We start from the raw sequence: 57224 nt of genomic DNA on the forward strand, positions 1-57224 counted from the left end.
GGTTCCCACCCGCCTCACCACGCACGACGGGTCAGTCCAGGCGCTCGATGATCGTCGCGTTGGCCAGGCCGCCTGCCTCGCACATCGTCTGGAGGCCGTAGCGGCCGCCGGTCTGCTCCAGGACCGACAGCAGCGTGGTGGCCAGGCGGGCGCCGCTGCCGCCCAGGGGGTGGCCGAGGGCGATGGCGCCGCCGTTGACGTTGACCTTGGCCGGGTCGGCGCCGATCTCCTGCTGCCAGGCCAGCACGACGCTGGCGAACGCCTCGTTGACCTCGAACGCGTCGATGTCCGCCACCGCCAGGCCGGCCCTGGCCAGGACCTTGCGGGTGGCCGGGATGATGCCCGTCAGCATGAACAGGGGGTCGTCGCCGGCCACGGCGAAGCTGTGGATGCGGGCGCGGGGCCTCAGGCCCAGGGCCGCGGCCGTCTCCGCGCTGGTGATCAGCAGGGCGGCCGCGCCGTCGTTGATCGGTGAGGAGTTGCCCGCGGTGACGTGCCAGCCGAGGCCCGGGAACCGCTGCTCCCAGACGTCGGCGCGGAACGCGGGCTTCAGCCCGGCGAGGATCTCCGGCGTGGTGCCCGGCCGGACCGTTTCGTCGGTGGTGACCTCGCGCAGGGTGCCGTCGGGTCCGGGTGCCTTGAGCGGTGCCACTTCGCCGGCGAACCCGCCGTCCGCCCACGTCTTCGCGGCGCGCTGGTGGCTTTCCGCGGAGAACTCGTCCAGCCGGGCCCGGCTGAACCCCCATTTCGCGGCGATGAGCTCCGCGCTGATGCCCTGCGGGACCAGCCCTTCGGGGTAGCGCGCGGCGACCTGCGGGCCGAAGGGGTCGCGCCCGGCCACCTGGCTGCCCATCGGCACCCGGCTCATCGACTCGACGCCGGAGGCGATCACGACGTCGTACGCGCCGGCGATGACGCCCTGCGCGGCGAAGTGGATCGCCTGCTGGCTGCTGCCGCACTGCCGGTCGACGGTCACCGCGGGCACCGATTCCGGCAGCCCGGCGGCGAGCGCGGCCCAGCGTGCGGTGTTCATGCTCTGCTCGCCGATCTGGCCGACCGCGCCGCTGATCACGTCGTCGATCCGGGCCGGGTCGAGGCCGGTGCGCTCGACGAGCGAACGCAGGGCGTGGGCGTGCAGGTCGACCGGATGCATGCCGGCGAGGGAGCCGTTCGGCTTGCCCTTGCCGATCGGGGTCCGTACCGCGTCGACGATCACCGCGTCCGTCATGACGTCTGCCTCCTCGCAGATCGGGGATGTCTTCGGTATACGCCTGGCGAGTTGGAATACACAACTCAGCTGTACGCCACGTCACAGGCAGCTGACGTGCTAGGTTGGATTTTCAATCCCGTGGAGGTGGCATGGTCCGGCGTGGTCGCGAATGCTCGGTCGCCGAGGCCCTCGAGGTCGTCGGCGAGCGGTGGAGCCTCCTCGCCCTGCGCGAGATCATGCTGGGGGAGCGGCGGTTCAACCAGATTGCCGAGAACACCGGGGCCAGCCGGGACATCCTGGCCGCGCGGCTGCGCAAGCTCGTCGACGCGGGTGTCCTGGAGAAGGTCCAGTACGAAGCCCACCCGCCGCGCCACGAGTACCACCCGACCGAAGCCGGCCGCGCGTTGCAGCCGATCCTGCTCGGCCTGATGGCCTGGGGTGACAAGTACGTCCACCAGGGCGAACCGCCCACCCTCTGGCGCCACGCCTGCGGCGAGGTCCTCGAGCCGGCCACCGTCTGCGCGCACTGCGGCGAGCCGGTGAACGCCTCCGGCCTCCGCGCGATCCGGCTGGGTGCCGTGCACGCCTGAGCGAAACCGTCCAGGCCTCCCCGCGTCCGGCGCGGGGAGGCCTTTTTGCTGCGCGGGCGTTGACTTGAGACGCCCGTCACTGTAACTCTTGAACGAATCGACGCAAGAACCGGACAGTCAATCGGCAGATCAAGGCACACGTCCGGAAGATTTCGGTTTCGCTCCGAGTCGTCTCCCTCCTCCCCGGATCCGAGGACCCGCATGAGAACGAAGCGAATGCTGTTACGCGCGGCCGCCTGCGCCGCCTTGTCCCTGCTCCTCGCCACGCCGGCCACACCGGCGGGCGCCGCCCCGGCCGCTGCCGCCGCGGCCGTCCAGCCCGCGGCCCAAGCCGCCTCCGCGACCTTCACCGCGAGCAGCCAGCTCGCCGGCTACCCCGCGGCGAACCTCGGCGACGGCAACCAGGCCACCTACTGGGAAAGCACGAACAACCAGTTCCCGCAGTGGGTCCAGGCCGATCTCGGCGCGCCGACGGACGTCGCGCAGCTCGTGCTCAAGCTGCCGGCCGCGGACTGGGGCGCCCGCACCGAGACCTTCAGCGTCCAGGGCAGCACCGACGGGACCACCTTCACCGACCTGAAGCCCTCGGCCGGGTACGTGTTCGACCCGGCCAAGGCCAACACGGTCACCGTGGACGTCACCGGCAAGCCCCGGTACGTCCGGCTGAACGTCACCGCGAACACCGGCTGGCCGGCCGCGCAGCTGTCGGAGTTCGAGGTGCACGGCCCGGCGGGTGGGGACACGCAGCCGCCGTCCGCCCCCGGCACCCTGGCCTACACCCAGCCGGACCGGGGCCAGATCCGGCTCACCTGGTCGGCGTCGACGGACAACACCGGTGTCACCGGCTACGACGTATACGCGAACAACCAGCTTCGCGGCAGTGTCGCCGGCAACGTGCTGACCTACACCGACACCCAGCCCGACGGCGTCACCGTCTCGTACTTCGTCCGCGCGAGGGACGCCGCGGGCAACCAGTCGGCGAACAGCACCACGGTGACCCGCACCGGGACCCAGGCCGGGACGAACCTCGCACCCGGCAAGCCGATCACGGCCTCCTCGACGGAGTGGACGTACGTGGCGGCCAACGCCAACGACGACTCCCCGGCCACGTACTGGGAGGGCGGCGGCGGGACCTACCCGAACCTGCTCACCGTGGCGCTCGGCGCGAACGCCGACCTGAACCAGGTGGTCGTCAAGCTCAACCCCGACCCCGCGTGGGGTCCCCGGACCCAGACGATCGCCGTCGAAGGCCGGGAGCAGAGCTCTTCCGCCTTCACCACCCTCGCCGCCGCGCAGAGCTACAGCTTCACCCCCGCGACCGGCAACACCGTGACGATCCCGCTCGGCGGCCGCGCCGCCGACGTCCGCCTGCGCGTCACCGCCAACTCCGGCGCGGGCGGCGGGCAGGTCGCGGAGTTCCAGGTCTTCGGCGTCCCCGCACCCAACCCCGACCTGACGATCTCGGGAGTGTCCTGGACGCCGCAGAACCCCGTGGAGACCGACGCGATCACCGCGTCGGCGACCGTCCGCAACGCCGGGACGGCGGCTTCCGGCGCGACCGGCGTCAACCTGTACCTGGGCACGACCAAGGTGGGCACCGCGAACGTCGGTGCGCTCGCCGCCGGCGCGTCGGCGACCGTGTCGGCGAACATCGGCACCCGGGACGCGGGCAGCTACCAGCTCACGGCCAAGGTCGACGAGGCGAACGCCGTCCTCGAGCAGAACGAGGCCAACAACGCCTACACGAGCTCGACGGCCCTGGTCGTCAGCCCGGTGCCGAGCTCCGACCTCGTCGCGGCGACCGCGTGGTCACCGGGCAACCCGTCGGCGGGCAGCACGGTCACCTTCACCACGACCCTGCGCAACCAGGGAACCGTGGCGAGCGCGGGCGGCGCCCACGGCGTCACGGTGACGATCACCGACCAGAACGGCGCCGTCGTCAAGACGCTTACCGGCAGCTACACCGGAACCATCGCCGCGGGCGCCACCGCCACGCCGGTGACCCTCGGCACGTGGACCGCGGTCAACGGCCGCTACACGGTCAAGACGGCCGTCGCGAACGACGCCAACGAGCTGCCCGTCAAGCAGGGCAACAACACTGGCACGCAGGCGCTGTTCGCCGGCCGGGGCGCGAACATGCCCTACGACACGTACGAAGCCGAGGACGGCGTCGTCGCGGGTGGCGCGGCTGTGGTCGGCCCGAACCGCACGATCGGCGACCTCGCGGGCGAGGCGTCGGGACGCCGGGCCGTCACGCTGAACTCCACCGGCTCCTCGGTCGAGTTCACCACCCGCGCGGCGACCAACACCCTGGTCACCCGGTTCTCCATCCCGGACGCCGCGGGCGGCGGAGGCATCAACGCGACGTTGAACGTCTACGTCGACGGCACCTTCCTCAAGGCGATCGACCTGACGTCCCGCTACGCGTGGCTCTACGGCGCCGAAACCGGCCCGGGCAACTCCCCGGGCGCCGGGCCGCGCCACATCTACGACGAAGCGAGCACGCTGCTCGGCACCACCGTGCCCGCGGGCAGCCGGATCAAGCTGCAGAAGGACGCGGCGAACACGACGAACTACGCGATCGACTTCGTCAGCTTCGAGCAGGCGACGGCGGTCGCGAACCCGGACCCGGCGCACTTCGCGGTGCCCGCCGGGTTCACCCAGCAGGACGTGCAGAACGCCCTCGACAAGGTCCGGCAGGACACCGCCCTCACCGGCGTCTACCTGCCGGCCGGGAACTACGCGCTGTCGAGCAAGCTCACCGTCTACGGCAAGGCGGTCACGGTCACCGGCGCGGGACCGTGGTTCACGAAGTTCTCCGCACCGGCCGGACAGGAGAACACCGACATCGGCATCGACGTCCAGGCGAGCGCGAACGGCTCGACGTTCGGCGGGTTCGCCGTGTTCGGCAACTACACCTCGCGGATCGACGGCCCCGGCAAGGTGTTCAACCTGACGAACGTCGCGAACCTGACGATCGACAACATCTGGGTGGAGCACCAGGTGGTCATGGTCTGGGGCACGAACGTGGACAACACCACGATCAGGAACTCCCGGATCCGCGACACCTTCGCCGACGGCGTCAACCTCACCAACGGCAGCACCGGCAACCACGTCACGAACATCGAGGCCCGGTCCACCGGTGACGACAGTTTCGCGCTGTTCGCCGCCACGGACCTCAACCCGGGCAACCAGTACGACAACGTGTTCGAGAACCTCACCGCGCTCACCCCGTGGCGCGCGGCCGGGCTGGCGGTCTACGGCGGGTACAACAACACCTTCCGCAACCTCTACATCGCGGACACGCTGACGTACTCGGCGATCACGATCAGCTCGCTCGACTTCGGCTACCCGTTCCTCGGGTTCGGGCCCCAGCCGACGACGGTCCAGAACGCCTCCCTGGTCCGGGACGGCGGCCACTTCTGGGGGCAGCAGACGTTCCCGGCGATCTGGCTGTTCTCCGCGTCCAAGGAGTTCCGCGGCATCCGGGTGTCCGATGTGGACATCCAGAGCCCGACCTACAGCGGCATCATGTTCCAGACCAAGTACAACGGCGGACCCGAGCACCCGATCGAGGACACCGTGCTGACGAACGTGTCGATCACCGGCGCCCACCGCAGCGGGGACGCCTTCGACGCCAAGTCCGGGATCGGGATCTGGGCCAACGAGCTGCCGGAGCCGGATCAGGGCCCGGCCGTCGGTTCGGCGACCTTCACCGGCCTCACCCTGGCCGACAACGCCGAGGACATCCGCAACCGCACCACCACGTTCACCATCAACCGCGGCTGAGCCAGACCGCGCGGGCCCGCCGGGAAGCCGTTCCCCGGCGGGCCCGCGCCGTGCCAGGATGACGCCGGAGGTGGTCGACGTGCGGATCCTGGTCACCGGCGGGACCGGGCAGCTGGGCAGCGCCGTGGTGGCCCGGCTGCGGGCGGCGGGCGAGGAGGTCCGCGTGCTGAGCCGCCGGGCCGCGCCGGAGGTCGTCCGCGGCGACCTGCGGACCGGGCGCGGGGTCGACACCGCCGTCGCCGGCGTGGACGTGGTGGTGCACTGCGCCACCGACTACTTCGGGCGGGAAGCGCAGCTGGCGCGCACGCTGGTCGAGGCGGCGCGGTGGGCCGGCGGCCCGCACCTGGTGTACGTCTCCATCGTCGGCGTCGACCGCGTCCCGCTCGGCTACTACCGGGCCAAGCACGAGACCGAACAGCTCGTCGCCGCCTCCGGCCTGCCGTACACGATCCAGCGCGCCACCCAGTTCCACGGCCTGGTCCGCACCCTCCTTTCCGGCGCCTCCCGGCTGCCGGTGGTGCCGGTGCCGCGGATTTCGTTCCAGCCGGTCGACGTCCGGGACGTCGCCCGCCGCCTCGCCGCCCTCGCGCTGGACGACCCGGCCGGCCGGGCGGCCGACTTCGGCGGCCCGGAGATCCTCGCCGCGGCCGAGCTGGCCCAGGCGGTCGGCGAGGCGAGCGGGCGGCGGCGGCGGCGGATCGTCCCGCTCAAGGTGCCGGGGGAGACGTTCCGCGCGTACGCCGACGGCGGGCACCTGGCCCCCGGGCACCGCGAAGGCGAGATCACCTTTCGCGAGTACCTGGCCGGGCGAGCCGATCACCGGTAACCGGGCCATCCCGAAGATTCTTGACCACCGGACCGGATAGGTCATATGTTTGGCGGGCTTCGCGGCCGTTTTCCGCCCTCGCCGAACGGATGACCCATGCCGGAACTGCCTCTCCCGCCGTCGCGGCGGTCCGTCCTCAAACTCGGTGGCGCGGTCGGTGCCGGCGTTGCGCTGGGTGGCCTACGTCCCTTTAGTGCCAACGCTGAAGTCGTACGCCCGGCCGATGAGGACCTCGTCCCCGAATCCCCGGCCACCACACTGTGGTACCCGTCGCCGTCGAGCGAGGCCAAGATCATCGAACAGGGCCTGCCGATCGGCAATGGTCGGATCGGTGCCCTCGTCGGCGGCGACCCGGCCGCCGACTTCCTCTACCTCGCCGACGCGTCGCTGTGGACCGGCGGCGCCAACGACGTCCTCCAGGACGACGGCCAGTTCCCCTACGACACCGAGAAGTTCGGCACACTCGGCCTGCTCGCGAAGCTGCGGATCGCCGTTCCGGCGCACACCGGCGTCACGGACTACCGGCGGACGCTCGACCTCGCCAACGGCCTGGTCGTGATCACCTACCGGCACCAGGGTGCGCGGTACCGCCGCGAGTACTTCGCGAGCCACCCCGACGACGTCGTGGTGGTCCGGCTCAGCGGCGGGCCCGTCACCGGGTCGGTGACGCTGGAAGCCACCCGCGGTGAACCGGCGGCCGGGCCGGGCGCGTTCACCGGCACGTTCGCCAACGGCCTCCAGTACGCCTGCGCGGTGACCACGTCCGGAGGGCTCGCCTTCAGCGGGAGCAGTGAGGTCGTGGTCGTGCTCGGCGGCGGCACGAACTACGTGCCCGACGCGGCGCGGAAGTTCCTCGACGCGACCCTCGATCCTTTGGCGCTGGCGAAGCGGAAGGCGGCGGCCGCGCTCGCCGCGGGCGGGCGTGCCCTGCGAGCCACCCACGTCGCCGACTACCGGCGGCTGTACGACCGGATGAGCGTGGACCTCGGCCGGTCGCCGTCGGCGAAGCGGGCCCTGGACACGTGGTCGCGGCTGGTCGCCCGGCACGACGAGCCGGACGTGCCCGACCCGGAGCTGGAGGCGAGCTACCTGCAGTTCGGGCGGTACCTGACGATCACCGGCTCGCGCGACGGCCTGCCGATGGGCCTGCAGGGCCTGTGGCAGAACACCAACACGCCGGACTGGATGAGCGACTACCACACCGACATCAACGTCCAGATGAACTACTGGCTGGCCGACCGCGCGGCGCTGCCGGAGAGCTTCACTGCCCTGGCCGATTACTGCCTCGCGCAGCTTCCGGTCTGGACGGACAGCACGAAACGCCTGTTCAACGACCCGAGGAACCGCTTCCGCAACACGAGCGGGAAGGTCGCCGGCTGGGCGGTCGCGTTCTCGACCAACATCTACGGCGGCTCCGGCTGGTGGTGGCACCCCGGCGGCAACGCCTGGCTGTGCAACTCGCTCTGGGACCACTACGCGTTCACCCAGGACAAGGCCTACCTCGCGCGGATCTACCCGCTGCTCAAGGGGGCGGCCCAGTTCTGGGAGGCACGGCTGGTGCCGATGACGGTGGACGGCCGCGAGGTGCTCGTCGACGACCACGACTGGTCGCCCGAGCACGGCCCGCAGGACGCGCGCGGGATCACCTACGCGCAGGAGATCGTCTGGGACCTGTTCGAGCACTACCGCGAAGCCGTCGCCGTGCTGGGCCGCGACCGCGCGTACGGTGACCGGATCGGCGGGCTGCAGAAGAAGCTGTACCTGCCGCGGGTGAGCCCGTCGACCGGGTGGCTCGAGGAATGGATGTCGCCGGACGACCTCGGCGAGACCACGCACCGGCACCTGTCCCCGCTGATCGGCTTCTTCCCCGGCGATCGCATCACGGCCGACACGGCCCCGCGCGAGCTGCTCGACGGCGTGCGGGCGCTGCTCGTCGCGCGCGGGATGGACAGCTACGGCTGGGCGACCGCGTGGCGCTCGGCGTGCTGGGCCCGGCTGAAGGACGCCGACCGGGCCTACCGGCTGCTGCTCACCGTGCTGCGGCCGTCGGTGGCCAACGGCAACGGGACCGCGCCCAACTTCTTCGACATGTACAGCCAGGGCGGCTACACGATCTTCCAGATCGACGCGAACCTCGGCGCGCCGACGGCGATGCTCGAAATGCTGGTCCAGGCCCGGCCCGGGGTGCTGGAGCTGCTGCCCGCGCTGCCTCCGGCGTGGGCGGCGTCGGGCCGGGTGACCGGGATCGGCGCGCGCGGCGGGTTCGAGGTCGACCTCGCCTGGCGGGACGGAAAGGTGACGCGGGCGGTGATCCGCAGCGTCGGCGGGACGCGGACCGAGGTGCGGGCCGGGTCCTGGCGGCACACCGTCGTCCTGCGGCCCGGGACGTCGGTCACCGTCCGGCCGAGTCGGGAGGCCGGCGGTCGCGGGTGATCGTCGAGTCCGCGAAGATGGGCGCGGGGCCGACCGACACGGGGGGACAGGACACGATGATCCGCTGGGCGACGTTCGACTGCTTCGGCACGCTGGTGGACTGGCGCCACGGCATCGCCACCGGGCTCGAGCTGCTGTTCCCGGGCCGCGGCGCGCAGCTGCTGGAGGTCTACCACGGGATCGAGCCGCAGGTGCAGGCCGAGGTGCCGGTGCGGCGCTACCGCGAGGTGCTCGCCGAGTCCGTGCGCCGCACCGCGGCCGAAGCCGGGCTGGAGCTGGTGGCGGACGACGCGTCCGTGCTCGGCACCGGGCTGCCGTACTGGCCGGTGTTCCCGGACACCCGGCCCGCGCTGGCCGCGCTGCGGGAAGCGGGCTGGCGGCTCGCCCTGCTGACCAACTGCGACCGCGACCTCATCGGGGAGACCCAGCGGCGGCTCGCGGTGCCGATCGACGCGGTCGTGACCGCGGAGGACGTCGGCGAGTACAAGCCCGGGCACGGGCACTTCCGGCGGTTCGCCGCGTCCTTCGACGCGACCGCCGGGAACTGGGTGCACGTGGCGCAGAGCCACTTCCACGACATGGTGCCCGCCCAGGCGCTGGGCATCCCGCGCGTGTGGGTCAACCGGCACGCAGGCCCGCAGGACCCGGCGGTGGCGGACGCGGTCCTGCCGGACCTGAACGGCCTGGCCGAGACGGTCGAGCGGGTGCACGCCGCGGCCCGCTGACCGCCCTCACGGGTGGCGCACCCCGGCCCGGCGGGGCGGGAACAACGCGGTCCACAGCGTCTTCCACGGCGCCGAAGGCGGCCGCTCCCGCAGCGCCGGGACCGGGCGGGGCCCGGCCCGGTAGTCCATCTCCACCCGCACCCAGTCGTGGATCCAGTCACCTCGCACGGCGGCTCCTTTCGTCGTGGAGCCGACGATCGTCCTGAGGGCCCGGCGACCGCATCGGGTGATCACGCAGTCCGGCGACGGCGGACCCCTTACCCGCTATCGTGGCCGAGTGGCCACGACGACGTTCCTGTTCGTGCCCGGCGACCGGCCCGAGCGCTTCGCCAAGGCGGCGGCCGGCGTGGTGGTTCTCGATCTCGAGGACGCGGTCGCCGCCGAGGCCGAGGACTCCGCGCGCGCCGGGCTGGTGGCCGCGCGGGCCGTGCCGGTCATGGTGCCGAAGGCCGAGACCGCCGGCGTGCTGTCCGGGTTCCGCGAGGTGGTCGCCTTCGTCGAGACCGCGCGCGGGATGGAAGCCGCCGGCGAGCCGGGTGGGGTGCCGTCGGTGCGGCGGGGGTCCGCGCCAGGGCCCGGCACATCCTGGGGGGAGTGAACCGTGGAGCACCGGATCGAGCTGCGGCGGCTCCGGCCGGGCGACGCCGAATTCTGCTTCCGGCTGCACCGGCGCGCGCTCGGCGAGTACGTCGCCGCGATCTGGGGCTGGGACGAGCCGGCGCAACGCGCCTACCACGAGAAGAACTTCGACACGGCGCACACGCGGGTGATCACCGTCGACGGTCACGACGCCGGCGCGCTGACCGTCCTCGACGGCGGCACGGAGATCGTCCTCGGCCTGATCGAACTCGACCCGGAGTACCAGGGCCGCGGCATCGGCGGCCACGTCGTCCGGACCCTCGTCGCCGACGCGGCGTCACACGGCCGGGACGTCGTGCTCGAAGTCCTCGACGTCAACACGCGGGCGAAGGCGTTCTACGAGCGGCTGGGCTTCGTCGAGACCGGCCGTCCGGGCGAGCACAAGATCGCTCTGCGCTACAGCGCGCCCTGATGCCGCAAGGCTTCGGCGTCGAGACCGAATTCCGTCAGTACCGCGTCGGTGTGCTCGCCGAGTTCCGGCACGGGGTCCATGCGCGGCGGGCGGCCCGGGACCGTGATCGGCGGCAGCGTGGCGCGGATCGGCCCGGCGGGTGTGGCGACGTCCGCGAACCGGTTCCGGGCGGTGAGCTGCGGGTGGGCGAGGACGTCCGGCAGGTCGCGGCGGCGGGCGTGCGCGATGCGGCCCGCCGTCAGCCGGGCCTCCAGCTCGGGGCCGGTGAGCGTGGCGAAGATCGCGTCGATCTCGCCTTCCAGCGCCGCGCGGTTCACCACGCGGGCGCTGCCCGTGGCGAACCGGGGGTCGGTGACCCAGTCCGGCCGGGCGACCGCGTGTTCGCAGAACGCCGCCCACTCGCCGTCGTTCTGCACCGCCAGGACCACCTCGGTCCCGTCGCCCGCGGCGAAGGTGCCGTAGGGCGCGATCGCGGCGTGGCTGGTGCCCGTCCGCGGCGGCGGTGTCCCGCCGTAACCGGCGTAGTAGAGCGGGAAACCCATCCACTCGACGAGCGAGTCGAACAGGCTGACCTCCAGTTCGGTGCCCTCCCCGGTGCGCTCGCGATCGTAGAGCGCGGACAGGATGCCGGAGAACGCGTACATCCCGGCTCCGATGTCCGCGGCCGGGATCCCGCTCTTGGCCGGCTCCGCCGCCGACCCGGTCACCGATACCAGCCCGGCTTCGGACTGGATGAGCAGGTCGTAGGCCTTGGCGTCGCGGTAGGGCCCGGTCGAGCCGTAGCCCGACACCGAGCAGGTGATCAGCCGCGGCCGGGTGGCGCGCACGGCGGCCGCGCCCAGCCCGAGCCGCTCCGCGACGCCGGGCGCGAAGTTCTGCACGAACACGTCGGCGCGGTCCAGCAGCGCGGCCATCACGCCGGCCGCGGCGTCGCTCTTGAGGTCGAGCGTGACGCTCTCCTTCGACCGGTTCAGCCAGACGAAGTGACTGGACAGGCCGTGCACGGTTTCGTCGTAGGCGCGGGCGAAATCGCCGCTGCCCGGCCGCTCGATCTTGAGCACCCGGGCCCCGAGGTCGGCGAGGTGCCGGGTGGCCAGCGGCGCGGCGACCGCCTGTTCGCACGACACGACGGTGACGCCGTCCAGCGGCAAGGAGCGCATGGCCGCATCCTGCCACCCGGAGTCAGCCGGGCAGGGTGGAGCCGCGGGCGACGAGCTTGGCGTGCAGTTCGACGTGGTGGGGACGGCGGGGCCGGCCGCCGTCCGCGATGCGGTCGAGCAGCTGGCGGCCGGCGCGGGTGCCGAGCTCGTAGGTCGGCTGCTCGACGACCGTCAGCTCCGGCCGGACGAGGGTGGTCCACGGCTCGTCGTCGAAGCCGATGAGCGACAGTTCGCCGGGCATCCGCAGGCCGCGGTCCTGGACCGCCCGGTAGGCACCCGTGGCGAGCACGTTGTCGGTGCACAGCAGCGCCGTCGGGGGGGCCGCGTGGGCCAGCAGCCGCATCGTGGCGTCGTAGGCCGATCCACGGTCGTAGCGGGCCACCCCGACCAGGTCCTCGTCCGGCTCGATGCCGGCTGCGCGGAGTGCCTCGAAGTAGCCGCGCAGCCGGACGGCGCTGGGGAACAGGCCCCGCTTGCGGGAGCCCGAGACCAGCGAGACCGCCTCCGTGATCACGCCGATCCGCCGGTGGCCCAGCTCCAGCAGGTGCGCGACGGCTTCGGTGGCGGCGTGCTCGTTGTCGATCGTCACGGTGTCGGCCTCCGGGACGCCGCGCACCAGCCGGTCGATCAGCACGACCGGCACCCCCGCGCCGATCGCCTGCTTCAGGTGCGCGCCTTCGCCGGGCTGCGCGGCGGCGACGATCACCCCGTCCACCCGCTTCTCCGACATCACCGTGATCGCGCGCCGCTCGGCGTCGAGGTCGCCGCCGGTGTTGGCCAGCAGCACCTCGAACCCGGCCGGGTGGGTGACGTCGGTGATGCCGCTCAGCGCGGTGGCGAAGAAGGGGTTGGCGACGTCGGTGACCACCACGCCGATCGTCTGCGTGCTGCCGGTGATCATGCTGCGCGCCAGCCCGTTCGTGCGGTAGCCGAGCTCCGCCGCGGCGGCCAGGACGCGCTCGCGGGTGCGCGCGCTGACCTGCCCGTACCCGCCGAGCGCGCGCCCGGCGGTCGCCGTGGCCACCCCGGCCGCGCGGGCCACGTCGATCAGTGAGGGTCCGTTCCCCGTCACGTACGGCCTCCCAGCTCCACAGCCCTTTTCCGGCGATGTCCTTGACTCAGGGTACTCCGCCCTGAGAACCTTCTCACCGATCGGCAACTGAGAAGGTTCTCATTCGACTGGCGAGGTCCGGCACATGACACTTCGGATCGGCGTCGACACCGGTGGCACGTTCACCGATGTCTGCGCCCTCGACGAGCAGACCGGCAGGCTTCACGTCCGCAAGGTCTCCAGCACGCCCGACGACCCGGGCCGGGCGATCGTGACCGGGGTGTCACGCCTGCTCGACGAACTCGGCGGCCGGGGGCTCGGCGAGGTCTCCTACTTCGCGCACGGCACCACGGTCGGCACCAACGCGCTGCTGACCCACCGCGGCGCGCGGACCGGGCTGCTGACCACCGCGGGGTTCCGCGACCTGCTGGAGCTCGGCCGCGGGCGGCGGCCGTCGCTCTACGACCTGCAGGCCGACAAGCCCGCCCCGCTGGTGCCCCGCGACCTGCGGCTCGACGTCGACGAGCGCGTCCGGCACGACGGCCGGATCGAGAAGCCGATCGACCCCGTCCAGGTCCGCGCGCTCGCCCGGCAGCTGCGGGACCAGCGGGTCGAGGCGGTCGCGGTCTGCCTGCTCTACAGCTTCGTGCACCCCGAACACGAGCAGCTCGTCGCCGGGATCCTGGCCGAGGAGCTGCCAGGCGTGCACGTGTCGGTGTCCTCGGCGGTGCTGCCGGAGTTCCGGGAGTACGAACGGCTGTCCACCGTGGTGATCAACGCCTACCTCGGGCCGGTGGTCTCCCGGTACCTCGCGCGCCTGCGCGGCACGCTGGCCGAGCGCGGGCTGACCGCGACCCCGCACGTCACCCAGTCCAACGGCGGCATCATCCCCTTCGAGGCGGCCGAGCGGATGCCCTCGCGCATGGTCCTGTCCGGTCCCAGCACCGGGGTGGTCGGCGCGGCGGAGATCGCCCGCGCCGCGGGCTACCCGGACATCATCACCTTCGACGTCGGCGGCACCTCCTCGGACGTCTCGCTGGTGCGCGACGGCGTCCCGAAGGTCGCCAACGGCACCGAAATCGACGGCCGGCCGGTGCGGGCGCCGATGCTCGACATCCACACCGTCGGCGCCGGCGGCGGGTCGATCGCCTGGATCGACGCCGGCGGCGCGCTGAAGGTCGGCCCGGGCAGCGCCGGCGCGGACCCCGGTCCGGCCTGCTACGGCCGCGGCACCGAGCCGACGGTCACCGACGCGAACGTCGTGCTGCGCGTGCTGAACCCGGAGTACCTGCTGGACGGGCAGATGAAGATCGACGCCGGGGCCGCCGCCCGCGCGGTGTCCACCGTGGCCGATCCGCTCGGCATGGACGTGCTCGACGCGGCCCAGGGCATCATCCGGGTGATCACCGCCAACATGGCGCGCGCGATCCGCGTCATCTCGGTGCAGCGCGGCTACGACCCGCGCGAATACGTGCTGGTGCCGTTCGGTGGCGCCGGGCCGCTGCACGCGGTGCGGCTGGCCAAGGAACTCGGGATGCGCACGGTGCTGGTCCCGGAAACCCCGGGCGCGCAGTGCGCCGCGGGGCTGCTGATGACCGACATCCGGGCGGACTTCGTGCGGACCCGTATGACGAGCCTGGCCGGGGACGAGCGCGAGCGCGACGTCGCGGACGTGTTCGCGGAACTGGCGGAGCAGGCCGAGGCGTGGCTGGCCGAGGAGAACGTCCCGCCGGAGCGCCGCCGCCTCGAGCGATGGGCGGAGATGCGGTACGCGGGCCAGAACTACGAGCTGCCCGTCCAGGTGCCCGACGGCCGGGTGAGCGCGGCAACCGTCGCACAGCTGGCCAAGCTGTTCGCCGCCGAGCACGAGCGCATGTACGGCTACTCCGCGGACGAAGAGGCGGTGCAGATCGTCACCTTCCGGCTCCGCGCGATCGGCGAGGTCGCGCGGGCGGAGCTGCACCGGGCGCCGCTCGGCGCCGCCGACCCCGCCGCGGCCGTGCGCACCACCCGAGAGGTTTACCTCCCGGAAAGCGGCGGGTTCACGCCGTGCCCGGTCTACGACCGCACCCGGCTGGAGCCGGGGCACCGCGTCGAAGGCCCCGCGGTGATCGAGCAGATGGACACGACCACCCTGCTGCTGCCCGGCGACGTCGCCACCGTCGACGGCCTGCGCAACCTCGTGGTGGCGGTGGGCCGATGAACGAGGAGACGCAGATGACGCAGGACCCCGTGCTGGTCGAGGTGCTCGGCTCCGCCTTGTCCTCCATCGTGGAGGAGATGGGCGAGACGCTGGTGCGCGCGGCCTACTCGACGAACATCAAGGAACGCCGCGACTGCACGGCGTCGGTCTTCGACGCCGCGGGCCGGATGCTCGCGCAGGACGAAGGCGGCTCGCCGCTGCACCTGGGCTCGCTGATGGGCATCGTCGACGAGATCACCCGGCGGTACCCGGCCGGGTCGATCGACGAGGGCGACACCTTCATCGGCAACGACCCGTTCACGGGCGGCGGTTCGCACCTGCCGGACATCGTGCTGGTCTCACCCGTGTTCCTCGACGGCGAGATCACCGCGTGGGTCGCCAACCTGGCCCACCACGCCGACTTCGGCGACCGCGGCCACGCGCACATCTTCCAGGAGGGGCTGCGCATCCCGCCGGTGCGGCTGATCCGCCGCGGCGAGCTGCAGCAGGACCTGTTCGAGCTGATCCTGCTCAACTGCCAGGTCCCGCACGAGCGGCGGGCCGACCTGCGGGCGCAGATCGCGGCGAACCGCCTCGCGGTCACCCGGTACACCGAGCTGGCCGGGCGGTACGGCCGCCGGACGCTGGTGGCCGCGGGGGAGGCGCTGCTGGACTACACCGAGCGGCGGACCCGCGCGGCGATCGCGAAGGTGCCCGACGGGGTGTACGAGTTCACCGACCGCTTCGACTGCCCGGAACTCGACGAAGAACTCGGCCTCGGCGTGACGGTGACCGTCCGCGGCGACGAGATCGCTTTCGACTTCGCCGCCCCACCGCAGGTGCGGGCCAGCGTGAACGTCGTCTGGACGGCGCTGTACGCCGCCGTCTACTACTCGCTCAAGACGCTGGTGGACCCGGACATCATGGCCAACGCGGGCCTGCACCGGCCGGTGACGATCACCGCGCCCGAAGCGTCGGTGCTCAACTGCGCCGAACCCGCCGCCGTGAACGGGCGCAGTGAAACCTGCCAGCGGGTGGTCGACCTCATCCACGGCGCCCTGGCCGAGGCGGTGCCGGCCGCCGTGACCGCGGCGAGCAACGGCGCCAACACCGGCGTGCACTTCTCCGGCGTCGACGCCCGCACCGGGCGGTACTTCGTCTACCTGGAGACCATCGGCGGCGGCTGCGGCGCCCGGCTCGGCAAGGACGGCATGGACGGCGTCCAGGTGCACATGACCAACACGAGCAACCTGCCGGTGGAGGCGCTGGAGACCGAATACCCGCTGGTCGTCGAGGAGTACGCGCTCATCGACGGCTCCGGCGGCGACGGCCGCACCCGCGGCGGGATGGGCATCCGGCGCACAGTCCGCGTCGAGGACTCCGACGTGCACTTCTGGCTCGACACCTCCCGGCAGCGCAGCCGGCCGTGGGGCCTGTTCGGCGGCGAGCCGGGGGCCTCGGCCGGGGTCGAGCTTTCCGAAGGAGCGCAACCCATCTCGCACGGCTACACCCGGCTGCAACCGGGCGATCGGGTGTCCGTCCTGACGGCGGGCGCGGGTGGCTACGGACCACCGTCCGAACGCGACCCGGAGCAGGTGCGCCGCGACGTCGCCGAAGGCCGGATCCCGGCCGAGCGCGTCCGCGAGAGCTACGGGGTGGAGCCGTCATGACCATCCGCACGGCGGTCCTCGGCTACGGCGTGTCGGGCCGGGTGTTCCACGCGCCGTTCCTCGACCACGACGACGGCTACTCGCTGGACTTCATCGTCACCGGCGACGCGCAGCGCGCGGCCCAGGCCGCCGCCGAACACCCGGGAGCCACCGTCCTGCCCGGCGCGGCTGACCTGTTCGCCCGCGCGTCCGACGTGGACCTCGTGGTCGTCGGGACACCGCCGTGGACCCACGACGAGCTGGCCACGACGGCGCTCGAGCGTGGCTTGCACGTCGTGGTGGACAAGCCGTTCGCGCCGACCGCCGCGCAGGCTGCCCTGCTGGTGGCCAGGGCGGAACGGGCCGGGCGGCAGCTGACGGTGTTCCAGAACCGGCGCTGGGACGGCGACTTCCGGACTCTGCGCGGGCTGGTGGACCGCGGCGCGCTGGGCGAGGTGCACACGTTCGAGTCGCGGTTCGAATGGTGGCAGCCCGGTGGGTTCCGCGGCTGGAAGGCGCGAGCCACCGTTGCCGAGGGCGGCGGCATCCTCTACGACCTGGGCAGTCACCTCGTCGACCAGGCCGTGGTGTTGTTCGGGCCGGTGGAGCGGGTCTGGGCCGACGTCGTGACGCGCGGGGACGCCGCGGCCGACGACGAGGCCCTGGTGGTGCTGACCCACGCGAACGGCACCCGGTCGAGGCTGTTCATGTCCGGGCTCGCCGCGCGGCCGGCGCCGCGGTTCCACGTCCTGGGCTCGGCGGCCGGGTACACGAAGTGGGGCCTGGATCCGCAGGAAGCGGCGCTGGTGGCGGGCGCCAAGCCGGGCGACGCGGGCTTCGGCCACGAGCCGCCGGAGAACCCGGGCACGCTCGGCGTGCCGGGGGACGCCCGGCCGGTCGAGCCGGAACCCGGGGACTACGGGCGGTTCTACCGGCTCCTCGACGCGGCGCTCGCGGGCACCGGGCCGCTCCCGGTGGACCCCGTCGACGCCGTGACCGTGCTCGAGCTCCTCGAGCGCGCCCACCAATCAGCCGACGAAGGACGAAAGGCGGAGTCGATCCGATGACCACAGCCAAGCAGGTTGTCGTGGTGGGCGGGGGAGTGATCGGCGTTTCGGCCGCCACCCACCTCCGCCGCGACGGCGCCGACGTGGTGCTGGTGACCGAGGGGGAGCTGGCGGACGGCGCGTCCGGACGGTCACTGGCCTGGCTCAACTCGGCCGGATCCCGGTCGGCCGCCTACCACGCGCTGCGCCTCGCGGGCATCGACCGGTACCGCACGCTGTTCGCCGCCGACCCGTCCCGGGACTGGCTGCGCTTCGACGGCGGGCTCCACTGGGCCACCGAGTCCACCGTGGAGGCTCGGCACCGGGCGGAAGTGGCGCACGGCTACGAGTCCCACCTGTTGACCCCGGACGAGGTCGCGGTCCGAGAGCCGGGGATCGCCGCGGCGGCGGTCACCGGACCCGCGGTGCACAACCCCGGCGAAGGCTGGGTCTCGCTGCCGCACCTGATCGAGCACCTCGCCGCCGAGTTCACCGGGCGGGGTGGCCGGATCGTCACCGGCGCCGGGCGCGCCCACGTCGTCGTCGAGAACGGCGCGGCCACGGGTGTCACCACGAAAAACGGGGAGCGGTTCGCCGCCGACGCCGTGGTCCTCGCCTGCGGGGCGGCCACCTCCGCGGTCGTCGCGGAGCTCGGCGTGTCCATCCCGGACGCCTCGCCGCTCGCCATGCTGGTGCTGACCGAACCGGCCGGGCAGCGGGTGAATAGCGTGCTCAACACGCCCCGCGTCGCCCTGCGCCCGAACCCCGGCGGCACGCTGGCCCTGGACCACTCCTGGTACGAGGACCGGATCACCGAGACCGCCGACGGCGAGTGCTCGATCGACGAGTCGGTGGTCAAGGAGCTGGTCGCCGAGGCCGCCGCGCTGCTGTCCGAAGACGTCGCGCTGACCGCAGCGTCCTGGAAGCTCGGCCGCAAGCCGATCCCGGGCGACGGCGAACCGGTCTTCGGCGAGCTCACCGAGGTCCCCGGCTGCTTCGTCGGCTTCACCCACTCCGGCGCCACGCTCGGGCTGATCGCCGGCGAACTCCTGTCGTACGAAATCCGCACCGGTGCCCGGCACCCGATGCTCGAGCCCTTCCGCCCGGACCGTTTCCGGCCCTGACCCAGGAGCAACTTCGTGACCAGTAACGATGTGGACCGGACGACGGAGTCCGGGCACCCCGCGATGGACCTGCGCTCGCGACGGCGCGTGCTGCTGTCGGCGATGCTCGGCAACGTCGTCGAGTACTACGACTTCGGCCTCTACGGCACTCTCGCCGTGATCATCTCCCGGCAGTTCTTCCCCGCCGGGGACGGCACGGCCGCGCTGCTGTCGACCTACGCCGGGGTCGTGCTGTCCTACGCGCTGCGGCCGGTGGCGGCGATGGTCCTCGGGCCGCTCGCCGACCTGAAGGGGCGCCGGTTCGTCCTGCTGCTCACCATCGCGGTGATGAGCGTGGGCACCGCGGGCATCGGCCTGCTGCCCACCTACGCCGCGATCGGCATCGCGGCCCCGATCGTGCTGCTGTTCTGCCGGGTGCTGCAGGGGATCGGCGCGAGCGTGGAGTACACCACGGCGGCGAACTTCATCTTCGAGCACGAGCGCGGCAACCGCCGCAACTACCTGGCCGGCCTCAGCGTCGCGTCCACTTCGGTCGGACCGCTGCTGGCGACCCTGGTGTCCTACCTGGTCATCACGGCGATGCCGACGGCGGCGTTCAACAGCTGGGGCTGGCGCATCCCGTTCCTGCTGGCCATCCCGATGGCGCTGGTCGGCATCTACATCCGCCGTCACGTCGAGGAAACCCCGCAGTTCCGGCAGATGGCCGAGCTCGCCGAGCGCAGCAAGGTCAAGCAGACGCCGTTCCGCACGGCGGTGCGCGACCACTGGGGTGCGATGCTGCGCGCGATCGGCCTGGGCGCGGGCCAGCGGGTCGGGTCGTTCGTGATCCAGGCGTACTTCGTCACCGCGATGGTGAAGGCCGGGTTCGCCGAGTCCAACGCCCTGCTGGCCTCGATCCTGACCTACGCCGTCGGTCCGATCCCGGCCATCTGGGGCGGGAAGCTCGCCGACCGCTACGGCGCCCGCATCCCGGTCATCGCCGGCTACGGGCTGTTCGTGCTGCTGACCGTCCCGACGTTCCTGGCCATCGGCTCCGGGTCGCTGCCGCTGGCCGTGGTCGCCGTCGTGGCGTTCACGTTCATCAACAACTTCGTCGGCGCCCCGCTCACGACTGCCTACGTGATGAGCTTCCCGGCGGAGGTGCGGGCGAGCGCGTCGGCGCTGAACTACAACGTCGGCACGACGGCGCTGGGCTCGACGGCCGGGCTGATCGCGGTGTGGCTGTTCGGCCTGACCGGCACCAACGCGACCTTCGGCTGGTACATGACCGGCGTCTGCGTGGTCTCGATCCTCGTGGCGCTCTTCGCGATGCCCGCCGCGGTCGACGAGCAGCGCCGGCAGTCGATCGCGGAGGCCTGATGGACGCCGGCACGGTCGCCGCGCTCGCGCGGCAGGCGCGCTACGGGCGCAAGGCACCCGTCGAGGCCGACGGCGGCATGGTCGTCACGTCCCACCCGATCGCCGTCCGCGCGGGAACCGAAGTCCTGCGCGAGGGTGGGACGGCGGCCGACGCCGCGCTGGCCGCCGCGGCGACGCAGGTGGTCGTCGAGCCGCACATGACGGCCCTGACCGGCGGCCTGGCGATGCTGTACTGGGACGCGCGGACGGGCTCCGCGAGCTACCTGAACGGCAACGTGGCCGCGCCGCTGGCCCCGCTGCCCGGCTTCACCGGCGCGGACCTCACCACCGGCCGGGGCGTGCCGGTGCCCGGCTGGTGGCCCGCGTTCCGCGCCGCCCACGAGCGGTTCGGCGCGCTGCCGCGGGAACGGCTGCTGCGCTCGGCGATCCAGGTCGCCCGCGAGGGGTTCCCGGTCAACCCGTACCTGTTCGGGGAGATGTACGCGCACCGCGCCGAGCTGGGCGGCCACGAGCAGTCGCGGGCGATGTACCTGCCCGGCGGCAGCCTGGTCCCGCCCGGCGGCACGCTCCGCCAGGACCGGCTCGCCCGCACCCTGGAACGGCTGCGCGACGAGGACCTGGGCTACTACCTCGGCGACTTCGCCCGGGCGTTCACCGCGGAGTGCCGGCGCGGCGGGGGAGTCGTCACGCCCGAGGACTTCGCGGCGTACGAGGCGAAGTGGTGCGCGCCGGTGCGCGGCACCTACCGCGACACCGAGGTCATCGCCTCCGCGCCGCCGGACGACGGCGGCTGCCAGCTCGTCGAGGCGCTGAACCTGCTCGAACACACCGACCTGCGGGCGTGGGGCCCGGCCTGGGAATCGGCCGAGACGCTGGACCTGCTGACGGCCGTGCACAACGAGGTCTACTACGCCCCGCCACGCACGGCGTCAGCCGACTTGGAAATGCTGCTGTCGAAGGAGTACGCGGCGCGCCGGATGCGGCGTCTCGGGTGGGTCCCGCCGGCCTCGGCGGTGCCGTCCCCGGGCACGATCCACGTCACGGTGGTCGACGCGGACCGCAACATCGCCTCGGTCACCCATTCGCACATGGCGTCCCCGTGGGTGAACGGGCTGTTCGCCGAGGGGGGCCAGCTCTCCGGCGGCGGGTCGTTCTTCCAGCGCGGCATGCCGGGGCCCGGCGAGCGCGCGACCGTGTACCTCGCTCCGAACCTGGTGCTGCGGAACGGGACCCCGGTGCTCGCCTCGGGTTCTCCGTCGGTGTCGCTGGTGGCGTGCGTGCTGCAGAACCTGGTGAACATCGTCGACTTCGGGCTCCCGATCGAGGACTCGGTCGCGGCGCCCCGGTTCGGCGTCCGCCCCCACGAACCGGCCGCGGGGTGGCTGCCCGGGGTGACGCTGGAGTCCGGGTTCGCCGAGCCGGTCGAGCGGGAGTTCCGCGCCCGGTGCGCCGCCCGCGGGCGGTGGCTGAAGGACCTCGGCCCGTGGCATTCGCTGACCGGCAACTTCGAAGCCGTGACCCTCCACCCGGAGACGGGGTTGCTCCGCTCCTGCGCCGACCCGCGGCGCAACGGAGCCGCCGAGGGGCTGTGACGCGAGGCTCGGCGGGCCGTCCGGGGCGATCACCGGCCGCGATACGATGGTCCGGCGAGGTGGGGGAGGCGGCATGGCGGAGGAGCCCTTACCGGGAGTGGACCTGGAGCACCCGAGCGTGGCCCGGGTCTACGACTGGTATCTCGGCGGCACGGCCAACTGGGCGATCGATCGCGAGTTCGGCAAGAAGGTCCTGGCGACGTTCCCGGCGGGGATGTACTGCGCCCGGGCCAACCGGGCGTTCCTGTACCGCGCGGTGCGGCACCTGGTGGCCCGGGGCGTGCGGCAGTTCGTCGACATCGGCTCCGGTGTTCCCACGATGGGCAACGTGCACCAGGTCGCCGACGAGGTCGCGCCGGACTCGCGGGTCGTCTACATCGACTACGAACCCGTCGCGGTCGCGCACTCCCGGATCCTGCTGGAGCAGCACGGCGACCCCGCCCGCCACGCGGTGATCCACGGTGATCTGCGTGAGCCCGGCGAAGTCTGGGACGCGGTCGCCCGGACCGGCGTGGTCGACCTCGACCAGCCGCTGGCCCTGCTGGTCACCGCGGTGCTGCACGTTCAGCAGACCGGTCCCGACGGCCGGGACGTGGGCCCGGAAGCCATCGCGCGGTACCGGGACCTGCTGCCGGGAGGCTCGTACCTGGTGCTGTCGCAGATCACCCACGAGGGACTGCCCGAGGAGATCGCCGCCCAGCTGCACGCGATCATCCGGATGTACGACAACGACGTGAGCAAACACGTGCTGCGGTCGAAGGCGGAGTTCACTGCGCTGTTCGGCGACTTCGCCCTGCTGGAGCCCGGCGTCACGTGGACGGCGTCCTGGCACCCCGAGGACAGCGGCCCCGACACGCCCGTGATCGACTTCGCGGACCCCAGCGAGTCGGTGATGCTGGCCGGGGTCGGGCGTAAACCCTGACCCGACCTCCCTCAGCCAGGCGATGATCGTCCGCCAACTGTATAACGCCCTATTCAGTGACGCTGTACGAGGATCCGAGGGACTCGACCCCCAAGAGATACGTGTAAGAGAGGCCCGATTGCCCTTTCCGCAATCGGGCCTCTCCTACACGAGCTTCAGCGGGTGATTGTCGAGCCGGGGGTGCCTCAGGAGTTGTCTGCGGCGGCGGCGGTGAAGATGCCGGTTTCCAGGAAGGTTCGCCACTGGGCGGGCGATTCGCTCTGCAGGGCACGATAAGCGGCGGCCTGGACCTCGGTGCCCGGCTTCGCCCGGGTCCAGATCTCGCGGATCAAGGGACCTTCCTGGAGATACCTGGCGTACCCGGCGTCGATACCGACGACGGCGGCGGCACGAACCTTGATGTCGTCCACCTTGTCCTTGGCCGCGGCGTCGAAGATGCCGGTGTCGATGAACGCTCGCCACTGCTCCGGCGTCCGGCTGAGGTATGCCTGGTAATACACCTCGGAATCCCGCGGTGCCAGTTCGTGGAACCAGATGGCCTCCACGAAGTCCTTGTCCGTCAGCTGCGCGGCCAGTGCCGGGTCCATGCCGACGACGGCCGCGGCCTTCACCCTTGCGTCACGAAGCTTCTTCTCGGCGGCTTCCTTCTTGGCCGCCTCCTCGGCCGCGTCCAGGTCTCGCTGATGCTGGACGAAGATGCCGTGAAGGATGAATTCCTTTTGCTCCGCCGGCGTTCCGCTGTAAACGGCACCCGCGGCGGACTTCACGAACGAACCGCCGGCCGCCCGCTCCCACAGGGCGAAGACGAAGTTCTTGTCGTCTTTGGCCAACATGATCGAGGTCAGCTCGAAACCGAGCAGCGTGGCCGCGGGCCGGCGTTCCGTTCGCCTCGTCTGGTACACCGCCTCGCGGTCCAGATCCCGCTGATGGGCGTCGTAGATTCCGGTCTCGAGGAAATACGACGTCCTTCCGGAGAGGTAGGCGTCACTCGCCTCGAGCTGTACTTCCCGCGCGATTTCGCCCTGCCGCGTCGCGGCCTGGAAGATCTCGTAGACGAAGTTGCTTTCGCTGATCCGCAGTAGTTCCGGAGTGACGGTGAGCCCGACCACGCCGGCGGCGTTGATGCGCAACTCGTCCGACGTCGGCATCACCGCGGCCGGGGCCCCGGCCGAAGCCGCGCTCGCCGGCGGGGCCAGTACTCCCGTCATCACGGTCATTGCGGCGAGAACGGCGACAGAGGACGTCACCAGGCCGCGAATTCGTGCGTTTCCCACAGTTGTCATATGTTCGGTTGTCACTTTAGTTCTGCTCGCCGGTGCGGTCGAGCACGAGGAACCCCACCCAGACGACAACCCGGTGCCCCCCAGCCACACAGGATATATCTCCGTGATCAGCGAACGTTACCGAACGCCGGACAGCGGACTCACCCGGATGGCGTGACCCCACCCGGTCCCAGCTGGCGGTCGTGGAGCCGGCGCCACACGAGCACCGAAAGCACCGCGCCGCACAGGCAGAGGAACATGTCCCATTGCGTGTCCCAGACGTCGCCCTGGGTCGCGAGGAACGCGTCCGCGCCGGACCCGGCGATCAGCGCGCTGAACCATTCCACGAATTCGAAGCAGGCGCTGATGGCCAGGCAGACGCTCACCGTCAGGAACGAGACCCAGCCCCCCGGCCGCAGCGGCGTCCGGCGCAGGAGCACTTCGCGCACGGCCACAGCCGGGACGAAGCCCTGGACGAAGTGGCCGAGCCGGTCGTAGTCGTTGCGCCGGGTGCCCAGCCAGTCCCGCACCCATTCCCCGAGCGGCGTTTCGGCGTAGGTGTACTGGCCGCCGTAGCACAGCACGAGCGCGTGGAGCACCAGCAGCCAGCACAGCAGGCGGGTCAACGGGAAGCGCTTGCGCAGCGCCACCACCACGGGCCAGCCGAGCAGGACCCAGACGACTTCCAAGAACCAGGTGCCGGGGGACCGGGCCTGCACGCCCGTCACCACCAGCGCCGCGAGCACCACCCCGGCCAGCAGCATCCCTTCGGCCCGACCGGCTCCGCGCACCACGCCCGAACCCTACAACGCCGTGCGCGGCACACCGGCCGGCCGCGCGGGTCCGCGTCGGCGTGTGGCCCTCGACGTCGCAGTCCGGTCGCAGCCGGCGTCGCATCGGCCTCAGGCGCCCTTCAGGGCGGCGAGGACTTCCTTCGCCGTGGTCACACTGGACTGCGGGTTCTGCCCGGTGATCAGGTTGCCGTCGACGACGACGGTGTCCGACCACGGTGCACCCGCTTCGAAGTGGGCACCGCGCTCGTTGAGGCGGTCTTCGACCAGCCACGGCGCGGCGTCGCCGAGGCCGCCTTGGCGTTCTTCCTCGTCGGTGAAGCCGGTGAGGCTGCGGCCGGTGAACAGGAAAGTGCCGTCGTCGTCGGTCGCGCTGAGCAGAGCGGCGACGCCGTGGCAGAGCGCGGCGACGGTCCGGCCTTGCCGGTCGGCCTCGGTGAGCAGCGCGCCGAGCGCGCGGTTGTCGGCGAGGTCGGCCATCGGGGCATGCCCACCGGGCAGGTAGAGGGCGTCGTAGCCGGCGGCCTCGACCGACCCGAGGTCGAGCGGAGCCTCGAGGCTGGCCGCGATCGAGTCGAGGTAGGCGCGGAACGCGGCGCCGTCGGCAGGCTGCACGCCGCCGCGCTCGTCCAGCGAAACGGGGTCCACGGTGGGGCGGGCCCCGCCCGGGGTGGCGATGTCCACCTGGTGACCCCCTTCGACGAGCACCTGGTGGGACGCGGTCACCTCCTCCGCCCAGTAGCCGGTGGGGTGGGTGCGGCCGTCGGTCAGCACCAGGGTGTCGGCAGCCGACACGATCATCAGGATCCTCGCCATGACTTGTTCTCCTCCGGGTCGTTTGTCTCGGACGCCACCTACTTTCCATCAAGTCCTCGTAGGTGTCAGATCGGTTCCATAAGGTTTCTTATGTAGTCTCCCTTGCGTGAGCGACCTCGATCTGCTGGCGACCTTCCTGGAGATCTACCGCCGCGGTTCCCTGACCGCCGCTGCCGCCGCCCTGGGCGTGTCCCAGCCCGCAGTCAGCGGTCAGCTGGCGCGTCTGGAGAGCCGGCTGGACGCGGTGTTGTTCGAACGCTCCCGGCGCGGAGCCGTCCCGACACCGCGGGCCCACGAGCTCGCCCGGCGCGTCGCCTCGCCCCTCGACCAGTTGGGCGGCGCCCTGGTCGAGGACGCCGACCGCCGAGCCCGTCAAGGCACGGTCCGGCTGGGGGCGGCCGGAGAGCTGACCGCTTCGCGGTTGGTCCCGGCTCTGGCCCCCCTGGTCGGTGAGGGCCTGCAGCTGGCCTTCACGCTCGGACTGGCCGAGGACCTGCTCTCCGCCCTGGCCGAGGGCGAGCTCGACCTGGTGGTCTCCTCCGTCCGGCCCGCGGCCGACCGGCGTGGGCTGGCCGCCACGCCGTTCGTCGACGAGGAATTCGTCCTGGTGGCGACGCCCACGACGGCCCGCTCGATCGATCGGGACCGGCTGGACGAAGACCCCGCGGCGGCCTTGGCCCACCTGCCGATCGTGGCCTACGGCCGTGAACTGCCGATCGTCCGCCGCTACTGGCGAAGCGAGTTCGGCCGCCGGCCGGCCAACCCGGTCTCGATGATCGTGCCGGACCTGCGGGCCGTGCTGGTTGCCGTGGTCGCCGGCGCGGGAATTTCCGTCCTGCCGCGTTACCTGGCGGACTCCGCTCTGGCGGCCGGCTCACTGGAGGTGGTGCACCACACGCGAATCCCGCCGCTCAACACCCTTTACCTCGTCACGCCGTCCGGGCCCACCCCGGCACCCGTGACGCTGGTACAGCGCCGGCTGCACCAGCAGGCCGAGGTTTGGGGACCCCTGTGAGCAAGGCGGCCACCGTGCTCCTCGGCTCATTTCTCCGGCGAGGCCCTGTGCCCCATGACGACCTTCACCGACGGCGGGTGGTTCTCCGGCGCGACCTTGACGGACAGCGCCTGCTTCGAGAGAGCGGCCTTCACGGGCGAGGCCGGGTTCGGCGGGGCGACCTTCAACGGCTCTGTCGCAGATCTCCTGTTTCGCTGAAGCCGGTCAGTTCGCGAGCGGCTGCGCCTTACCCTGAACGTCGCAGGCGCTCGCTGGGTGGCGCAGCGCGTCCGCGATCCTGATCGTCGTGACCACCGCGGTCGGCCTCGCGGACGTCGCGGGCGAGTGGGGTGCCATCCTCGTTTCCGTCCGGTTGGCCGTGGGCTGGACCTACCTCGGGGTCCAGGCCGTCACCGGGATCGTCTTCATGCGGTGGCTCTGGCTCGCTCGCACCAATGCCGAGGTGATCGAACCCGCCCCGCACCGGCACTCGCCGACGTGGGCGGTGCTCGGCTGGATCGTGCCGATCGTCAGCTTCTGGTTCCCGCAGATGGTCGTCCGGGACGTCTGGAACGCCAGCAACCCCCAGCGACCGCGCGGTACGGGACGGCTGTATCCGACGCAGGGCGCCGAGCTGGTCTCCTGGTGGTGGGCCGCCTTCCTCGCGAACCAGGTGCTGTCCACGATCGGCGGTCGCCTCACTGAGGACGCGGCGATCGTGCGCGACGTCGACACCGTCGCGGCCGTGGCCCTGGTCGCCGCCGCTGCGCTGGTCATCATGATCAGTGCCCGGATCACCGCCTGGCAGACGAACCCCCGCTGAGGATTTCGACGCTGCTCCAACCCGGTCACCTGCACGTCGTGCCCGGCGCCCGTGCGGTTCGCACGGTCCGGCGTGAGCGACGCACATCCCGCAATTCCGGAGAACACCTTCGAGCGTGCAGAAGAAAAGCTTTCTCCTGTATTGACGATTCTGCCGCGGAATGAGAGGCTCGCTCCTTTTCCGTCCTACGGTGGGGCCCGCACTCAGACACCGGGTCCGGCACCGCTGTCCGGAGCCGTCGACGGAAGGGTTGCACGTGTACCGGTCTTTTTCGGAGAAGCTCGCCGATCCCGACCTCATCGATCTCGGCGAAGGGATCTACGTCCTGCGGTTCGAGGTCATGAAGGTGGCTTCGGTCCGCGCGGCCGTCCAGGACCTGCTGGACCGCGGGGTCGTCCGGCCCGGGCAGACGCTCGTCGACAGCTCCAGCGGCATCTACGGGCACGCCCTGGCGCTGGTCTGCCGCGAATTCGGGCTCAAGTGCCACATCTTCGCGTCGATCTCGGTCGACGCCGGCATCCGGACCCAGCTGACCTACCTCGGGGCCACCTTCCAGCAGGTGCCCTCGTCGGCGAGCCTCAAGCACGACCAGGAGATCCGCGTCCGGCTGGTGCACAAGTACCTGGAAGCGAACCCGGACGCCTACTGGATGCAGCAGTACCACGACGACGTCCACTACCTCGGCTACCGCGGGGTCGCCCGCACCGTCGTCGAGGAGCTGGGCGTCGACGGGCTGACCCTGGTCGGCGGGGTCGGCACCGGGGCGTCCACCAGCGGAATGGGCCGCTACCTGCGGGAAGCGTCCCCGGAGGTGCGGGTGGCCGGGATCCAGCCGTTCGGCAGCCGGTCGTTCGGGGCGGAGTCGGCGCCGATGGACTCGTTCATCATCGCCGGCATCGGCAGCGGGATCCGGTTCGCGAACATCGACTACCGGATCTACGACACCGTGCACTGGCTGGACTTCGACGTCGCGGCAGCAGGCTGCCGGCACCTGCTGGCCACCACCGGCGTCTTCGCCGGGCTGTCCGGTGGTGCCGGCTGGCAGGTGGCGCGGTACGTGCGCGAGACCGAGCCGGGCGGCGGACCGGTGGTCTTCCTCGCCGCCGACCCCGGCCACCGGTACGTCGAACTCGTCTACCCGGTGGAGGCCGCGGACGCTCCCGACCCCGGTTACCGGCCGGTGCGGGTCAGCTCGCTCGACGACCTCGCCGGGCCGTGGGCCACGATGGACTGGGCCCGGCGGCCGTTCCACGTCCAGGACGACCTGCCCGAATGGCACCAGGTACCTCGGGCGGCGTGACCGGGCGGCCGCCCGGCAACGGTGCCGGGCGGCTCTTGGCCGTCAGGGCAGGCGGCCCTGGGCGCGCAGCGCGTTGAGCACCGTGGTGACCGCCTCCGACGACTGGTCGACGCCGGTGGCGCGGAAGGAGTAGTTCAGCCCGCCCGGGTTCACCAGGTTGAACTCCATGACGTACGGGTAGGCCAGGTCGATGCCCGAGTAGAAGACGCCGTGCTCCATCAACCGCTTGCCGAGCCGGCGCACGAAGCCGTCCTCCTCCGGCGTCAGCGTCAGGCCCTCGAACTTGGTGCCGAGGGTGACGTTGGCGCGGTCGTCGTGCTCGAAGTGGAACCGGCGGAAGCCGCACACCGGGACCTCGCCCGCGATGATCACGCGCTTCTCGTTCTCCCGCACGTTGGGGATGTATTCCTGGACCGCGGTGTACCGCTTGGCCAGCCCGATGATCTCCCGGCTGTACATCTCGTACCGCGGCACGGCGTTGCCGGTGGCCGACTGCAGCAGGGCGGCCCGGTTGCGCTCGGTCTTCGACAGGAAGTAGACGTCGGCGCCGCAGCCCTCGTTGGTGGGCTTGAGCACCCAGGTGCGCTCGGCGTCCGCCTCGACCAGCCCGGTCAGGAAGTCGAAGTCGTTCGAGACGTAGGACGCGGGCAGGTTCTCCCGCGGCACGACGGATCCGAGCGTCGTCTTGGAGTTGAGGTAGAACAGCGCGGCGGCCTCGTTGACGAACGGCACCCGCTGGTTCAGCACCCACAGCAGCTGGAAGCTGTCCGCCTGCACTTCCGGATTGGTGCCGGCGAGCACCCACACGAGGTCGAAGTCCTCGGCCGAGGCGTAGCTTTCCGACAGCGCCGGGAAGTCGTGCCCGGTCAGGTACTCCTCGGTCAGCCGGACCCGGTCGCAGACGACGACCGAATCGTGGATCGACAGGGTGTCGATGTCGCCGATGTGGACGTCGTGCCCCTCGCGGTGCAACGCGCTCGGGATGATGGAGTGGTTGTCCAGGCGGAACTTCGCGACTTCGGAGACCAGGACGAGGATCTTGTAGGGCACGAGCCGGTCCTTTCGGGTGGCGGGTTTCACGACCCGCGGGTGAACGCCGCGACAGCGTGGGCGAGGTGGGTTTCGAGTTCTTCGCGGGTGTCGCCGACGGCGACCACGAACCCGTGCCGGTCCCGCGACCGGCGAACCGCCGGCGGGCGGGCGCCGGGCGTGGCCGACAGGTGGGCTTCCACGACCCCGGGCAGCGTCGCGACCGCCGCGACGTCGACTCCGGGCACCGGCGCGTCGCCGGGGAACGTCACGTAGCGGATCCCGGCGACGCGGCGCCGGGCCGGGCCGTCCGGGGTCGGCCGGTCGAAGACGACCGCCATCGTCTGCGCGAAGACGTCCTCCCCCAGCGCGAGGCGGAGCATGTCGCTGATCCGGTCGCCGCCCGGGCGGCCGTGCGACTCGATCAGCCGGGGACCGGCGTCGGTCAGCATCACTTCGGTGTGCGAGACGCCGTAGTGGTACCCCGCGGCGTCGAGCGTCGCGGCGACGACGTCCGCGACGGCCGCGGCCGGCCCGGCACCGAGGTCCACCGGCAGGGTGTGGCCCGTCTCGACGAAGTGCGGGGCACCGGTCGTCGCCTTCTCGGTGACGGCGAGGATGCGGTGGCCCCGGGGCGAGCTCATCGCCTCGACGCTGTATTCGGTGCCCCGCAGGAACTCCTCGACCAGGTGCGGGCGCTCGAGCTCCGGCCCGGCGAGCCGCGCGGTGGCGTCGGCCGGGCCGTCCAGCCGGGTCACGCCCGCGCTGCCGGTGCCGTCGGCCGGCTTGACGATGCAGGGGAACCCGATGCGCGTGATCGCCCGGCCGAGCTCGGCGAGGGTGTCGCAGACCGCGTGCGCGACCGGGACGCCGGCCCGGTCGCCGACCGCGGCGCGCAGCTTCGCCTTGTCCCGGAACGTCTCCAGCGCGCCCGGCCGGGTGCCCGGCCAGCCCATCCGCTCGTTGACCACGGCCGCCGCCGAGCAGCCGGCCTCGCCGAACCCGAAGCAGGAGACCGGCCCGGGCAGATCCAGTTCACGCAGACGGGCCACCAGCCCGGCGGGATCGGTGGTCCACGGGCTGCGCAGGAGCAGGCCCGGCACGGGGCCGGGGTCGGCTCCGCCGGGGGCGAGGACGACGACCACCGCCAGCCCGAGCCGGCGCGCGGCGTCGACGACCAGGTCACGGGGGTTGAGCAGGACGACCGTTTCAGGCATGCCGGACCCGCGCTTTCGGCAGGAGGAGACTGGCCGCGGCCGCGGCGACGGACACGCTGATCAGCACGAGCCAGACGCCGTCGCCGCTGAGCAGCTGCACGAGAACGCCGCCGAGGCTGGCGCCGGCGAGGCTGCCGACGGCCCCGGCCGCGCTCATCGCGCCGAGGGCGATCCCGGTGCGGCGCACCGAACTCGCGCGGATGGCCTGCTCGTCGAGACTGGGCCCGATGAGCATTTCGGCGACGGTGACCGGAAGCGCGAAGACCAGCAAGGAGAACCACCCCGCGTGGGCGAGCAAGACCGTGTAGGCGCAGGCGAAGAAGAGGAAGCCGAGGGCGAGCAGGGTGCGGTTCGCGGCGCGGGCGAAGACGTGGCGCAGCAGCGCGTACTGGCAGAGCACGACGAGGACACCGTTGACCGTGAAGACGACCGCGATCGCCGCCGTGCTCCCGGTCATGGCCAGTGCCGCGATCGGCACGACGACGTTGAGCTGGCTGTAGATCGCCCAGTAGGCCACGCCCAGCGCGAGCAGCGTGAGCCAGTGCGCCCGGCCCCACCGGTCTTCCGGCGGCTCGGCGGCCGCGACGGCCGGGTGGGGCCGCGCGGCCGGGCGTCGCGCGCGGGCGAGCAGCCGGATGCCGAGCGCGAGGTGGGACAGGACGCAGGCACCCAGGATGTACCGGAACCCGAGCGGGTAGACGGCCGCGCCGAGCGCGGGCCCGGCGACGACGCCGATGTTGACGAACGTGGAGCGCAGTGCCAGCATCGCTCGCGGCCCGGGGCCGTCTTCGGCGACCAGCCGGGTCTTGATGGCCAGGCCCAGCAGCGAGCCGCCGACCCCGACGGCCACCACGCCGGCGACCAGGCCGGGACCGCCGAGACCGAGCAGGACGTACCCGGCGATCCGCAGCGCGAACCCGGCGGCCAGCACGGCCCGCGTGCCGAGCCGGTCGACCAGGAACCCGGTGAGCAGCGAGAAGGCCTGGCTGGAGAAGGCGAGCAGGCCGACGAGGAACCCGGCCGCCGCCGCCGCCACGCCTCGGCCGGTGAGCTCGACCGCCAGCAGCGGCAGGAACATGAACGTGGTGAGCCCGGTCAGCAGCACCGTGACCAGCAGGGCCCGCCCGTCCGGAGAGGTTTCGCGCCACGCTGTCACGGCGTGTCCGCCTCGAGGTTCCCCGTCAGCCACGCCTCGGTTTCCCACAGCCGGGCCTCGACCTCGGCGGTGTCCCGGCCTTCGACCATGGCCCAGCAGAGGTGGGAGGTGCTGTTCTGCGCGACGGCCCCGGCGGCGAGGGCGGTGTTGACCTCGTACTCGGTGACCCACGCGAAGGGCGGCCGCCCGGGGGCGCGCACGGCGCGGCCCGGGGGGACGATCGCGACGGCGCCGCGCAGCCGGTCGGGCACTCCCCGGGGCGCGTCGGCCACGGGTAGCCCGGTGGACAGCCGCAGCCAGGTGGGAAGCAGGTCGAGGCCGTAGCTCGCGCGGGTGAGCGCGGGGATCCGGGCGCCGCCCACCCGCGACGCGATCTCGCACAGCAGCAGCTCCCCGCGCGCGGTGCGGAAGACCTCGAGGTGGTAGGCGGACACGGCGGGCGTGTCGAAGGCGGCGAGGCACTCGTCGAGGAAGGCGGTCAGCTCGACCGCGACCGGATCGTCCGGGTGCAGCTGCAGCGATCCGTTGTTCTGCCCGGAAAACACGACCAGGCAGCTGCGCAGGTACCGCGAGCACGAGACGAACCGGAAGCCATCGGCGAGCACGGCGTCGACGTGGTGGACCTCCCCGTCGACGAACTCCTCGGCCATCAGATCGTCCCGCCAGTGCCGGCGGCTGAACGCGGTCAGCTCACCGGCGTCCCGCAGCACGGTGATGTCCCGGGAGCCCCCCTGCTTCCGCGGCTTGACCACAACCGGATAACCGACATCGTCGACGAAGTCGAGCAGGTCGGCGAAGGTGCCGAGACCGGCGAAGCGCGGCGTCCGGACCCGCTTGCCCGCCACCTCCTTCATGACGACCTTGTCGCGAAAGGACAGTGCGCTGTCCGGAGTCTGCCCGGGCACCCCGAGGTGGGCGCGAAGCCGGGCCACGCGTTCGAGGTCGTACTCGTTGTCCGTGACGACGTAGTCGAAGAGGCGATCGCGGGCCAGTTCCCGCAGCCGGAGTTCGGCGTAGGGGACGAACTCGCAGTCGGGCACGTGTTCGTAGTGCGCGAACCCGGCGGTGGAGTCGAGGGGGTTGTGGCTGAAGACGTAGAGGCCGCTGACGTGCTCGGGCAGCATGGCCGCGTAGTCGTTGAGCTTCCCGTAGTTGATGACCGCGACGTTGACCACCGCAACCCGCCCCTCGCCGCTAGTACCCGCTGCCGTCACAGCATGCTAGGAAGCGGGCGGTACCTGCCTCATCTCCCAGGAGGCGACATCAGGGCACGAGAAGACATGCACGGACCCCGAAGAGGGGCTAGGGCCATGGCCCCTGGAAGACCGGTCGAAGCCGCCGAGCTGGGCGACGATCGTGGGCATCGCGGTGCCGACGACGGTGTTGCCGAGCGCCGCCCGGGGCTCGTCGGTATCGCGGTGGACCGGCGTTTCCATGGCCGCGGACGTGAACCGGTCGGCGGGGCTGTTCCCCCGACGGATCGTCGCGACCGGGTCCGGGAGCACCTGACCGCGTACGTCGAGTGCCCGGCCCACGCGGTTTCGGGCACGGACTTCGCGGACGCGAAGCTCAGCGCAGGCCACCGGAGGCGAGGATGACGTCTCCGGTGATCCAGCGCGCGTCCTCGGATGCCAGGAAGGCCACCAGCGGGCCGTAGTCGTCGGGGGTGCCCGTCCGGCCCAGCGGGGTGGCGGCGATGTCCTGTCCCTGCTGCTCCGATCCCGCATACCCCATGGTCCTGGTGCCCTCGGTGTCCGAGGGGCCCGGCATGATCGCGTTGACGCGGATGCCACGCGGGCCCAGTTCCTTCGCCGCGACCACGGTGAAAGCGTTGACCGCGCTCTTGGACGCCACATAGAGCGCGGCGTAGGCCGGATGGGTGACGGTGCCGGCCGTGGAGACGTTGATGATCGACGCCGAGTCGATGTCGTCCTGCGCGGCCAGCGCCTGGGTGCTCAGGATCGTACCCAGAAGGTTCGTGGCCATCGTGCGCTGGAACTGCTCCTCGGTGATGCCCGACAGCGGTGTGAACGTGGCCACGCCGGCGTTGTTCACGAGCACGTCGACCGGGCCGTAGGCCTCGCGAGCCCGGTCGAACAGGCGGCGCACGTCGTCGCGGCCCGCGACGTCCGCTTGCACCGCGATCGCCCGGCCGCCCTTGCCGGTGATGTCCGCGACCACCCGCTCGGCACCCGCCGCGTCGCCCCGGTAGTTCACCACGACGGCGGCGCCGGTCTCGGCCAGCGCCTTGGCGACTCCCGCACCCAGTCCCTTCGACGCTCCGGTGACGATGGCCGTACGTGCGTTGTTGCTGCTCACAGTGTCTCCTCGATCGTTCTTGCCTACAGGAGTCACCGTAAGAAAGCCGGTTACCGACGGGAAGGACGTACTTTTTTGTAACCTGGTGTCGTGACGGGAAAAGAGCAGCTCGCGACGGCCACCCGGCTCCTGGCCTATGACACGTTCGACAACAGGTGCCCGCTCAGGCCGATCATCGACCAGACGACGAGCCGCTGGGCGACCCTGATCATCTCCGCCCTCGTCGCGGGCCCGCACCGCTTCGCGCAGCTGCACACCCGCGTCGGTGGCATCAGCCAGAAGATGCTGTCGCAGAACCTCAAAGCACTCGCCCGCGCCGGGCTCGTCGCCCGCGACGTCGCGCCGACCAACCCACCCCAGGTCACCTACACCCTGACCGAACTCGGCGTCAGCCTGGCCGGCCCCCTGACCGATCTCATCCGGTGGTTCGGCGAACACGGAGACGAACTCCTCACCGCCCAGCACCGCTACGACAACCAGCAGCCGTGACCGGTCGGGTCTCGGCCTGCGCCGTCGTAAGTCGACGTCTCCGCCGGGGCGCGCGACCGTCTCAGCAGGCGCGCAGCCAGCGCACCCGGCCATCCGGGTGATAGGAATGGCCGGTGACCGAACCGAACCTGATCGAGGCTGCCGCGGCTGAGGCCGTCACGCTGACCAGCGAGCTCATCCGCATCGACACGACCAACACCGGCGATCCCGACACGCTGGTCGGCGAGCGGGCGGCGGCCGAGTACGTGGCGGAGAAGCTGACCGACGCCGGCTACGAGATCACCTACGTCGAGTCGGGCGGGAAGAACCGGCACAACGTGATCGTGCGCCTCGAAGGGGCCGACCGGAGCCGGGGCGGGCTGCTGATCCACGGCCACCTCGACGCCGTGCCCGCCGATCCGTCGGAGTGGTCGGTCCACCCCTTCTCCGGCGCGGTCCAGGACGACTACGTCTGGGGCCGCGGCGCGGTCGACATGAAGGACATGTGCGGGATGGCGCTCGCGCTGGCCCGGCACTACAAGATGCACAACGTCGTGCCGCCGCGGGATCTGGTCTTCGCGTTCCTGGCCGACGAAGAGGCCGGCGGCAAGTACGGCGCCCAGTGGCTCGTCGAGAACCGCCCCGAGCTGTTCGAAGGGGTCACCGAGGCGATCAGCGAGGTCGGCGGCTTCTCCATCACGCTCAAGGACGACGTCCGCGCCTACCTCATCGAGACGGCGGAGAAGGGCATCCGCTGGATGAAGCTGCGCGTGCGCGGCACCGCCGGGCACGGCTCGATGATCCACCGCGACAACGCCGTCACGAAGCTGGCGGAGGCCGTGGCGAAGCTCGGCAACCACCGGTTCCCGCTCGTGCTCACCGACTCGGTGAAGGAGTTCCTCGCCGGCGTCACCGAGATCACCGGCTGGGACTTCCCCGAGGACGACCTGGAAGGCTCGGTCGCCAAGCTGGGCAACATCTCCCGGATGATCGGCGCGACCCTGCGCGACACGGCCAACCCGACCATGCTCACCGCCGGGTACAAGTCGAACGTCATCCCGTCGGTCGCCGAGGCCGCGGTCGACTGCCGGATCCTGCCGGGCCGCCTGGAGGCCTTCGACCGCGAGCTCGACGAGCTGCTCGGCCCGGACATCGAGAAGGAGTGGATGGAGCTCCCGCCGGTCGAGACCACCTTCGACGGCGCGCTCGTGGACGCCATGACCGCCGCGGTCCTGGCCGAGGACCCGGGCGCGAAGACGCTGCCGTACATGCTCTCCGGCGGCACCGACGCGAAGTCGTTCCAGGAGCTGGGCATCCGCAACTTCGGGTTCGCGCCCCTCAAGCTGCCGGCGGACCTCGACTTCTCCGCGCTGTTCCACGGCGTCGACGAGCGGGTCCCGGTCGAGGCGCTGAAGTTCGGCACCCGCGTGCTGGACCGGTTCCTGCGCACCAGCTGATGACCGGGTTCGCGCTCGCCGACGGCACACCACTGCGGCTGGTCCGCAGGGGCGACCCGGCCGCGCCGGTGACCGTGGTGTTCGTCCACGGCTACGCGCTCGACCAGCGCAGCTGGGGCCGGATCGCGCCGCTGGTGCCGGACGCCGCCGACGGGCCGGTGGCCGTGCTGACCTACGACCAGCGCGGCCACGGCGGCTCGGGCCGGGCGCGGCGCGGCACGGCGACCATGGCCCAGCTCGGCGACGACCTCGCCGAGCTGGTGGCGCGCGAGGTGCCCGAAGGCCGGGTGGTGCTGGTGGGCCACGACATGGGTGGCCTGGCCATCATGTCGCTGTCGCAGCGGCACCCCGAGCTGTTCGCCGCGCGGGTGTCGGGGCTGGTGCTGCTGGCGACGTCGTCGGGCACGCTCGCCGCGGAGGTGTCGGCGACCTGGCCGAACGCGCTGGGGAAACTCGTCCGCGACCTCGAAGCGGTGCTCGGCTCGAAACTCTTCGGCGTCGTGCGCGAGCACACCAGCCGGGCGGTCAGCGCGGGCCTGCGCTGGTGGCTCTTCGGCGACGACCCGGACCCCGAGCTGGTCGAACTGACGGTGAAGATGATCCGCGGCAACTGGCCTCACACGGTGTCGCTGTTCCGCCCGGCCATGGACGCCTACGCGCGCGACGCGGCCTTGGCGCAGGTGACCGGCCTGCCGGTGACGGCGATCGTGGGGGAGCGGGACCGGATCGTCCGGGCGGCCGATGTGGAGCAGTGGGTCCGCGGCCTCGGCGACGGCACCGCCGTGGTGCTGCCCGGTGTCGGGCACGTCGTGCCGCTGGAGGCCGCGGCCCAGGTGCTGCCGAGGGTGGTCGCGCTGGTCAACGCGAGCCTGCGGAGTTAGTGCCCGCGGCGAGGAAGATCGGCACCGCGACGAACAGCCGGTCGTCGCGGGCCCGGGCTTCCTGCTCGGCCAGCCAGGCGCCGTCGCCGCCCAGGTTGGCCAGCACCGGCAGGACCGCGGCGTCGGTCCACACCAGCGCGTGGACTTCGACGCTGACGTCCGCGAACCCGTGGTCCAGCAACAGGTTCCGGTACCGCCGGGCGATCCTCGGGTGGGGCATGCCGTCCGCGCGCGTGTGGACGATCGACCGGGTGCGCGCGGGGTCGTCGGAGTCGATCACCATCGTGTCCCAGTCCTGGCCGGTGAGCACCGCGCGGCCGCCGGGGGCCAGGACGCGCCGGGCCTCGGCGACCGCGAGCGCCGGATCGGGCAGGACGTGCAGGACCTTGTCGGCGCGGTAGCCGGTGACCGAGCCGTCGCCGAGGGGCAGCGCGGTGGCGTCGGCGACGTGGAACTCGCCGTCCGGCCAGCGCGCGGCGGCGACCTCGACCATGGCCGGGTCGGCGTCGACGCCGATGGCCCGGACGCCGCGCGCGGCCAGCTCGCCGACGGCCCGCCCGCTGCCGCAGCCGACGTCGACCACGACGTCGCCGAGGGCTTCGTACGTGCGTTCCCGCAGGTCGACGGCTTGCGGGCGGTCGTCGAGGGCGTCGAGGAGTGTGAGCAACGTGGACATGGCGCCCATCCTGCGACTTAATGCCGGGATGAAGTCAATCGGCGAAGTGGCGGCCCGGTTCGGGTTGCCGGCCCACGTGCTGCGGTACTGGGAGGCGGAAGGGCTGCTGACCCCGGCCCGGGTGGGGACCCGGCGCCGCTACACCGACGCCGACCTGCACCGGGTGGCCGCGATCCTGGTCGCCAAGGAAGCCGGGTTCGAGCTCGCGGACATCCGGACGATGCTGACGGGCCGGTCCGCGGCCGACCGGGCGGCGATGGCGGCCCGCCAACGGGACCGGCTGCGGGCCCGGATCGCCCGGGCGCAGGCCGCGCTCGAGCTGCTCGAAGGCGACTGCCCGCACGACGAGCTCATGGCCTGCCCGCACTTCCGGGACCTCCTCAACCGACAGCTTGAGCGTTCTTGACAAATTCTCTGTTCGGTTGCCATGCTGGCTGCATGTTTCCCGTGGCGGTGATCGAAGACGCGGCGGCGGCCGAGGTGTCGCTGGATCCGGTCCGCGCCCGGCTGCTGGCCGAACTGGCCGAGCCGGCCTCGGCGACGATGCTCGCCGCGCGGGTCGGCCTGCCCCGCCAGAAGGTCAACTACCACCTGCGGGCCCTGGAAAGCCACGGCCTGGTGGAGCTGGTCGAGGAACGCCGCAAGGGCAACGTCACCGAGCGGATGATGCAGGCGACGGCGGCGTCGTACGTCATCTCGCCGACGGCACTGGCCGCGGTGCAGCCGGACCCGGCCCGCTCGCCGGACCGGCTCTCGGCGCGGTGGCTGCTGGCCGTCGCCGGCCGGCTCGTGCGCGACGTCGGCCTGCTGATCACCGGCGCGGCCAAGGCCAAGCAGCGCCTGGCGACCTTCGCGCTCGACGGCGAGGTGCGGTTCGCCTCCGCCGCCGACCGGGCCGCGTTCGCCGAGGAGCTCACGGCCGCGGTCACCACGCTGGTGGGGAAGTACCACGACGAGACGGCCGAGAAGGGCCGCTCGTACCGGGTGGTCGTCGCCGTGCACCCGAGCGTTCCGGAGGAGTCCTGAAGTGGGGCACGAGTTCGAACTGACCGACGTCGCCGAAGCCGGGGCGACACCGGAGCAGGTGTGGGAAGCCATCGCGACCGGCCCGGGCGTCGACTCCTGGTTCATGGGCCGCACCGAGGTCGAGGGCGGCACCGGCGGCACGATCCGCGGTGCCTTCGGCGCCTACCGGCCGGAATACCGGATCCACGAGTGGGAGCCGGCGGAGAAGCTGGCCTACGCCAGCGAGACCGCACCGGACGGACGGCGGATCGCCTACGAGTTCCTCATCGAGGGCCGCGCCGGCGGCAGCACCGTGATCAGGTGCGTCACCAGCGGCTTCCTGCCGGGCGACGACTGGGAGGACGAGTTCGAGGCGATGACCGCCGGCGGCGCGATGTTCTTCCGCACGCTGGTCGAGTACGTCACGCACTTCGCCGAGCGGGTCGCCGTGCCGGTGACCGCGTTCGGCCCGCCGGTGGGGGACTGGGCCGAGGCGTGGGTGCGCCTCGGCCACGCCCTGGGCCTGCGGACGCGGCCCGCCGAGGGCGACCGCGTCCGCGTCGGGCACGCGGGCCGGGCCCCGCGGGACGGGGTGGTGTACGCGGTGAACGACCAGACCGCCGGCGTGCGGACGGCGGACGCGATGTACCGCTTCCTGCGGGGCTTCCACGGCCCGATGGTCGCCTCCCACCACGTCTTCACGCCCGGCGCCGACGCCGAGGCGGAGGAGCAGAGCTGGGGTGAGTGGCTGAACCGGGTGTTCGGCTAGCCGCGCTCGACGACCACGTCCTCGACGCAGATGACCCGCCCGAACGTGGCCAGGTCGATGAAGTTCTCGTGGTCGGGGTCGACGATCTTCAGGAAGTTCTCGCTGAAGAACAGCGCTTCGAGGTCGGCCATGCTGTCGAACCAGGCCTCGACCACCGAGTCGTACGCCGGCGCGGGGTACCGCGGCGCCGGGACGGGGTAGGACACGACGAACCGCCGGAGGTACCGCTGTGCCTCCGGGATCGACATGAGCAACGGCCGGTGGACGTGCTGCTGGTAGTGCTTGAACTCCTCGTGGGTCATGCCTTCGCGGCGCTTCAGGGTGATGACCATCTTGATCACGGGCGAATGCCTTTCTGTCGTACCGGAGTGGGGTGCGGCCGCTGTGACCACGTGCACGCCGAGCGAGACCGCGAAGGCGGGCAGCGCGACGACAACCGGCCAGGTCCGTGGCTTGACACCGACCCTGCACGCCCGGCGGGCACCCCGCCCAGAGCGCCGCGATGCTGGTGGCCGGACCACCACCCTGCGACCGGTTCGCCGTGGGATGATCACCAGGTGGCGGATGTGCGTTCTCGCGAGCTCGGCGCCTACCTGCGCGCCCGGCGTGACCGGCTTTCCCCGGCCGACGTCGGCCTGCCCGGGGGCGGGGGACGGCGCCGGGTCAAGGGGCTGCGCCGGGAGGAGGTCGCCGTCCTCGCGAACGTCGGGTCGACCTGGTACACGTGGCTCGAACAGGGACGCGACGTGCGGCCGAGCGCCGAGGTGCTGGCCGCGATCGCCCGGGCGCTGCGGCTCACCGGCGACGAGCGGCGGCACCTGTTCCGCCTCGGCGGGCACCCGGACCCCGGCACCCCGTTGAGCTGGGAGCAGACCGGCGACCGCCTGCAGGGGCTGCTGGACAACCTCTCCCCGCACCCGGCGGTGGTGATGAACCCCTGGTTCGAGCCCGTGGCCTACAACGCGCCGTTCCGGTTCCTGATCGACGATCTGGAGGCCCTGCCGGCCGCCGACCGCAACTGTGCCTACCTGCACTTCACCCACCCGGACTGGATCGCCGGGCACGACGGCCACGAGCAGGAGTGCGCGGCCGTCGTCGCGAAGCTGCGCGCGTACTACGGCGAGTCGGTCGCCGACCCGGCGTGGGAGCCGCTCCTGAGCCGGCTGCGCGCGGAGTCACCCCTGTTCGCGCGGCTGTGGGACCAGGCGGACGTGGCGACCGATCCCGGACGGCTCAAGCGCATCCGGTCCCTGCACGTCGGCACCTTGTCCGTGCGCACCACGACGATGCTGCTCGAGGAACACCCCCGCACCCGCGTCGTCGTGTACCAGCCGGCCGACCGCACCACCCAGGAGCGGCTCGAGGAACTCGCCCACCGCATCGCCCGCGGCGCCATCGACGGCCCGGCGAACGTCCGCCGCCTGCGCCCGGCGACCTGACCGGGCCGGCGACTCCGGCCCACGGGCTAGGTCGGCAGCGCGCCCGGCAGGCTTTCCTTCGTCCTCTTGCGGCGCAACCAGACCCTGCGCGTGCCGTCCGCATAGAGCCGGACCGTGCGCAGTTCCCAGCCCGCGAACTCCGCGTGGATGGAGAGCTGGATCGCCGCCGCGCGCCGGGACACGCCCGGGGGGAGGTGCAGGCGGCGATACTCCCAATCCCCTTCGACCACCGCCTCGCCGACCGCTGTCATGGCTGGATCACCTGGGTCCCTTCTCCGGCGGCCGAGCCGACGATCACCCGGCCGCTCTTCTCGTCCACCCCCACCGAGTCCGGCTGGCGCACGGTGGGGAACCGATACTTCTCCACGGGTTCGCCGCCGCGGACGTCGAACCCCACCACTTCGTTGCGTGCGGTCAGCGTGACCCACGCCAGGCTCCGCGTCGCGTCGTAAGCGATCCCGTACGCCCCGCCGGGCACCGGGTAGCGCTGCCGCATGATGAGCGGCGAAGCCGAGAACGCGAGCAGCGCGCCCGCCCGGGCGTCGGTCACCAGCACCCGCCCGTACGAGTCCGCCACGGCGTTCGCGGCGCCGTCCCCGGCGCGCAGGCCCTCGTCGACCTTCCCCGCGGCCAGGTCCACCGAGAACACCGCCGTCCGCAGCCGGTCCAGCACCACCACGCCGTCCCCGGTGTCGACGACGTCGTCGGCACTGTAGAGCTGCCCGCCGATCGTCCGCGCCGGACCCGCCGCCGGCAGCACCCGGATGTCCTTCCCCGCCCCCATCGCGACCAGCCTGTCCGCCCCGTACACGATGCTCGACGCCGGCTGCCCGCCCGTCTTCGTCTCGGTCAGCTTCCGGTCCGGCAACGTCAGCTGCTGCACCACGCCCTGATCGGGCTCGGCGATCTCCACCCGCCCCGGCGTCACCGTCAACCGCGAGACCTTGCCGTATAACGGCATATTCACCGGGGGTGACGCGAGCGCGTTCAGGTCGTACAGCCGCAGCGACGGCGGCTCGGGAACGGCAACGACGAGGGTAGCCGTCTTCGCGTCCACGGCGACCGCCGACACCGATCCCGTGCCGAGCACCTGACCGGCGGGCCGCACGGTCACCGCGGGGGAGACGGCCGGGCGCGCGGCGATCGGGTTCGCCACGATCTGCAGGTCGTCCGAGGTCGACTTGGCCGACGAGCAGCCCGAGAGCACCAGTGCACCGGCGAGCGGGAGCGCGATCCACGACACGGCGGCGAGCCGACGCACGTTGCGGCCTCCAGGTGTCCCTCGGCGGGCGGTCTTCACCAGCATGCTCCTTGATCCCCGTGCCGTCACGTGCGTGTCACCGAACAGACACCTGGTGCTCATCGCGGCCAGCGTTCGGGGTAGCCGACCTCGATCGCGCTGACGTCGTCGAGCGCGGACCGGATGGCGGGCGGGAGGGTGATGTCCTCGGCCGCCAGCGAGCCGGTCAGCTGGCCGGTGTCGCGGGCGCCGACGACCGGGGCGACGACGCCGGGCCGGTCGCGGACCCAGGCCAGTGCCACCGCGAGCGGGGACGTGCCGAGCCCGTCGGCGGCGGTCGCGACGGCCTGGACGATCCGGGCGGCCCGGTCGGTGCGGTGGTGCTCGACGTACCCGGCGTAGGCGCTGTTCGCGCCGCGGGAGTCGGCGGGCGTGCCGGTGCGGTACTTGCCGGTGAGCACGCCGCGGCCGAGCGGGGCCCAGGCCAGCAGCCCGATGCCGTGGTGCGCGGCCGCGGGCACGACCTCGCGGTCCACCCCGCGCTCCAGCAGCGAGTACTCGACCTGGGTGGAGACGACCGGGGCGGCGGCCGAGGCGCCGGCGGCGGCCGTGGCGAGCTGCCAGCCCGCGTAGTTGGAGACGCCGACGTAGCGGACCTTGCCGCTGGTCACGGCGTACTCGAGCGCGGACAGCGTCTCGGCGAGCGGGACGTGCTCGTCCCACGCGTGCAGCTGCCAGAGGTCGATGTGGTCGGTGCCGAGCCGCCGGAGCGAGCCGTCGAGCGCGGTGAGCAGCGCGCCGCGCGAGGCCCCGCCGCCGAACGGGCCTTCGGTGCGCCGGGCGACCGCCTTCGTCGCCAGGACGACGTCGTCGCGGGGCACGAGGTCGCCGAGCAGGGAGCCGAGCACCCGCTCGCTCTCGCCCTCGCCGTAGATGTCGGCCGTGTCCACCAGGGTGCCGCCGGCGTCGACGAAGGCGACCAGCTGGCTGGCGGCCTCCTCCGCGTCGGTGTCGCCACCCCAGGTCATGGTGCCGAGCGCCATACGGGAGACGCGCAGTCCCGAGCGGCCGAGCAGTCGCTTTTCCACGACCGCCGAGCCTAGTGGGCTGCCCCGTCCGGAGGAGACCAAGGTGAGTCGTGTCGCGATCATGGCCCCCGTTAGGGTCTGGCCCCGTGCGACTCGGACTCAATCTCGGCTACTGGGGAGCGGGGAACGACCCCGCGAACCTGGCCCTGGCCAGACAGGCGGACGACCTCGGCTACGCGGTCGTGTGGGCCGCGGAGGCCTACGGCTCGGACGCGGTGACGGTGCTCACGTGGATCGCGGCGCAGACGTCGCGGATCGACGTCGGGGCCGCCGTGCTGCAGATCCCGGCCCGCACCCCGGCGATGACGGCGATGACCGCCGCGACCCTCGACACGCTCTCGGGTGGCCGCTTCCGGCTCGGCCTGGGGGTGTCCGGGCCGCAGGTGTCCGAGGGCTGGCACGGTGTCCGCTTCGCCTCGCCGGTGAGCCGCACGCGGGAGTACGCGCAGATCGTGCGGACGGCGTTGCGGCGGGAGCGGCTGAAGTTCGAGGGCGAGCACTTCACGCTGCCGCTGCCGGACGGGCCGGGCAAGGCGCTGCGGCTGACCGTCCGCCCGGCCCGCAAGCACATCCCGCTGTACCTGGCCGCGATCGGCCCGAAGAACCTGGAACTGGCCGGGGAGATCGCCGACGGCTGGCTGCCGGTGTTCTTCTCGCCCGCGCACGCGGGGGAGCAGCTGGCCCACGTCCGCGCCGGCGCCGAGCGGGCCGGCCGCGGCCTGGACGGCTTCGACGTCGTCCCGTCGGTGCCGCTGGTGCCCGGCGACGACTGGCGGACCTGCGCGGACGCCGTCCGCGGTTACGCGGCGCTCTACCTCGGGGGGATGGGGAGCAAGGAGGAGAACTTCTACAACCGGCTGGCGTGCCGGATGGGATTCGCGGCCGAGGCCGCCGAAGTGCAGGAGAAGTACCTGGCGGGCGACCGGGCGGGGGCGATGGCGGCGGTGCCGCCGGAGTTCCTCGACGCGACGTCGCTGCTGGGCCCGAAGGAACGGATCGCGGAGAAGATGACGGAATACGCCGAAGCCGGCGTGACGACCCTGTCGGTGTCGCCCTACACGCCGCAGCCGGCCGCAGCACTGCGCACGGCCGTCGAGGCGCTCGAGCTGGCGGGGGTGGGCTGACGTGGGCTGGTTCGAAGCACTGGTCCTTGGCCTGGTCCAGGGCCTGACGGAGTTCCTCCCGATCTCCTCGAGCGCGCACCTGCGGATCGTCGCGGCGCTGGCCGGCTGGGACGACCCGGGCGCGGCGTTCACCGCGGTCACCCAGATCGGCACCGAGCTGGCGGTGATCATCTACTTCGGGCCGAAGATCGGCCGGATCCTGCGGGCGTGGTTCTTCTCGCTGTACAAGGCGGAGTGGCGCCGCGACCCGGACGCCCGGCTCGGCTGGCTGATCATCGTCGGTTCGCTGCCGATCGTGGTGCTCGGGCTGCTGCTGCAGGACCAGATCGACAGCGCCTTCCGCGACCTGCGGATCACCGCGACCGTGCTCATCGTGTTCGGCGTGATCCTGCTGATCGCCGACCGGATCGGGAAGCAGGAGCGGACGCTGGACCACTTGACCGTGCCGCACGGCCTCGGCTTCGGTTTCGCGCAGGCGCTGGCCTTGATCCCGGGGGTGTCCCGTTCGGGCGGCACCACGAGCGCGGGCCTCCTGCTGGGCTACACCCGCGCGGAGGCGGCGGAGTACTCGTTCCTGCTGGCGCTGCCGGCGGTGTTCGGCTCGGGGGTGTACAAGCTCAAGGACATCGGCTCGGGCGACGTGCCGGCCCAGTGGGGCCCGACGATCCTGGCCACACTGGTCGCGTTCGGCGTCGGCTACATCGTGATCGCCTGGCTGATGGCCTACATCAAGAAGCGCAGCTTCGTGCCGTTCGTGGTCTACCGCCTGGTGCTCGGCGTGCTGCTGTACGTGCTGATCTTCAGTGGTGTCCTGGACCCGAACGCGGGCCCGGTCGGGCACTGATCGACGGCACGTAGGGTGGGGGCCGTGAGTACGGTCATTCTGCTCCGGCACGGCAAGTCGACGGCCAACGGCTCCGGCGTCCTGGCCGGCCGGTCCCCGAAGGTCAACCTCGACGACACCGGCCGCGCCCAGGCGGAGAAACTGGTCGAACGGCTCGACGGCGTGCCCCTCGCGGGGCTCGTCGTCTCGCCCATGCTGCGGTGCAAGCAGACGGTCGGCCCGCTCGCCGCCGCGCGCGAGCTCGAAAAGGTCGTCGAGCCCGGGCTGTCCGAAGTGGACTACGGCGACTGGACGGGCAAGGAGCTCAAGCACCTGGCGAAGGAGCCGCTTTGGCGCGTGGTGCAGGCGCACGCGTCGGCCGCGGTGTTCCCCGGCGGCGAAGGGCTCGCGGCGATGCAGGCGCGGTCGGTGGCCGCCGTCCGCGCCCACGACCGGCGGATCAGCGCCGAGCACGGCGACCACGCCGTCTGGCTGCTGTGCAGCCACGGCGACGTCATCAAGTCCATCCTGGCCGACGCGCTCGGCCAGCACCTCGACGCCTTCCAGCGGATCGTCGTCGACCCGGCGTCCATCTCGGTCGTGCGCTACACCGAGACGCGGCCGTTCGTGATGCGGGTCAACGACCACGGCGGCGACCTGCGCGGCATCGTGCCGCCGGAGCCCAAGCCGAAGCGGGGGAAGAAGGCCGCGCCGAACAGCGACGCCGTGGTGGGCGGTACCACGGGCCGGTGACCCCGGCCACCTCCGGAAAGCGCTGACATCGATCCAGGTGGACCCCGTAGGGTGGCGGGACCGAGTGTTGTCCCCGACCAGGAGCCTGCCCGATGATTTCGCCGGACAATCCGTTCGCCGCACCCAGCGAGCTGCCCTACGCCCTGCCGCCCTTCGACCGGATCTCCGACGAGCACTACCGGCCCGCGTTCGAGGCCGGGCTGGCCGAGCACGCGGCGGAGATCGAGCAGATCGCGACGCAGGACGCCGAGCCGACGTTCGAGAACACCATCGTCGCCCTCGAGCACGCCGGTGAGCTGCTGGGCCGCGTGGCGAGCGTGTTCTACAACCTGTCCGGCTCGAACAGCACCGACGAGATCCAGGCCATCCAGGCGGAGTTCGCCCCGAAGCTGGCCGCCCACCACGACGCGATCCACCTGAACCCGCAGCTGTTCGCCCGGATCGACGCCCTCCACGCCCGCCGCGGCGAGCTCGGCCTCGACGAAGAGTCGCTGCGGCTGCTGGAACGGCGGCACACCGACTTCAGCCGGGCCGGCGCCGGGCTCGGCGAGGCCGAGCAGGCCCGCCTGCGCGAGCTCAACGAGCAGCTCTCCACCCTGCAGACGAAGTTCCAGCAGAACCTGCTCAAGGACACCAACGAGCTGGCCGTCGTCATCGCCGACCGCGCCGAGCTCGACGGCTTCGGCGAAGGCGCGATCGCCACCGCGGCCGAAGCGGCGTCCGCGCGCGGCGAGGACGGCAAGTACGTGCTCACCCTGAGCCTGCCGACCAGCCAGGCGTCGCCGCTGGAGACCCTGCGCAACCGCGAGGTCCGCGAGCGCATCCACACCGCGTCGATGGCGCGGGGCAACCGGGGCAACGCGTTCGACAACAACGGCGTCGTCGCCGAGATCGTGCGCCTGCGCGCCGAACGGGCCGTCCTGCTCGGCTACCCGAACCACGCCGCGTACATCATCGCGGACGAGACGGCGAAGACCGCCGAAGCCGCCGCCGGGCTCCTGGAGCGGCTGGCGCCCGCGGCGGTCGCGAACGCCCGCGCCGAAGCCGCCGAACTCCAGCAGCTGCTGGAAGCCGACGTGCCGGGCGCGCAGCTGCGGCCCTCGGACTGGCCGTTCTACGCCGCCCAGGTCCGCCGCGAACGCTTCGAGGTCGACACCGAGGCCCTGCGCCCGTACTTCGAGGCCGACCGCGTGTACCTCGACGGCGTCTTCTTCGCCGCGACGAGGCTGTACGGTCTGACCTTCACCGAGCGCGACGACCTGCCCAAGTACCACCCGGAGGTCCGGACCTTCGAGGTCTTCGACGCCGACGGCACCCCGCTCGGCCTGTACCTGCTCGACCTGTACACCCGCGACGCCAAACGCGGCGGCGCCTGGATGAACACCTTCGTCGACCAGTCCGAGCTGCTGGACCGCAAGACGGTCGTGGTCAACGTGCTCAACGTGAACAAGCCGCCGGCGGGGGAGCCGACCCTGCTCACCTTCGACGAGGTCGTCACCGCGTTCCACGAATTCGGCCACGCCCTCCACGCGCTGGTCTCCTCGGTCCGCTACCCCACCTTCTCCGGCACCAACGTGCCCCGCGACTTCGTCGAATACCCGTCGCAGGTCAACGAGATGTGGATGCTGTGGCCGGAGGTACTGGCCAACTACGCGAAGCACCACGAGACGGGGGAGGCGCTGCCGCAGGAGCAGGTCGAGAAGCTGCTCGCCGCCCAGCAATACGGCGAAGGCTTCTCCACCACCGAATACCTGGCGGCTTCGCTGCTCGACCAGGCCTGGCACGGCCTCGGCGTCGACGACCGCGTGGGGGAGGTGCAGTCGTTCGAAGCGGAGGCGCTCGTCAAGGCCGGCGTGGCCGTCGCCGCGATCCCGCCCCGCTACCGCACGACGTACTTCGCCCACATCTTCAGCGGCGGCTACAGCGCAGGGTACTACTCCTACATCTGGAGCGAAGTCCTCGACGCCGACACCGTCCAGTGGTTCCGCGAAAACGGGGGACTGACCCGCGAGAACGGCGACCACTTCCGCCGCACCCTGCTCGGCCGGGGCGGCAGCATCGACCCGATGGACGCCTTCCGCGCCTTCCGGGGACGCGACCCGGAGATCGAGCCGCTGCTGGCCCGCCGAGGCCTCGACGGAGTCTGACCCACCGGGCCGCTCGATGGTCTCACCAAGTGTATAACGACCTATACCGCGGGGCTGGTTTTTCGAAACCAGCCCCGCGGTCCGTGAAAACCCGCAAAGACACGGGAAGTCAGGCCGTCGCGGCGCGTTCGCCGGCGACGATGTGGTCGACGAAGCCGTAGGAGAGGGCTTCGTCGGCGTCGAACCAGCGGTCACGGTCGGCGTCGGCGGTGATGCGCTCGACGCTCTGGCCGGTCTGCTGGGCGGTGATCTCGGCGATGCGCCGCTTCATCCGGCCGAACACCTCGGCCTGGATGGCGATGTCGGTGGCGGCGCCGCCGATCCCGGCGGAGGGCTGGTGCATGACGATCCGCGTGTTGGGCAGGAGGTAGCGCTTGCCGGGGGTGCCGGAGGAGAGCAGGAACTGGCCCATGGACGCGACGAAGCCGAGGCCGTAGGTGGCGACGTCGGGTTTGACGAGCTGCATGGTGTCGTAGATGGCCATGCCCGCGGTGACCGAGCCGCCGGGGGAGTTGATGTAGAAGGTGATGTCCTTGTCCGGGTCGTCGGCGGCGAGCAGGAGCAGCTGGGCGACGATGCGGTTGGCCACTTCGTCGTTGACTTCGGAGCCGAGGAAGACGATGCGGTCGCGCAGCAGCTGGTGGTAGACCGAGTCGTCGGGGGCCTGGGTGGGGGAGTGCATGTCGGGTACGGCGAGAAGGGTCATGGGCCGACGGTAGGGGTCAAGATCGGGTGGCCGGTGGTGGTTTCGCTGTGAGCGTGCGGTGTTCGCCGGACGCGAAAGGGGCCGCCGTCAGCGCATGACGGCGGCCCCTTTCGTGCGTGGGGTGGCTCAGATGAGGCCGAGCTTCTGCACGGTGTCGCGTTCCTCGACGAGTTCGGCGACGGAGGCGTCGATGCGAGCGCGGGAGAAGTCGTCGATCTCGAGGCCCTGGACGATCTTGTACTGGCCGTTCTCGGCGGTGACCGGGAAGGACGAGATGAGGCCTTCGGGGACGCCGTAGGAGCCGTCGGAGGCGACGGCGGCGGAGGTCCAGTCGCCGGCCGGGGTGCCGTTGACCCAGGTGTAGACGTGGTCGATGGCGGCGGAGGCGGCCGAGGCGGCGGAGGAGAGGCCGCGGGCTTCGATGATGGCGGCGCCGCGCTTGGCGACGGTGGGGATGAAGTCGTTCTCGAGCCAGGCCTGGTCGACGGCGTCGGCGATGGCCTTGCCGCCGAATTCGGCGTGCTGGACCGAGGGGTACTGGGTGGCGGAGTGGTTGCCCCAGATGGCGACCTTCTTGAGGTCGGTGACCGGGACGCCGAGCTTCTTGGCGAGCTGGGCGAGGGCGCGGTTGTGGTCGAGGCGGGTCATCGCGGTGAAGCGGTCGGCGGGCACGTCGGGGGCGTGCGAGCGGGCGATGAGGGCGTTGGTGTTGGCGGGGTTGCCGACGACGAGGACCTTGATGTCGTCGGCGGCGCCGGCGTTGATGGCTTCGCCCTGGGGCTTGAAGATGCCGCCGTTGGCTTCGAGGAGGTCGCCGCGCTCCATGCCCTTGCTGCGGGGGCGGGCGCCGACGAGGAGGGCGATGTTGGTGCCTTCGAAGGCCTGCTTGGGGTCGTCGAAGATGTCGGTGCCGGCGAGGAGGGGGAACGCGCCGTCTTCGAGCTCCATCGCGGTGCCCTCGGCCGCCTTGACCGCCTGCGGGATTTCGAGCAGCCGCAGCTTCACCGGGACGTCCTGGCCGAGGAGCTGACCGGACGCGATGCGGAAGAGCAGCGCGTAGCCGATCTGGCCGGCGGCACCGGTGACGGTCACGTTGACGGGGGCTTGGGTCATTGCGGTTCTCCAGCTTGAGACGACTTTGGCTAGTGGTGTGGAGCCTATCCCTCCTGGGGGTTGCCGGTTGGGTGCGTCCAGTCACTGTTGCATGGATCGCTTTTCGGGGGGTCCGGGTGGCGAAGCCCCCGGCTCGGGGCGAAGCCCCGATTGTCACAGCTCGCTTCTCGGGGGGTCCGGGTGGCGGAGCCTCGATTGTCACAGCTCGCTTTTCGGGCCTTTCAGTCGTCGGTGACGTTGGCGGCGAGGCGGTGGAGGAGGTCGGCGAGCTGGGCGATCTCGGTGTCGGTGAGGCCGCGGCGCATGCGCTGGTCGTGGGCGATGGCGGCGGTGGCGAGGCGGTGGAAGAGCTGTTCGCCGTCGTCGGTGAGTTCGACGAGGTGGACGCGGCGGTTGGCGGGGTCGCGGCGGCGGGTGACGAGGCCGGCGGTTTCCATGCCGTTGAGGTGGTGGGTGAGGGTGGCGCCCTGGATGCCGACGGCGTCGGCGAGTTCGCGTTGGTTGGCGACGGGGGTGGTTTTGAGGGAGATGAGGATCTGCCAGACGGGCTGGGAGCCGCCGGCGGCGGCGAGGGCCTGGTCGAAGGCGCGGCCGGCGGTTTTGGCGGTGCGGGCGAGGACGACGCCGATGGGGGCGGTGGTTGGGCGTGGCACGGGGGGACTCTACCGCAAATGCCGAGAAGTCTAAGCGTTTGACATCTAATGGTTAGACTTCTAACGTTTCTGGCATCGAACGGAAGGGGAACGCGATGAGCACCGAAGAGCAGGTCCGCGAGTTCGGCCGGGTGTGGGCGGCGGCGGAGGAGCGCGGCGACACCGAGACCTTGGCGGGACTGGCCGCGGACGGGTTCCGCCTGGTCGGGCCGCTGGGGTTCGTGCTGGACCGCGACCAGTGGCTGGCGCGCTACGCCGGCGGCGGGCTGGTCACCGAGAAGCTGGACTGGACCGAGGTGGAGGTCCGCGACTTCGGTGGCACGGCGATCGCGATCGGCGTGCACGAGCAGGTCGCGACCCACCGGGGCAACCCGGTGAACGGCCGGTTCCGCGCCACCCACGTCCTGGTGCGCGACGAGCGCCGGTGGCGGCTGGCCGGGATGCATCTGAGCCCGATCGTTGCGCCGTTCGTCCCGGGTGGCGGTCGGGGGGCCCTGCGAGGAGATCGAGAAGGCGATCAGCGCCCGGCCGGCGCCGGGTGAGCCGGCGAAGTCGTTCGCGGGGTGGGGCATCGAGCACGCGGTGGTGATCACGGCCGGTTCGTGGTCGCCGGCGGGGGCGTGGACGCGGGGGTGGGCGGCGGCGCTGATCGCCCGGGTCCGGACGTCACGCGGGTGATCGCGGGTGGCGGCCGGGGGAGCGGGGGTGCGAAATCGTTTTCTCCGCGCATTTATTCGCGGGCCGCCGGAATGGTGTTTACGAAAATTGTCGAAAGGTGAGCATTGTCGGTTGGTGGGACGAGTGTGCAGCGTTGCTCCGTTCAGCGGGGTTTGCTTCCATGATCCTTTCGCTACCATGGTCCGGCCCCCGTCCCCAATTTGAATGTATTGGGAAGGATTCCGATGCTGTCTGCGGTCGTTGCTGCCGTAATGGCGCTGTCCTCAGTGGTCACCCCGCATTCGTGGAGCACTCCTCCGCCGCCTGACAAAATCGTCATCGACGTCGTGAACGCGATTGGCTCCGGCTGCCCGCTCGGCACGTCCGCGGTCGCGGTTTCGCAGGACAACACCGCGTTCACCGTGACCTACAGTGCCTACACCGCCTTGGTCGGGGTGGGTGCCGGGCCGCTGGACGCCAGGAAGAACTGCCAGATCGGCCTGCGGGTGCACGTGCCGCAGGGGTTCACCTACGGAATCGCGCAGGCCGACTACCGCGGGTTCGCGCACCTGGAAAAGGGCGCGACCGGCCTGGAAAGAGCGAACTACTATTTCCAGGGCAATTCTCCGACTGCGTACATCCAGCATCCGCTGACCGGGCCTTTCGAGGAGGACTGGCATTTCACCGATTCGACGGAGGTGGGCGCGATCGCGTTCAAGCCGTGCGGTGAGGAGCGCAACCTGAACATCAACACGGAATTGCGGGCCGCGGCCGGGACGTCGGATCCGAAGAAGACGACGAGCTACGTCACGATGGACTCGACCGACGGCAGCATCACCACGACGTACCACTTCGCGTGGCTGACCTGTCCCTGACCGGCTCCGGGTGACCGGAGGTCCAGAGGGGCGGCGCGGCCGACAGCCGCGCCGCCCCGGACCCGGTCAGGGGTTCGCCGGGACCCGGGGATCGGTGGCTTCGACGCCGAAGACGCGGCCGAGGGCGACGAGGGCCTCGTCGAGGTGGCTGAGGCTGGAGAGGACGGCCCGGGTTTCGGCCGCTTCGACGCGGTCGGAGACGGGGGTGCCGTCGTCGCGCACGAGCGTGCCGGGTGTGGGGCCACCCGGGGCGTCGAGGGCGTCGAGTGCGGTGCGGAGGACGTCGATGTTGGTCAGCAGCCGTCCGGTGAACTGCCGGAGCCGGTCGGCGTCGGTGCCGGTGAGCTGGCCGGGCTGGGCGCGGGCGGCGACGTGGCGGGCGCGGAAGGCGATGGTTTCCAGGGTGGTGAGCACGTGCCAGCCGTAGTCGCGGCGGGCGCTGCGGAGGTTGACCGGGTGGGTCAGCGGTTCGATGGTGGTGCGGACCTGTTCGACGCCGCGGTCGAGGTCGCGGGAGAGTTCGATGATGTTGACGTTCTCCTCGCCGGCGAGCAGGCCGCGGGTGTGCTCGAGGAACTCTTCGAGGTCGTCGAGCACCGCGGCGATGTCGTCGAGCATGACCGAGCGGGTGCGGACCGGGACGATGACGACCGCGGCGAGGATGCCGGCGGCGGCGCCGACCGCGGTCTCGGCGACGCGGATCCAGAGCACTTCGAGGCTGAACGTGCCGAGCAGGCTGTAGAGCAGGCCGAGCATGCTCGTGACGAAGAAGGCCATCGCGACCTGGGAGACGCGTGCGGTGTAGACCATCCCGAACACGCACACGAGGATGAGGCCGAGGGTGGCCGGGGTGTTGCCGCCGACTCCCAGGGCGAGCAGGACGCCGCCGACGATGCCGATCAGGGTGCCGCCGAGGCGGCGGACGCCCTTGACGAAGGTGGCGCCGGCGCTGGAGGCGCCGATGAACACGACGAAGACGGTGAGCACGGCCCAGTACCAGCGCTGGTGGGAGACGAGTTCGCCGCCGAGCACGGCGAGCCCCCCGCCGACGACGGCCTGGATGGCGCTGCGGGTGCGGTTGTCGTAGGCGAACTTCGGCGCCGGCTCGTCGTCGGTGTCGCTGTCGAGCGGGTCCGGGGTGGCCGCCGGGGCGGCGGCGCGCTGGGCGCGGTCGTCGGCCAGGGCCAGTTCGGCCAGTGCTTTGCGGACGCCGTCGCCGGGGGCGGCGTGTTCGTCGATCCGGCTGCCTTCGACGAGCATCCGGCTGTATTCGCCGGTTTCGCTGATCAGGGGCAGTTCCCGCGGGTCGCGTTCCATCAGGGCGCGGAAGCGGGCGAGCCGGGCGATGAGGTCGTCGCGGACCTCGGCGGTGAGCTCGTCGGAGCAGGTGCGCTGGACCGTGATGGCGAGCCAGCCGACGGCGAGCTCGACTTCGATGGCGCGGCGGCGCAGCCGGTCGGCGGCGCGGGCGTCGACGACGTCGGGGGCGGCGTCTTCGATGAGCAGCACGCATTCGTGCAGCCGGGACAGCGCTGAACGCAGCTGCTTGCGGGTGCGTTCGCTGCCGTTGACCGCGAGGTAGGCCTCGGTGGCGCGGACGACGGCGCCGAGGCGGGCCCGGAAGGCCCGGCGCACGCGCAGGAACTCGGCCTCGGCGTGGTGCCGCATCAGGACGAACCGGACGACGGCGTTGGCGAGGACGCCGACGCCGAGCGCCATCAGCAGCTGCGGGACCTGCTTGACGTGGGCCTGCAGGAACATCGGGAAGAAGAACAGGAAGAAGGCGATCGAGCCGAGCGCGGTGCCGCGCGGGCCGAAGCGCTGGGCGTAGACGGCGACGAAGATCAGCAGGACGAACACGATGCTGTCCATCGGCGGCAGCGCCGAGCCGAGGCTGGCGACGGTGATCGACGTAGCGCCGGTGAGGAAGGCCAGTACCAGCGTGACGGCCTGGCCGCCCGGGGTGGGGTCGTTGACGGTGAACGCCGTCATCATCGCGGCGATGGCGCCGACGAGGGTGACGGTCAGGGGGACGTGCGCGGGCAGCAGCGCGGCCACGGCGAGGACGATGCCGAGCACGGCGGAGCCGGCCAGGCGCAGCCGGACCAGGCCGGGGTCGGCCGCCACGAGCCGGTCGAGAGCGGCGGTGCGGAGGTGGTTCATCGGGCGAGGAGCTCCCACTGGGCGAGGGTGGCGCGGCGGCCGTGGGTGGCGGTGATCCGCAGCCGGTAGCGGGCGTGCGCGGCCGGGGTGGCCAGGACGAACGGGCGGGTCTGGTGGCGCCAGCGGAACAGTTCGCCGTCGCGTTCGTCGAGGGTGGTCCAGTGTTCGCCGTCGTCGGAGCCTTCCAGGACCCACGCGCTCGGGTCGCCGCGGCGGGCGCCGGAGGTCAGCGTGTACATGGTGACTTCGCGGGGTTCGCCGGTGACGGTGAACTCGATCGCCGGGGTGGCGCCGCGGAAGGTGACCTGGGTGCGGGTGGTGTCGTCGAACAGGGCGCCGACGCGGGTGCCGTCGGAGCTGGTCGCGGTGCCGGTCAGGTCGGTGACGGGGGCCGGGTGCTCGGCGGGCGGTGGCGGGGCGCCCCAGTCCGCCGGTTCGGTCGTCAGGTCGAAGACCAGCTCGGCGCCGGCGGCGAGGGTGGCGTGGGCGATCGACGTGGCGTCGTGCGGTTCGCCGTTCACCGTGAGCCCGCGGACGTAGACGGTCTCCTCGGTGTTGCCGGGCGCGTGGACGACGAGCTTGCGGCCCCCGCCCAGGTGGACGGTCGCCTTCTCGAACAGTGGCGAGCCGATGGCGTAGCGCGGGCTGCCGACGGCCAGCGGGTAGAAGCCGAGCGCGCTGAAGACGTACCAGGCGGACATTTCGCCGTTGTCCTCGTCGCCGGGGTAGCCCTGGCCGATCTCGCTGCCCAGGTAGAGCCGCCGCAGCACTTCCCGCACGACGGCTTGGGTCTTCGCGGGCGCGCCGGCGTGGTGGTAGACGTAGGGGATGTGGTGGGACGGCTGGTTGGAGTGGCCGTACTGGCCCATCCGGACGTCGCGGGCCTCGGTCATCTCGTGGATCAGGCCGCCGTAGGCGCCGGGGCGGCGGCCGGTCTCCGGGGTGGCGAAGAACGTGTCCAGTTTGGCTTCGAGGCCCGCGGTGCCGCCGTGGAGGGCGGCGAGGCCCGGGCCGTCGTGCGGGGCGGTGAAGGCGGTGTTCCAGGCGTTGGTCTCGACGAAGTCGCCGCCCCACGCGGCCGGGTCGTAGCCCTCCGGGGCGAACTTGCGGCGCCCGTCGCGGTGGCGGCCCTGGAAGAAGCCGATCGCCGGGTCGAAGTGGTGGACGTAGTGCTTCGCGCGCTCGTGGAAGTAGGCGGCGTAGTCGGCGTACATCCGGGCCCGCGGGCCGTCGCTCTCCCGGGACAGCGCCTCGGAAAGGTTGGCCAGGCCGAAGTCGTTGATGCACCCTTCCAGTGCCCAGGACAGTCCTTCGTGGACCGAGACCGGGGTGAAGTGGAGGAAGATCGACTCTTCGAGGCCTTTGCGGCCGACCGCGCGGCACGGCGGGGTGACGGTGGCGTTCTTCAGCCCGGCGTCGTAGGCGGCTTCGACGTCGAAGTCGCGGACGCCCTTGAGGTAGGCGTCGGCGAAGGCGACGTCGGAGCTGGTGCCGGTCATCAGGTCCGCGTAGCCGGGTGAGGACCAGCGGGAGATCCAGCCGCCTTCGCGGTACTGCTGGACGAAGCCGTCGATCATCCGGCCGCAGCGCTGGGGGGTGAGCAGCGCGTAGGCGGGCCAGGTGGTGCGGTAGGTGTCCCAGAAGCCGTTGTTGACGTACAGCTCGCCGTCGACGACCTTCGCGCCGGTGCGCTTGCGGGTGCTCGGCCACCACCGGCGCACGACCGGGCTGGCGTGGCGGATTCCCTTCGGCGTGTTCTCGTGGGCGACGTTCGGGTAGAGGAACAGCCGGTAGAGGTTGGAGTACAGCGTGGTCCGCTGGTCGTCGGTGGCGCCTTCGACCTCGACGCGGCCGAGTTCGGCCTGCCACAGCCGCCGGGCCTCGTCGCGGATCTGCTCGAACGTCGTGCCGGCCGGGATTTCCAGCTCCAGGTTGCGCTGGGCCTGGGCGAGGCTGATCAGTGACGTCGCGATCCGCAGCGTGACTTCGGGGCCGTCGAACTCGAAGTACCCCGCCACCCGCCGCCAGGGCCGGCGGCGCACCTTGGCGCCGGTGGTGGCCGGGGCGTCGGTCACGGCGTAGACGAACATCCGGCGGGCCCCGGCCGACAGGCGGCTGCGCACCCAGGTGTGCCCGGTGACGACGCCGGTGTCGGGGTTCAGGCGCAGCCCGCCGCGGTTGCCGACGTTGTCGAACAGCAGCCAGCCGTGCTTGTCGGGGAAGGTGAACCGCATGATCGCCGCGTGCGAGGCCGGCGCGAGCTCGGCGGTCATCCCGTTGGCGAACCGGACGCGGTAGTGGTGCGGCGAGTCGGTTTCGTCGTCGTGGGAGAAGGCCAGGGCGCGGTTGCGGCGGTCGGGCTCGACCGGGCCGGTGCCGGGCATGACGTGGAAGGTGTGCCGGTCGCCCATCCACGGGCTCGGCTGGTGCGACAGCGCGAACGCCTGCAGCGCGGGCCGGTTCCGCTCGTCGTTGTGCCGGTGGTAGGAGTAGAGCCAGTTGGTGACTCCGGCGTCGGTGACCGGGGTCCAGAAGTTGAACCCGTGCGGCACCGCCGTCGCCGGGAAGTTGTTGCCGCGGGAGAACTCGCCGCTGGAGTGGGTGCCGCGGGTGGTGCGGACCCAGTCGACGGGATCGCGGGGCAGCTGGGGGCGTTCGGCGATCCGCACGTCGTCGAGCCAGCCGGTGACGTCCTCGTCCGGGGACGCGGTCCGCAGCACGATCCGGCTGATCCGGCGCCCGGCGAACGCCCCCAGCGGGCGGCGCACGAG

53 protein-coding genes (1 of these 53 running past the window's edge) are annotated in these 57224 nt (G+C 71.8%); 31 read left to right on the top strand and 22 right to left on the bottom strand.

Annotated elements, in window-relative coordinates; translation table 11 throughout:
* Positions 1–31: 31 nt before the first annotated feature.
* Positions 32–1228, bottom strand: coding sequence for a thiolase family protein (locus DV20_RS28115; protein ID WP_043785578.1), 1197 nt, complete (start codon positions 1226–1228; stop codon positions 32–34).
* 131 nt (positions 1229–1359) lie between these two features.
* Between DV20_RS28115 and DV20_RS28120 the strand changes: the two genes are divergently transcribed.
* From DV20_RS28120 to DV20_RS28140, 5 genes are all read left to right on the top strand, one after another.
* Positions 1360–1800 carry a winged helix-turn-helix transcriptional regulator gene (locus tag DV20_RS28120; protein ID WP_043785582.1) on the top strand — a complete coding sequence of 147 codons (441 nt, stop codon included), beginning with the start codon at positions 1360–1362 and terminating at the stop codon, positions 1798–1800.
* 201 nt (positions 1801–2001) lie between these two features.
* Entirely contained in the window at positions 2002–5589 is a 3588-nt protein-coding gene (locus DV20_RS28125) for a discoidin domain-containing protein (RefSeq protein ID WP_043785583.1), read from the top strand.
* Between the two features lie 58 nt (positions 5590–5647).
* Positions 5648–6415: an SDR family oxidoreductase gene (locus tag DV20_RS28130; protein ID WP_235190991.1), complete on the top strand. Its 768-nt coding sequence runs from the start codon at positions 5648–5650 to the stop codon at positions 6413–6415.
* 96 nt (positions 6416–6511) lie between these two features.
* Positions 6512–8848, top strand: a complete 2337-nt coding sequence (locus tag DV20_RS28135; RefSeq protein WP_043785586.1) for a glycosyl hydrolase family 95 catalytic domain-containing protein — start codon at positions 6512–6514, stop codon at positions 8846–8848.
* Positions 8845–9573: an HAD family hydrolase gene (locus DV20_RS28140; protein ID WP_235190992.1), complete on the top strand. Its 729-nt coding sequence runs from the start codon at positions 8845–8847 to the stop codon at positions 9571–9573. Before DV20_RS28135 ends, DV20_RS28140 begins: the two co-directional genes overlap by 4 nt.
* 6 nt (positions 9574–9579) lie before the next feature.
* Here the strand turns inward: DV20_RS28140 and DV20_RS45945 are convergent, their stop codons facing one another.
* A complete protein-coding gene (locus tag DV20_RS45945) occupies positions 9580–9741 on the bottom strand; it encodes a hypothetical protein (RefSeq protein ID WP_167344404.1) in 162 nt (53 codons plus the stop codon).
* A gap of 109 nt (positions 9742–9850) precedes the next feature.
* Between DV20_RS45945 and DV20_RS28145 the strand changes: the two genes are divergently transcribed.
* Both DV20_RS28145 and DV20_RS28150 read left to right on the top strand, forming a co-directional pair.
* Positions 9851–10171, top strand: a complete 321-nt coding sequence (locus DV20_RS28145; protein ID WP_051736155.1) for an aldolase/citrate lyase family protein — start codon at positions 9851–9853, stop codon at positions 10169–10171.
* 3 nt (positions 10172–10174) lie between these two features.
* Entirely contained in the window at positions 10175–10624 is a 450-nt protein-coding gene (locus DV20_RS28150; RefSeq protein ID WP_043785591.1) for a GNAT family N-acetyltransferase, read from the top strand.
* Here the strand turns inward: DV20_RS28150 and DV20_RS44325 are convergent.
* Positions 10609–11784, bottom strand: a complete 1176-nt coding sequence (locus DV20_RS44325) for a CaiB/BaiF CoA transferase family protein (RefSeq protein ID WP_084093716.1) — start codon at positions 11782–11784, stop codon at positions 10609–10611. The two genes, DV20_RS28150 and DV20_RS44325, sit on opposite strands and share 16 nt — an antisense overlap.
* A gap of 22 nt (positions 11785–11806) precedes the next feature.
* On the bottom strand, positions 11807–12856 hold the full coding sequence (locus DV20_RS28160) for a LacI family DNA-binding transcriptional regulator (protein ID WP_043785594.1): 1050 nt from the start codon (positions 12854–12856) through the stop codon (positions 11807–11809).
* Between the two features lie 124 nt (positions 12857–12980).
* Between DV20_RS28160 and DV20_RS28165 the strand changes: the two genes are divergently transcribed.
* From DV20_RS28165 to DV20_RS28195, 7 genes are all read left to right on the top strand, one after another.
* Complete coding sequence (locus DV20_RS28165) at positions 12981–15038, top strand: hydantoinase/oxoprolinase family protein (protein ID WP_043785597.1); 2058 nt, start codon at positions 12981–12983, stop codon at positions 15036–15038.
* A 14-nt stretch (positions 15039–15052) separates the two neighbouring features.
* On the top strand, positions 15053–16687 hold the full coding sequence (locus tag DV20_RS28170; RefSeq protein WP_235190993.1) for a hydantoinase B/oxoprolinase family protein: 1635 nt from the start codon (positions 15053–15055) through the stop codon (positions 16685–16687).
* Positions 16684–17733 (top strand): Gfo/Idh/MocA family protein, encoded by a 1050-nt coding sequence (locus DV20_RS28175; protein ID WP_043785602.1) that lies wholly within the window; start codon positions 16684–16686, stop codon positions 17731–17733. The genes DV20_RS28170 and DV20_RS28175 overlap by 4 nt, the downstream gene beginning before the upstream one ends.
* Entirely contained in the window at positions 17730–18836 is a 1107-nt protein-coding gene (locus DV20_RS28180; RefSeq protein ID WP_043785606.1) for an NAD(P)/FAD-dependent oxidoreductase, read from the top strand. The genes DV20_RS28175 and DV20_RS28180 overlap by 4 nt, the downstream gene beginning before the upstream one ends.
* 15 nt (positions 18837–18851) lie before the next feature.
* The gene (locus DV20_RS28185; protein ID WP_235190994.1) at positions 18852–20195 is read left to right on the top strand and encodes an MFS transporter; all 1344 of its coding nucleotides are present in this window, start codon (positions 18852–18854) and stop codon (positions 20193–20195) included.
* Positions 20195–21787, top strand: a complete 1593-nt coding sequence (locus DV20_RS28190) for a gamma-glutamyltransferase (RefSeq protein ID WP_043785610.1) — start codon at positions 20195–20197, stop codon at positions 21785–21787. The genes DV20_RS28185 and DV20_RS28190 overlap by 1 nt, the downstream gene beginning before the upstream one ends.
* Positions 21788–21860: 73 nt before the next feature.
* Positions 21861–22709 (top strand): SAM-dependent methyltransferase, encoded by an 849-nt coding sequence (locus DV20_RS28195; RefSeq protein WP_043785613.1) that lies wholly within the window; start codon positions 21861–21863, stop codon positions 22707–22709.
* A 185-nt stretch (positions 22710–22894) separates the two neighbouring features.
* Here the strand turns inward: DV20_RS28195 and DV20_RS28200 are convergent, their stop codons facing one another.
* The 3 genes from DV20_RS28200 to DV20_RS28210 all read right to left on the bottom strand — a co-directional run bounded on the left by DV20_RS28200 (position 22895) and on the right by DV20_RS28210 (position 25578).
* Positions 22895–23926 (bottom strand): ALF repeat-containing protein, encoded by a 1032-nt coding sequence (locus DV20_RS28200; protein ID WP_235190995.1) that lies wholly within the window; start codon positions 23924–23926, stop codon positions 22895–22897.
* Between the two features lie 206 nt (positions 23927–24132).
* Positions 24133–24765 (bottom strand): DUF2238 domain-containing protein, encoded by a 633-nt coding sequence (locus DV20_RS28205; RefSeq protein WP_200876512.1) that lies wholly within the window; start codon positions 24763–24765, stop codon positions 24133–24135.
* A 108-nt stretch (positions 24766–24873) separates the two neighbouring features.
* Positions 24874–25578, bottom strand: a complete 705-nt coding sequence (locus DV20_RS28210; RefSeq protein ID WP_043785619.1) for a type 1 glutamine amidotransferase domain-containing protein — start codon at positions 25576–25578, stop codon at positions 24874–24876.
* A 106-nt stretch (positions 25579–25684) separates the two neighbouring features.
* On the opposite strand from DV20_RS28210, the gene DV20_RS28215 reads away from it, so the two are divergent.
* From DV20_RS28215 to DV20_RS28225, 4 genes are all read left to right on the top strand, one after another.
* A complete protein-coding gene (locus tag DV20_RS28215) occupies positions 25685–26593 on the top strand; it encodes a LysR family transcriptional regulator (protein WP_043785622.1) in 909 nt (302 codons plus the stop codon).
* Between the two features lie 54 nt (positions 26594–26647).
* A complete protein-coding gene (locus DV20_RS45640; RefSeq protein WP_160169762.1) occupies positions 26648–26791 on the top strand; it encodes a hypothetical protein in 144 nt (47 codons plus the stop codon).
* Between the two features lie 88 nt (positions 26792–26879).
* A complete protein-coding gene (locus DV20_RS28220) occupies positions 26880–27395 on the top strand; it encodes a DUF4328 domain-containing protein (RefSeq protein ID WP_051736157.1) in 516 nt (171 codons plus the stop codon).
* Positions 27396–27651: 256 nt separating this feature from the next.
* The gene (locus tag DV20_RS28225) at positions 27652–28695 is read left to right on the top strand and encodes a pyridoxal-phosphate dependent enzyme (protein ID WP_051736158.1); all 1044 of its coding nucleotides are present in this window, start codon (positions 27652–27654) and stop codon (positions 28693–28695) included.
* 42 nt (positions 28696–28737) lie between these two features.
* Here DV20_RS28225 and DV20_RS28230 read toward each other — a convergent pair whose 3' ends face one another.
* The 5 genes from DV20_RS28230 to DV20_RS45120 form a co-directional block, all read right to left on the bottom strand.
* Positions 28738–29745 carry an ATP-grasp domain-containing protein gene (locus DV20_RS28230; protein WP_043785623.1) on the bottom strand — a complete coding sequence of 336 codons (1008 nt, stop codon included), beginning with the start codon at positions 29743–29745 and terminating at the stop codon, positions 28738–28740.
* A 26-nt stretch (positions 29746–29771) separates the two neighbouring features.
* Positions 29772–30941: an ATP-grasp domain-containing protein gene (locus DV20_RS43200; RefSeq protein WP_051736159.1), complete on the bottom strand. Its 1170-nt coding sequence runs from the start codon at positions 30939–30941 to the stop codon at positions 29772–29774.
* Positions 30934–32097, bottom strand: a complete 1164-nt coding sequence (locus DV20_RS28240) for an MFS transporter (RefSeq protein ID WP_043785626.1) — start codon at positions 32095–32097, stop codon at positions 30934–30936. The genes DV20_RS43200 and DV20_RS28240 overlap by 8 nt, the downstream gene beginning before the upstream one ends.
* Entirely contained in the window at positions 32094–33272 is a 1179-nt protein-coding gene (locus DV20_RS43205; protein ID WP_051736160.1) for an ATP-grasp domain-containing protein, read from the bottom strand. The genes DV20_RS28240 and DV20_RS43205 overlap by 4 nt, the downstream gene beginning before the upstream one ends.
* A 394-nt stretch (positions 33273–33666) precedes the next feature.
* Positions 33667–34416: an SDR family NAD(P)-dependent oxidoreductase gene (locus DV20_RS45120; RefSeq protein WP_043785630.1), complete on the bottom strand. Its 750-nt coding sequence runs from the start codon at positions 34414–34416 to the stop codon at positions 33667–33669.
* A gap of 90 nt (positions 34417–34506) precedes the next feature.
* On the opposite strand from DV20_RS45120, the gene DV20_RS45125 reads away from it, so the two are divergent.
* The 3 genes from DV20_RS45125 to DV20_RS28270 all read left to right on the top strand — a co-directional run bounded on the left by DV20_RS45125 (position 34507) and on the right by DV20_RS28270 (position 37222).
* Positions 34507–34905: a winged helix-turn-helix transcriptional regulator gene (locus tag DV20_RS45125; RefSeq protein WP_043785632.1), complete on the top strand. Its 399-nt coding sequence runs from the start codon at positions 34507–34509 to the stop codon at positions 34903–34905.
* A 113-nt stretch (positions 34906–35018) separates the two neighbouring features.
* Positions 35019–36341: a M20/M25/M40 family metallo-hydrolase gene (locus DV20_RS28265; RefSeq protein WP_043785635.1), complete on the top strand. Its 1323-nt coding sequence runs from the start codon at positions 35019–35021 to the stop codon at positions 36339–36341.
* A complete protein-coding gene (locus tag DV20_RS28270) occupies positions 36341–37222 on the top strand; it encodes an alpha/beta fold hydrolase (protein ID WP_043785637.1) in 882 nt (293 codons plus the stop codon). The genes DV20_RS28265 and DV20_RS28270 overlap by 1 nt, the downstream gene beginning before the upstream one ends.
* On the opposite strand, the gene DV20_RS28275 is transcribed toward DV20_RS28270, so the two are convergent.
* Positions 37200–37898: a methyltransferase domain-containing protein gene (locus DV20_RS28275; RefSeq protein ID WP_043785639.1), complete on the bottom strand. Its 699-nt coding sequence runs from the start codon at positions 37896–37898 to the stop codon at positions 37200–37202. The two genes, DV20_RS28270 and DV20_RS28275, sit on opposite strands and share 23 nt — an antisense overlap.
* Positions 37899–37926: 28 nt before the next feature.
* On the opposite strand from DV20_RS28275, the gene DV20_RS28280 reads away from it, so the two are divergent.
* Genes DV20_RS28280 through DV20_RS28290 form a run of 3 tightly spaced genes read left to right on the top strand, consistent with a single transcriptional unit; the run spans position 37927 to position 39672 of the window.
* Positions 37927–38304, top strand: a complete 378-nt coding sequence (locus tag DV20_RS28280) for a MerR family transcriptional regulator (protein WP_043785641.1) — start codon at positions 37927–37929, stop codon at positions 38302–38304.
* A gap of 32 nt (positions 38305–38336) precedes the next feature.
* Entirely contained in the window at positions 38337–38924 is a 588-nt protein-coding gene (locus DV20_RS28285; protein WP_200876514.1) for an ArsR/SmtB family transcription factor, read from the top strand.
* 1 nt (position 38925) lies between these two features.
* A complete protein-coding gene (locus tag DV20_RS28290) occupies positions 38926–39672 on the top strand; it encodes an SRPBCC family protein (protein ID WP_043785645.1) in 747 nt (248 codons plus the stop codon).
* Here DV20_RS28290 and DV20_RS28295 read toward each other — a convergent pair.
* Positions 39669–40004, bottom strand: a complete 336-nt coding sequence (locus tag DV20_RS28295) for an EthD domain-containing protein (RefSeq protein ID WP_235191007.1) — start codon at positions 40002–40004, stop codon at positions 39669–39671. The two genes, DV20_RS28290 and DV20_RS28295, sit on opposite strands and share 4 nt — an antisense overlap.
* 234 nt (positions 40005–40238) lie before the next feature.
* On the opposite strand from DV20_RS28295, the gene DV20_RS46255 reads away from it, so the two are divergent.
* Positions 40239–41111 carry a helix-turn-helix transcriptional regulator gene (locus DV20_RS46255; RefSeq protein WP_160169763.1) on the top strand — a complete coding sequence of 291 codons (873 nt, stop codon included), beginning with the start codon at positions 40239–40241 and terminating at the stop codon, positions 41109–41111.
* 26 nt (positions 41112–41137) lie between these two features.
* On the opposite strand, the gene DV20_RS28305 is transcribed toward DV20_RS46255, so the two are convergent.
* The 3 genes from DV20_RS28305 to DV20_RS28315 all read right to left on the bottom strand — a co-directional run bounded on the left by DV20_RS28305 (position 41138) and on the right by DV20_RS28315 (position 43439).
* Entirely contained in the window at positions 41138–41362 is a 225-nt protein-coding gene (locus DV20_RS28305) for a DUF5703 family protein (RefSeq protein WP_043785649.1), read from the bottom strand.
* A complete protein-coding gene (locus DV20_RS28310; protein WP_043785651.1) occupies positions 41359–42372 on the bottom strand; it encodes a YncE family protein in 1014 nt (337 codons plus the stop codon). The genes DV20_RS28305 and DV20_RS28310 overlap by 4 nt, the downstream gene beginning before the upstream one ends.
* A 98-nt stretch (positions 42373–42470) precedes the next feature.
* Positions 42471–43439, bottom strand: coding sequence for an aldo/keto reductase (locus DV20_RS28315; RefSeq protein ID WP_043785653.1), 969 nt, complete (start codon positions 43437–43439; stop codon positions 42471–42473).
* 86 nt (positions 43440–43525) lie between these two features.
* Here DV20_RS28315 and DV20_RS28320 point away from each other — a divergent pair, with 86 nt between their 5' ends.
* From DV20_RS28320 to DV20_RS28335, 4 genes are all read left to right on the top strand, one after another.
* Positions 43526–44563, top strand: a complete 1038-nt coding sequence (locus tag DV20_RS28320; protein ID WP_043785655.1) for an LLM class F420-dependent oxidoreductase — start codon at positions 43526–43528, stop codon at positions 44561–44563.
* A 1-nt stretch (position 44564) separates the two neighbouring features.
* On the top strand, positions 44565–45407 hold the full coding sequence (locus DV20_RS28325; protein WP_043785658.1) for an undecaprenyl-diphosphate phosphatase: 843 nt from the start codon (positions 44565–44567) through the stop codon (positions 45405–45407).
* A 24-nt stretch (positions 45408–45431) separates the two neighbouring features.
* The gene (locus DV20_RS28330) at positions 45432–46139 is read left to right on the top strand and encodes a histidine phosphatase family protein (protein WP_043785660.1); all 708 of its coding nucleotides are present in this window, start codon (positions 45432–45434) and stop codon (positions 46137–46139) included.
* A gap of 92 nt (positions 46140–46231) precedes the next feature.
* A complete protein-coding gene (locus DV20_RS28335) occupies positions 46232–48286 on the top strand; it encodes a M3 family metallopeptidase (RefSeq protein WP_043785663.1) in 2055 nt (684 codons plus the stop codon).
* Between the two features lie 109 nt (positions 48287–48395).
* Here DV20_RS28335 and DV20_RS28340 read toward each other — a convergent pair whose 3' ends face one another.
* The 3 genes from DV20_RS28340 to DV20_RS28350 all read right to left on the bottom strand — a co-directional run bounded on the left by DV20_RS28340 (position 48396) and on the right by DV20_RS28350 (position 50758).
* Positions 48396–48992 (bottom strand): ClpP family protease, encoded by a 597-nt coding sequence (locus tag DV20_RS28340; RefSeq protein ID WP_043785665.1) that lies wholly within the window; start codon positions 48990–48992, stop codon positions 48396–48398.
* Between the two features lie 126 nt (positions 48993–49118).
* Entirely contained in the window at positions 49119–50105 is a 987-nt protein-coding gene (locus tag DV20_RS28345) for a malate dehydrogenase (protein WP_043785667.1), read from the bottom strand.
* A 221-nt stretch (positions 50106–50326) separates the two neighbouring features.
* Positions 50327–50758: a MarR family winged helix-turn-helix transcriptional regulator gene (locus tag DV20_RS28350; protein ID WP_043785669.1), complete on the bottom strand. Its 432-nt coding sequence runs from the start codon at positions 50756–50758 to the stop codon at positions 50327–50329.
* A 95-nt stretch (positions 50759–50853) separates the two neighbouring features.
* Between DV20_RS28350 and DV20_RS43210 the strand changes: the two genes are divergently transcribed.
* Both DV20_RS43210 and DV20_RS28365 read left to right on the top strand, forming a co-directional pair.
* Positions 50854–51300, top strand: a complete 447-nt coding sequence (locus DV20_RS43210) for a nuclear transport factor 2 family protein (protein ID WP_051736161.1) — start codon at positions 50854–50856, stop codon at positions 51298–51300.
* Between the two features lie 360 nt (positions 51301–51660).
* Positions 51661–52290, top strand: coding sequence for a DUF4360 domain-containing protein (locus DV20_RS28365; RefSeq protein WP_167344405.1), 630 nt, complete (start codon positions 51661–51663; stop codon positions 52288–52290).
* A 66-nt stretch (positions 52291–52356) separates the two neighbouring features.
* Here the strand turns inward: DV20_RS28365 and DV20_RS28370 are convergent, their stop codons facing one another.
* Positions 52357–54453, bottom strand: a complete 2097-nt coding sequence (locus DV20_RS28370; protein WP_043785674.1) for an FUSC family protein — start codon at positions 54451–54453, stop codon at positions 52357–52359.
* Positions 54450–57224: the 3' portion of a GH92 family glycosyl hydrolase gene (locus DV20_RS28375; RefSeq protein WP_043785676.1), read on the bottom strand. It continues 351 nt past the right edge of the window; the window shows 2775 of its 3126 coding nt (coding positions 352–3126); its start codon lies off the right edge, out of view — the gene reads right to left on this strand; the stop codon is at positions 54450–54452. The genes DV20_RS28370 and DV20_RS28375 overlap by 4 nt, the downstream gene beginning before the upstream one ends.

This window comes from Amycolatopsis rifamycinica (assembly GCF_000695625.1).
In the GTDB taxonomy this organism is placed as follows: domain Bacteria; phylum Actinomycetota; class Actinomycetes; order Mycobacteriales; family Pseudonocardiaceae; genus Amycolatopsis; species Amycolatopsis rifamycinica.

Coding starts and splice junctions, on each gene's coding strand:
- DV20_RS28115 (WP_043785578.1), bottom strand. CDS start 1,228: ATGACGGACGCGGTGATCGTCGACGCGGTACGGACCCCGATCGGCAAG.
- DV20_RS28120 (WP_043785582.1), top strand. CDS start 1,360: ATGGTCCGGCGTGGTCGCGAATGCTCGGTCGCCGAGGCCCTCGAGGTC.
- DV20_RS28125 (WP_043785583.1), top strand. CDS start 2,002: ATGAGAACGAAGCGAATGCTGTTACGCGCGGCCGCCTGCGCCGCCTTG.
- DV20_RS28130 (WP_235190991.1), top strand. CDS start 5,648: ATGACGCCGGAGGTGGTCGACGTGCGGATCCTGGTCACCGGCGGGACC.
- DV20_RS28135 (WP_043785586.1), top strand. CDS start 6,512: ATGCCGGAACTGCCTCTCCCGCCGTCGCGGCGGTCCGTCCTCAAACTC.
- DV20_RS44325 (WP_084093716.1), bottom strand. CDS start 11,784: ATGCGCTCCTTGCCGCTGGACGGCGTCACCGTCGTGTCGTGCGAACAG.
- DV20_RS28165 (WP_043785597.1), top strand. CDS start 12,981: ATGACACTTCGGATCGGCGTCGACACCGGTGGCACGTTCACCGATGTC.
- DV20_RS28170 (WP_235190993.1), top strand. CDS start 15,053: ATGACGCAGGACCCCGTGCTGGTCGAGGTGCTCGGCTCCGCCTTGTCC.
- DV20_RS28175 (WP_043785602.1), top strand. CDS start 16,684: ATGACCATCCGCACGGCGGTCCTCGGCTACGGCGTGTCGGGCCGGGTG.
- DV20_RS28180 (WP_043785606.1), top strand. CDS start 17,730: ATGACCACAGCCAAGCAGGTTGTCGTGGTGGGCGGGGGAGTGATCGGC.
- DV20_RS28190 (WP_043785610.1), top strand. CDS start 20,195: ATGGACGCCGGCACGGTCGCCGCGCTCGCGCGGCAGGCGCGCTACGGG.
- DV20_RS28195 (WP_043785613.1), top strand. CDS start 21,861: ATGGCGGAGGAGCCCTTACCGGGAGTGGACCTGGAGCACCCGAGCGTG.
- DV20_RS28200 (WP_235190995.1), bottom strand. CDS start 23,926: ATGACCGTGATGACGGGAGTACTGGCCCCGCCGGCGAGCGCGGCTTCG.
- DV20_RS28210 (WP_043785619.1), bottom strand. CDS start 25,578: ATGGCGAGGATCCTGATGATCGTGTCGGCTGCCGACACCCTGGTGCTG.
- DV20_RS45640 (WP_160169762.1), top strand. CDS start 26,648: ATGACGACCTTCACCGACGGCGGGTGGTTCTCCGGCGCGACCTTGACG.
- DV20_RS43200 (WP_051736159.1), bottom strand. CDS start 30,941: ATGCCTGAAACGGTCGTCCTGCTCAACCCCCGTGACCTGGTCGTCGAC.
- DV20_RS28270 (WP_043785637.1), top strand. CDS start 36,341: ATGACCGGGTTCGCGCTCGCCGACGGCACACCACTGCGGCTGGTCCGC.
- DV20_RS28275 (WP_043785639.1), bottom strand. CDS start 37,898: ATGTCCACGTTGCTCACACTCCTCGACGCCCTCGACGACCGCCCGCAA.
- DV20_RS28280 (WP_043785641.1), top strand. CDS start 37,927: ATGAAGTCAATCGGCGAAGTGGCGGCCCGGTTCGGGTTGCCGGCCCAC.
- DV20_RS28285 (WP_200876514.1), top strand. CDS start 38,337: ATGTTTCCCGTGGCGGTGATCGAAGACGCGGCGGCGGCCGAGGTGTCG.
- DV20_RS28295 (WP_235191007.1), bottom strand. CDS start 40,004: ATGGTCATCACCCTGAAGCGCCGCGAAGGCATGACCCACGAGGAGTTC.
- DV20_RS28305 (WP_043785649.1), bottom strand. CDS start 41,362: ATGACAGCGGTCGGCGAGGCGGTGGTCGAAGGGGATTGGGAGTATCGC.
- DV20_RS28335 (WP_043785663.1), top strand. CDS start 46,232: ATGATTTCGCCGGACAATCCGTTCGCCGCACCCAGCGAGCTGCCCTAC.
- DV20_RS28340 (WP_043785665.1), bottom strand. CDS start 48,992: ATGACCCTTCTCGCCGTACCCGACATGCACTCCCCCACCCAGGCCCCC.
- DV20_RS28345 (WP_043785667.1), bottom strand. CDS start 50,105: ATGACCCAAGCCCCCGTCAACGTGACCGTCACCGGTGCCGCCGGCCAG.
- DV20_RS43210 (WP_051736161.1), top strand. CDS start 50,854: ATGAGCACCGAAGAGCAGGTCCGCGAGTTCGGCCGGGTGTGGGCGGCG.
- DV20_RS28365 (WP_167344405.1), top strand. CDS start 51,661: ATGCTGTCTGCGGTCGTTGCTGCCGTAATGGCGCTGTCCTCAGTGGTC.
- DV20_RS28370 (WP_043785674.1), bottom strand. CDS start 54,453: ATGAACCACCTCCGCACCGCCGCTCTCGACCGGCTCGTGGCGGCCGAC.